The organism is Methylobacterium aquaticum (assembly GCF_016804325.1).
Lineage (GTDB): Bacteria > Pseudomonadota > Alphaproteobacteria > Rhizobiales > Beijerinckiaceae > Methylobacterium > Methylobacterium aquaticum_C.
In genome coordinates this window covers 1,625,001-1,681,310 of sequence record NZ_CP043627.1, presented here as the reverse complement: position 1 = coordinate 1,681,310, position 56,310 = coordinate 1,625,001, and the positions used below count along the sequence as shown (strand labels likewise).

Genomic DNA, 56,310 nt, shown 5'->3' with positions numbered 1-56,310 from the left:
TGCGGGCGCGGGTGCTGGCGGCGGTGGAGCAGCTCGGCTACGTGCCGGATCGCGGGGCGGGGGGATTGTCGTCGCGGCGCACCGGCTTCGTCGCCCTGCTCGTTCCGACGCTGACCAACCCGAACTTCGCCGACACAGCAGCCGGCCTCACCCAGGCGATGCGCCCGCGCGGCTACCAGCCCCTGATCGGGGTCACCGGCTACTCGGTCTCCGAGGAGGAGGTGGTGTTGCGCGCGATGCTGTCGCGCCGTCCTGACGCGATCGTGGTGTCCGGCATGGAGCGTTCCCCCGCGACCCGCGACCTCCTCGCCCGCGCCGGGGTGCCGGTGGTGGAGATCTGGGACCGGCCGGAGACGCCGATCGACCGGGCCGTGGGGTTCTCGAATCACGAGGCCGGCCGGCTCGCGGCGCGGACGCTGATCGGTCTCGGCGCCACCCGCATCGCCGGGCTCGGGCCGGAGCGCACGGGCGACATCCGCGATTTCCGCGGCGAGGAGCGCCTGAGGGGACTGCGCGACGGCCTCGCCGAGGCGGGGCTGCCGGACGACCTGATCCTGCATCACGGACGGGCGGTGGGGGCCTTCTCCCACGGTGCCGAGGCGATGGCCGAGTTGCTGCGCCGCGGCGGCGCCGAGGCCGTGTTCCTCGTCTCGGACATCTCGGCCTTCGGCGCCCTGATGGAATGCCGGCGCCGCGGCATCCGGGTCCCGGAGGACGTGCAGATCCTCGGCTTCGGCGATGTCGAGATCGGCCGCCAATGCGTGCCACGCCTCTCCACCATCGCGGTCGACGCCGCGGGGATCGGGTTGCGGACCGGTGCCCTGCTGCTCGGGCTCCTCGACGGCGGGGCGGAGGCGCCGCCGGTGATCGATCTCGGGTTCCGGCTCGCCCTGCGGGAGAGCACGCTTCCGCTATGATCCGTCAGGCTAGCCTGGGTTCCGGGGCCGGGCGCTGCCGCAGCACCGGGGCGATGGCCTCCCGCTCGGTCTCCCGGGTGTCGCGCGCGGGCTGCGACAGCTCGACCGGCGGGAACAGGTCCTGCAGCCCGCGCGAGACGCCGGTGAGCACCGGGGCGAACGGCCCGCTGAGCGGCGAGGGGGCCGCGTCGGCCTTGACGAATCGGGAGCTGGACATGTGCAGTGCAAACCTCGCGCCCAGGTTCAACGCGCTGCACCATGGTTTGGTTCACGGGTTTGATTCACGGCCTGCGTGCCGATGAGGGGCGGGCCTCGCGCGGCGCTGCGAACGGGCACCGGGGGCCGGCTTCGCGGCTCTCGCCCGCGCCCCGTCGCGGAAGCAAGGCTCAGTTCTGCGCCGTCGGGGCGATCAGCGTCTCGGTGGCGCCGGCCGGGTCCATGCCGATGCGGCCCCAGCCCGGCAGCTTCAGGGCGGGACGGCGCAGGTCGAGCCCCGCCACCGCCCCGAGGACGTTGATCTCGATCCCCTCGACCCAGCCGAGGGTGAGGCCGAGATAACCGCGGGCCGAGAGCTGCAATCCGGTCCGGCTCGGCGTCCAGGCGATCGGGCGCTCGGAGAAATCCTTGCCCAACGCCGTCGGCGGCAGCGCCACGGCGAGTTCGGGCACCGCCCGCAGCACATGGGCCACGAAGGTGTTGGAGTTCGGCCCCGGCCAGGCGTTGTAGCTGCCCGCCGCGCGGTGCGGGTAGGTCGCGACCGCGGCGCGGATCCGCGGCACGGCGCGCTCTGCCGCCGGGCCGTCGAGGGCCAGCACCACCTGCGGCGGGTTGCCGAACCAGCGCGCATCGGCCGCGTAGGCATCGGTGCGCACCGGCAGGCCCCAGCCGACCACGTCGTAGCGGGTGTAGCGCGGGGCGCCCGCCTCCTTGACGACGATCCAGGTGTGGTGGGCGAAGATGCCCCGCCAGCGCCCGACCCGGGCGGCGTAGATCCGCACCTTCGCGTCCGGCGCGGCCGCGGCCGCGGGCAGGAGCCGGGCGCTCGACCAGTCGGCGGTGGACCAGTCGGGGGCGAGGTCGTCGCGGCTCCACCACCACAGGGCGTGGGCGGCGAGCGGCAGCAGGAACAGGAGAACGAGCGCGAGCACGAGGGTGCGCGCCAGCCAGGCCAGGGCGAGAAGCATGACCGGAAAGATGGCGCCGCGAGCGTGGCGGCGCAACGGGCGCGGCGATCCGCCGTTCGTCCGCGAACCGGAGCCGCACGAGACCGTTGTCGGCAAAGAGATACGCTTGGACGGAGAGGGGAGAGTGCGATGGCCGAGGTGAAACGGGTGCTGGACGCCCTGGTGCGCAGTCGCCGCGGCGGGCTCGCGGCCTCCGCCGCCCTCGGCGGGCTGGCGCTGATCGCCGGCCTCGCCCTGCGGGCGACGCAAGAAGACGCCCCGGCCGCGCAGCCGTCGGCCCGCTCTCCGGCGAAGCCTCCCGCGACGCCGTTCGACGCCGGCGCGCTCAGCGACGACGAGGCGACGCTCTGCCTGCGCATCATGGTGGCGGCCTCGGCCGCCGACGGGGTGATCGATGCCCGCGAGCGCGAGCGGCTCGACGCGGCGGTCGCCGAATCCGGCCTCGACCTCGCCGGCCGGCAATGGCTCGCCCGCGAGCTGGAGGACCCGGCGACGATCGACGAGATCGCCGACCGGGTCCAGGATCCCGAATCCGGCGCCCGGGTCTACGCCGCGGCCCGCCTCGCCATCGACCCCGACACGATGCAGGAGCGCACCTTCCTGCGGATGCTGGCCGAGGCCCTCGATCTCGATGCGGGTGCGGTCGCCCGGGTCGAATCCGGCCTCGCGGCCTGACCGGGGACACGCCGCCATGCAATCCGACGGCCGGCAAGCCCTCGAACTGCTCGCCCGCCTCGGCTACGGCGCCCGCGGCGTCACCTATTGCCTCGTCGGCGGCCTCGCCCTGCTGGCGGCGATCGGCATCGGCGGCCAGACCGGGGGCAGCCGCAGCGCGCTCCTGATCCTGCTGGAGCGGCCCTTCGGCTGGATCCTGCTCGGGATCGTCGCCTTCGGCCTCGCCGCCTTCGCGCTCTGGCGGGTGGTCGAGGCCATCACCGATGCCGACGGCTACGGGCGCTCGGCCAAGGGGCTGGCGACCCGGGCCGGCCACCTCGTCAGCGGCGTCACCTATGGCGGCCTCGGATTCTCGATGATGCTGGCGGCGCTCGGCCGCGGCACCGCCCGCCAGGCCGAGGACCAGGGGGCGCGGGACTGGACCGCCTGGCTGCTGCAGCAGCCCTTCGGCCAGTGGCTCGTCGGCGCCGTCGGGCTGATCGTGATCGGCGCCGGCCTCGCCTTCGCGTGGAAGGCCTGGAAGGGCGACGTGTGCAAGCGCCTCTCCGTGCCGCACGACGCCCGCGACTGGGTGCGCCATGTCGGCCGCTTCGGCTATGCCGCGCGGGCGCTCACCTTCGGGCTGATCGGCGGCTTCCTGATCGCGGCGGCGATTGCCAGCCGGTCGAGCGAGGTCAAGGGCCTCGGCGGCGCGCTGCAAGCCCTGCGGGGCGAGCCCTATGGCTGGGTGCTGCTCGGCCTCACGGCGGCGGGGCTCGCCGCCTTCGGGGTGTTCGGCCTCGTCCAGGCCCGCTACCGCCACATCGACCCGCCGGACCTCGACGCGGCGCGCCGCGCCGTGGAGGATATCGCGCGATAAGAGTCACCGGAGGACATGGTCTTGGATACGCCGCTGCCGCTCCGCACCGAGTTCCTGTTCCGCATCGCGCTCACGGTCGGGGCGCCGCAGGCGATCGGCCCCTCCCGCGGCACCGAGCTGCGGGTCGTGCCGGTGACCGGCGGCACCGTCTCGGGCCCGCGCCTCGAGGCTGAGGTTCTGCCCGGCCCGGCCGGCGACTGGCTGCGGGTCGAGTCTGATGGCACCACGCATCTCGACGTGCGCCTGACGCTTCGGGCGTCGGGCAGCGGCCTCGTCTACTGCCAGTATACCGGCCTGCGCGCCGGCCCGCCGGAGGTGCTGGCCCGCCTGGGTCGTGGTGAGGCGGTGGCGCCGGAGGCGTATTACTTCCGCACGGCGTTGCGCTTCGAGACCGGGGCGGAGGATCTGGCCTGGCTCAACCGGATCGTCGCGGTGGGGGTAGGGCAGCGGCTGCCGGAGGGGCCGGTTTACGATGTGTATGGGGTGATGTGAGGCGGCTGAAGCTCGGAGAATCGATCCCGCTGTGTCCAGGGACTGTCTTGAGTTCCCGCAGCAAAATTGACACCCTCCGCGTCATCCCGGGGCCGCGCAGCGGAGCCCGGGATCCAGAGCCGCGGATCGTTCAGAAAAAAGCGGATTGCGGTCCGCTTTATCCTTGTGCAACTGTGGTTCTGGATTCCGGGCTCCGCTGCGCGGCCCCGGAATGACGCGGTGAATTCAAAATCTGTAGAGATCCACCAAGCAGATCGGCACGCCACGACGCCCGGACAAACGTCGAGCCGGTACCTCAGCGCCGGTTCCCCTCCAGGAACGCCCCGATTCGCTCCAGCGCCCGGGAAATATTCTCCGCCGAGTTCGCGTAGGACAGGCGCAGGTAGCCCTCGCCATGCACGCCGAAATCCGGCCCGCCGATCGTCGCGACGCCGGCCTCCTCCAGCAGCGCCGAGGCCAGGGCCTTGGCCTTCCAGCCGGTCTCGGAGATGTTCGGGAAGGCGTAGAAGGCGCCCTTGGGGGTGATGCAGGACACGCCCGGCAGGCGGTTCAGCCCCTCGACCACGAGGAGGCGGCGGCGGTCGAACTCGGCCATCATGGCGGCGACGCAATCCTGCGGCCCGTCGAGGGCCGCGATGCCCGCCCATTGCGTCGCGGCGTTGACGCAGGAGAACGAGTTCACCGCGAGCTTGCGGGCGGCATCGTAGAGCGGCGCCGGCCAGACCGACCAGCCGAGGCGCCAGCCGGTCATCGCGTAGGTCTTGGAGGCGCCGTCGAGGTAGATCAGCCGGTCGCGGATCTCCGGATAGGCGAGCAGCGTGTGGTGGCGCTCGCCGTCATAGGTCATCGTACCGTAGATCTCGTCCGACATGATCGTCACGTCGGGATGCGCGGCGAGGCCGGCGACGAGCTTGTCGATCTCGGCCTTCGGGGTCACGCCGCCCGTGGGATTGGCGGGGGAATTGAGGATCAGCAGGCGGGTGCGCGGGGTGATGAGCGAGAGCGTCTCCTCGGCCGAGAAGGCGAAGCCGTTCGCCTCGCGGATCGGCACCGGCACCGGCGTCGCGCCGGTGAACTCGATCATCGAGCGGTAAATCGGGAAGCCCGGATCCGGATACAGGATCTCGGCGCCCGGCTCGCCGAACATCAGGATCGCCATGAACATGGTGACCTTGCCGCCGGGCACGATCATCACGCTGTCGGGCGAGACCTGGACGCCGAGGCGCCGGTCGAGGTCGCGGGACACGGCTTCCCGCAGGGGCAGGATGCCGGTCGCCGGGGTGTAGCCGTGGTGCCCGTCCTGGAGGGCCTTCACCGCCGCCTCGACCACGTGGGGCGGGGTCGGCATGTCGGGCTGGCCGATGCCGAGATTGATCACGTCGCGGCCGGCCTGGGCGAGAGCCGTGGCGCGGGCGAGGACCGCGAAGGCGTTCTCCTCCCCGATGCGCGAGAAGGCGGGGACGATCACGGGCATGGCGGTCTCTCGTTTCCTCGATGGCGTGCGAGGGATGGCGTGCGAGGCGGGGCGCGCGAGGCCCCGCCCTGTCGTCCCGCGGCCCTGGCCGCCGCCGGGACGGATCGATCAGCGCGAGGTGTTCTTCTCGGCGAGCCGGCTGACGCCGAACGAGATCGCGCCGCCGAGCACGATCAGGATGATGCCGGTCTTGATCGCCGCCCAGAGCAGCGAGCGCTCGATGCCGTCATCGGTCAGCATGATGATCAGGCAGACGAGGACCGGGATCGACACCACGATGGCCATCGGCACCAGCGGGTTGGTCGTCTTCTCTTGGCTCATTGGGCGGCTCCCCCGAACGATCGAGCGGTATGGTTCAGCCGGCCTCATAGCACCGCTCCCCGGCCTTGCGACAGCACCCGCGCGATAAACTTATGGCTCGTCGGGGTCGCATCCGCGGGCGTTCCGGCCATGCGCGCGACGGTGTTGCCTTCCTGCACCGGCCGGGTCCATAGGTTCCCCGGAACGGTTCTCGACAAGAACGAATTCGGGAAGGACGACCCCGCCATGGCCCAGACGCCGCGCCCCCGCATCGACGCCAGCCGCCTGCGTTCGCGCCTCTGGTTCGACAACCCGGACAACCCGGGCATGACCGCGCTCTACCTCGAGCGCTACCTCAATTTCGGCCTGACCGTCGGCGAGCTGCGCGGCGGCAAGCCCCTGATCGGCATCGCCCAGACCGGCTCCGACCTGTCGCCCTGCAACCGCCACCACCTCGAACTCGCCAAGCGCGTGCGCGAGGGCATCACGGCGGCCGGCGGCGTGGCCTTCGAGTTCCCGTGCCACCCGATCCAGGAGACCGGCAAGCGGCCGACCGCCTCGCTCGACCGCAACCTCGCCTACCTGTCCCTCGTCGAGGTGCTGTACGGCTATCCCCTCGACGGCGTCGTGCTGCTCACCGGCTGCGACAAGACCATGCCGGCCTGCCTGATGGCGGCCGCCACCGTGAACATCCCGACGATCTCGCTGAACGTCGGCCCGATGCTGAACGGCTGGAGCCGCGGCGAGCGCACCGGCTCGGGCACCGTGGTGTGGAAGGCCCGCGAGCGCCATGCCGCCGGCGACATCGACTACCAGCAGTTCCTCGACATCGTGGCCTCCTCGGCGCCCTCTGACGGGCATTGCAACACGATGGGCACCGCCTCGACCATGAACGCGCTGGCGGAAGCGCTCGGCATGGCGCTGCCGGGCTCGGCGGCGATCCCCGCGCCCTACCGTGAGCGCGGCCAGGCGGCCTACGCCACCGGCCAGCGCATCGTCGACATGGTGTGGGAGGACCTGAAGCCCTCCGACATCCTGACCCGCGAGGCGTTCGAGAACGCGATTGTCGCCAACACCGCCATCGGCGGCTCGACCAACGCGCCGATCCACATCAACGCCATCGCCAAGCTGATCGGCGTGCCGCTCTCCTGCGACGACTGGGAGCGCGTCGGCTACGACATCCCGCTCCTCGTCAACATGCAGCCCGCCGGCCAGTATCTCGGTGAGGAATATTATCGCGCCGGCGGCCTGCCGGCGGTGATGTCGGAGCTGCTCGAGGCCGGCAAGCTCCACGCCGACGTGCTGACCTGCAACGGCAAGACCGTTGCTGAGAACTGCGCCGGTGCCCACACCTGGGACCGCGACGTCATCAAGCCCTATGGCGAGCCGATGCGCGAGCGCGCCGGCTTCCTCAACCTCAAGGGCTCGCTGTTCGATTCCGCGATCATGAAGACCAGCGTGATCAGCCGGGAGTTCTACGACCGCTACCTCGCCAACCCCGAGGATCCCTACGCCTTCGAGGGGCGTGTCGTGGTGTTCGACGGGCCGGAGGATTACCACCACCGCATCGACGATCCGGCGCTCGAGATCGACGAGCACACGGTGCTGATCATGCGCGGCGCCGGGCCGATCGGCTATCCGGGCGCGGCCGAGGTGGTGAACATGCAGCCCCCGGGCGAGCTGATCCGCCGCGGCGTGCTGTCGTTGCCCTGCATCGGCGACGGGCGCCAGTCCGGCACCTCGGGCACGCCCTCGATCCTGAACGCCTCGCCGGAGGCGGCGGCCGGCGGCGGCCTCGCCCTGCTCCAGAACGGCGACCGGGTCCGGATCGACCTCAACAAGCGCACCGCCGACATCCTGCTCCCCGAGGAGGAGATCCGGCGCCGCCGCGACGACCTCAACGCCCGGGGCGGCTACCCCTACCCGGCGAGCCAGACCCCCTGGCAGGCGATCCAGCGCGCGATGGTCGACCAGCTCTCCGAGGGCATGATCCTCAAGGGCTCCGAGGCCTTCCAGCGCATCGCCCAGACGCACGGGGTGCCGCGCGACAATCACTGACAGGCGGCCGCCCCGGACCGGTGACGGTTCGGGGCGGTAGAGGATCTTCTTTCGGGATGGTGAAGCCCGCGACCTCGGCTTTCCCACCGACGACCTCATCTGAGGTGTCAGTCGATCGCAGATCGACTGACCTCGAAGGAGGGCTCCAGCTAGCGCCGAGACCTCTGGAGCCCTCCTTCGAGGCCGCTGCGCGGCACCTCAGGATGAGGTCGTCGGTGGGAGCACCGAGCCAGCTGTCGCTTCCGTACCGGCCGTCCGCGGCCTGCGGAATGGCGATCAGCCCGCCACCAGACCCTCCGGCAACGCCATCGCGTGATCGGCGATATCCCCGGACCGGGTGATCCACACGTCGTCCCGGTGTTGCGCGATGTGCGCCAGCGCCCGGCGCAGGGGCCGCAGGCGGTGCGGCTGGCCGACGAGGTAGGGGTGGAGCGCGATGCCCATCACCAGCGGGGCGGCCTCGGAGGCGGTGCGCATCTCCTCGAAGGTGTCGACGATCATCTCGGCGAATTGCGCACCCGAATCCTTGCGCCCGACGATCGACGGAATGTCGTTCAGCTCCTGCGGATAGGGCACCGAGAGGATGCGCCCGCCGTTGCGGGTGGAAAACCAGGTCGGCTGGTCGTCGTGGCACCAGTCGAGGAGGTAGCGGTAGCCGGCCTCGGCGAGCAGGTCGGGGGTGGTGCGGCTCTGCGAGATCCAGGGGCCGAGCCAGCCGGCCGGCGGCTTGCCCTCCTCGCGCGCCAGGATCGCGGTGGCCTCGGCGATCAGCGCCCGCTCGTCGTCCTCGGGCAGGGTGCCCTGGCGCTCGGCATTGCTGCGGCCGTGCCCCACGACCTCGTCGCCGCGGGCGCGGAACACGTCCATCAGGCCCGGGCAGTCGGCATAGATGCGGCTGTTCACCAGCACCGAGGCCGGCAGGGACAGGTCGTCGAACAGGTCGGCGAGGCGAAACACCCCGACGCGGTTGCCCCAGTCGCGCCAGGCGTAGTTCAGCACGTCCGGCTGTGGCCCGCCCGGCGCCAGCTCGGCCCCGAGCCCGCCGCCGAAATCGAAGCACTCGACGTTCAGCGCGACGTAGACCGCGAGCCGCTTCCCCCCGGGCCAGTCATAGGCGGGGCGGCGCGGCAGGGGGCTGTAGGCGTAGCGCCCATGCGGGCGGGCCTCGTCGCTCATCGGTGTCTCCGTGGGATCATGGCTGCATGCCTTGTGCTCAGGGCTGCTTGGCGGGCGGCGGCGCCTCCGCCGGGACGGGAGGCAGGAGGATGCCCGGCACGATGGTGCCCTCGGGCCCGTACTCGCCGGCCACCGCCCGGCAGGAGGCGTCGCGGTTCTGCATCATCTGGTTCGACATCAGGGTGAAGATCGTCTGCACCTTGGCGCCGAACGGGCCTCGGGGCGGGCGCACGTCGTCGATCGTCACCTGGTAGCGCGCCAGCAAGCCCTCGAACGGCGCGGTGCCGATGCGGTAGCCGCAGACATTGGCCGCCGCGAAGATGTAGGCCGCCGTCTCCAGCGCCCGCGGCGGCGGGGCGTTGCGGATGCCCTGCGCGCTGGCCTGCGCGCAGAGGAGCGCCCCGGCGAGGGCGAGGAGCGGGGTCGGACGCATGGCGGGGATCCTCCGGACGATGCCGCACGGTCTGGGGCCGGGCTTCGGCGCGGTCTCGAACGTAGCGCGGCCGCGCGCGGGCGCCAGGGTGGCGGGGGCTGGACCATCGTCCGGGCGGGTCTCGCCACCCTGGGGCCCGCACGAATCCCGGGCACGATCCTCCGGTCTCCGCGCCTCCCACGGCCGCCCTCGGGTCTGGATCTCTCCGGCGCGCCGAGAACGACCGGCCGGAGGCCCATGACCACGATCCGCTTCCCGGCGCGGCACGCCACCCACGCCCGCCGGCCCGGGCGGTACACGGGGCGGCCCCGCTTCCTATAACGGGTGAAGGGGGCACGCGGCTTGCCACGCGAGCGGGCCCTTCGAGGACCCGCACGCCCCGCGAGGACCCGCACGCCCCGCGAGGACCCACACGCCCCGTGACCCCTCCCGCCCGATGAAACCCTTCCCCCTCCGCCGCGGCACCCTGCGCGAGCCGGGTCCCGATCTCGCCCGGCTGCCGATGGCGCCGGACCTCGCCGGCATCAACGTCGCCGAGGGCCTGCGGGCGGCGGTCGCCTTCGCGAGCATCATCCTCATCGAATGGTGGCTGGCCTGGCCGCCGCTCCTCACCATGGCGCTCGCCGCCAACCTCACCTGCTTCTGCGACATCGGCGGGCCGATCCGGCCGCGGCTGCGGGCGCTCCTCGCCTTTGCGGGGATCGGCGGCGTGGTCTGGGGCGCCTTCGGGGTGATGGAGGGCTACGGGCCCGCCCTGGTGCTGCCGGTGGCGCTCGTCGTCATCTTCGCCTGCACCTTCGCGCGGGTCTGGGGCGTGCCGGCCCAGACCGTCGGCAACGTGCTGGTGGTGGTGCTCTGCCTCGCCCTCGACCGGGCCCTGACGCCGCATCAGGGCGTCGTCGTCGCCGGGATGTTCTGGGCCGGCGGGCTCTGGGCCGCGTTCCTGGCCCTGGTGCTGTGGCGGCTCCATCCCTACCGGCCGGCCCATCTGGCGATCGGCGGCGTCTGGCGCGGCCTGTCGCGTCTCGCCCGCGACCTGCGCCGGCTCTCGGCCGACCCCGAGGGCACCGATCCCGCTGTGTGGGAGGCCCATGCGCGCGGCCATCGCCGGGCGGTGCGCGACGCCATCGAGGCCGCCCGCACCCTGGTGCTGGATCTGGCCCGCAGCCGCGCCCGGCTCTCCGAGCGCAACGCCCGGGCGCTGATCCGGCTGGAGGCGGCCGAGCAGCTGTTCGGGGTGATGATCGCCCTGTCGGATTACCTCGAGCGCGCCACCCCGGCGCAGCGGGCGGAGGCGGCCAGGCTCCTGCGCCTGCTGCCGCCGATGCTGAAGATCCTCAGTCGCGCGATCCGCCGCGACCGGCCGGTGGATCTCGGGCGCATCGAGCGGGCGCTCGCCCGGGCCAGGCCCGCCTCGGATGCCGATCCGGCCTATCGCCGGATGGCCGAGCGCATCCTCGACCGGGTCCGGATCGGCGCCAAGCTGTCGGGGCCGGAGGACCTGGCCGGCGGCGGCGGGCTCGCCGGGGCGCCGGCCCCGCCCTGGCGCGAGACCGTGCTGCAGCCGTTGCGCGCCAACCTCACCTGGTCGTCGGCCAACCTGCGCCACGCCGTGCGGGCGACCGCGGTGGCGCTGCCGGCGCTGGCCGTCACCTTCTGGTGGCCGGGCCCCTTCACCCACTGGCTCACCATCACGGTGGTGCTGACGATGCAGCCCTTCTACGCCGCCACCTGGCAGCGGGCGCTGGAGCGCATCGGCGGCACGGTGCTCGGTGGGCTGATCGGGGCGGTGCTCGCCTTCTACGCCACCTCGCCGCCGATCCTCGCCGCCATGATGGTGCCGCTCAGCGTCATCGGCTTCGCGGCCCGGGGCGTGAGCTACGGCACCTTCATCGCCTGCCTGACGCCGCTGGTCGTGGTGCTGGTGGAACTCGTCGAGCCCGGCCACTCGTCCTGGGAGATCGTCGGGATGCGGGCGCTGTTCACGGTTCTCGGCGGCGCGGTGGCGGTGCTGGCCGGCCTGCTGCTCTGGCCGCTCTGGGAGCCGGGCCGGGTGCGCGATGCGCTGCGCACCGCCCTCCAGACCCATGCCCGCTACGCCGAGGCCGTGGTGGCGGAGCGCCTGGGCGAAGGCCAGCCCGCCGCCACGGAGGCCGCCGCCCGGGCGGCGGGGCTCGCCAGCAACAACCTTGAAGCGGCGCTCTCCCGCGCCCTCCAGGAGCCGATGCGCCGCGGCCGTTCCCGCATCGAGGCCGCGATGGTCGCCGACGCCACGCTCCGCCGCATGGCCGGGCGACTGTCGATCCTGTGCCACGAGCCCGAGCCGGCGGGAGCGGAGGCCGAGGCATGGCGCGCCTGGCGGGATTGGCTCTCCCGGGCGCTCGCCGCGACGGCGGCCGGCGACAGGCTGCCGCCGAAGCCGGAGGGAGCGGATTCGGCGGCGTTCGGGCGTATCGCCGCGCAGGTCGAACTCCTGGCCGGGACGTTGCGGCGGGCGGGGATCGGTGCGCGGGAGGCCGGCGTGCCGCCCGGTCAGGAGGCGCCCTTCAAGCCCGGCGCGCCGTGAGCGGGGACGCTGGTACGCCTGCGGCCTGCATATCCTGGCGGCCCGGTTCAGTGCCCTTGGAGCCGAGGGGAGAGCCTTTCATGCGTCGAGCTTTCATGCATAAATAAATACACATGGAGCGCAGCGATGCCCAAGGTCGAGATGGATGCTCGGGCGATCGTCGCGCGCCTGCTGGCGGAAGGCTGGCTCAGCGAAGGTGGTGCGAAACACGAGAAATTCGCTCATCCGCAACGACCCGGCATAAAGATCATGGTGCCCCGGCATCGGACGCTGACGCCTGGCGTCGCCCGGGTCATCGCCCAGGCTGCCGGCTGGATCTGAGTGAGGACGAGATGCCCCGCTACATCGCCCTTATCGACGGCGAGCCCGGTGGTTACGGGGCCGCCTTTCCGGATTGCCCCGGCTGCACCGCCATGGGAGCGACGATCGACGAAGCCATCGCCCAGGCCGGGGAGGCGTTGCGCGAATGGATCGGCGACCGCCTCGTCGCCGGCCTCGCCGCGCCGGAGCCGCGCAGTGCCGACGCTCTCCTCGCCGACCCACAGGAGGCGGAAGCCGTGGCGGAGGCGGTCCTGGTCGCGACCGTGCCGCTCGTCCTCGATGAGGGCCGGTCCGTCCGGGTGAACCTCTCGCTCGATGCCGGCGCCCTCGCGATGATCGACCAGGCCGCCCGCGAGCGCGGGGTGACGCGCTCGGCATTCCTCGTCTCGGCGGCGCGGGACAAGATCATGGCCGACGGATAGCCTCCGCCGGCGCAAGGCTTGCCCTCACCCCCGCCGCAGCAGGAACACCCCCTGCGTGCCGACGAGGTTCCACACCCACCACGGCAGGGCGAAGCGCATCGGGTGGCCCGAGGCGTCGAGCGCCGAGGCGCGCTCGATCCGGGCGCCGACGAGGCGGCACAGGCCCACGAAGTCCCGGATGGTGCAGTGGTGGATGTTCGGGGTGGCGTACCAGGGATCGGGCAGGGTGTCGGTCATCGGCATCCGGCCGCGCAGCAGCAACTCGCTGCGCACCCGCCAATGGCCGAAATTCGGGAACGACACGATCGCGTGGCGGCCGATCCGCAGCAGGTGCTCCAAGACCTCCTTGGGCTGGCGCGTCGCCTGGATCGTCTGCGACAGGATCACGTAGTCGAAGGCGTCGTCCGGATAGGCCGCGAGGTCGGTGTCGGCATCGCCCTGGATCACCGGCAGGCCGTGGGCGAGGCAGGCATTGACGCCCTCGCGCGACAATTCGATCCCGCGGCCGTCGACGCCGCGCCGGTCGCGCAGGAGCGCGAGCAGCGAGCCGTCGCCGCAGCCGACGTCGAGCACCCGGGAGCCGGGCTCGACGAGGTTGAGCATCACCAGGTGGTCGATGCGCGAGGAGCCGGTGGCGTCCTGGGGCAGGATCGCCGGGGCGAGGGAGGCGGTGACGGTGCTCACAGGCCGCGCTCCCGGGCTGCCGCCGCGATGAAGCCCTTGGCCGCCGAGATCATCGCCGGCTCGTCGAGCAGGAAGGCGTCGTGGCCCTTGTCGCTCTCGACCTCGACGAAGGCGACCGGCGCCGCCGCGGCGTTCAGCGCGTGGACGATCGCTCGCGAATCGGCGGTCGGAAACAGCCAGTCGGAGGTGAAGGACATGATGCAGAACCGCGTCCTGGTGCCCCGGAAGGCGTTGGCCAGCACGCCGCCATGGTCGGCGGCGAGGTCGAAATAGTCCATCGCCCGGGTGAGGTAGAGGTAGGCGTTGGCGTCGAAGCGCTCGACGAAGGTGATGCCCTGGTGGCGCAGGTAGCTCTCGATCTGGAAGTCGGCGTCGAACGAGAAGGTCGGGGCGTCCCGGTCCTGGAGCCGGCGGCCGAACTTGCGGTGGAGGGCCGGCTCCGACAGGTAGGTGATGTGGGCGCCCATCCGGGCGACGCCGAGCCCCTTGGCGGGGCGCGTGCCGACATCGAGGTAGCGCCCGCCATGCCAGTTCGGATCGGCCAGGATCGCCTGCCGGCCGACCTCGTGGAAGGCGATGTTCTGGGCCGAGTGGCGGGCTCCCGTGGCGATCGGCATCGCGGCGAAGACCCGCTCGGGGTAGCTCGCCGCCCATTGCAGCACCTGCATCCCGCCCATCGAGCCGCCGATGCACAGGAACAGGTCCTTGATGCCGAGCCGGTCGAGCAGCATCGCCTGGCCGCGGACCATGTCGCGGATCGTCACCAGCGGGAAGTCGAGCCCGTAGGCCCGGCCGGTCGCCGGATCGAGCGAGGCCGGGCCGGTCGTGCCCATGCACGACCCGACCACGTTGGCGCAGATCACGAAGTAGCGGTCGGTGTCGACCGGCTTGCCGGGCCCGACCAGGCGATCCCACCAGCCGCCCTTGCCGGTGACCGGATGGGTGTTGGCGACGTGCTGGTCGCCCGTCAGCGCGTGGCAGACCAGCACCGCGTTGCTGCGGGCCTCGTTGAGGGTGCCGGCGGTCTGGTAGGCGATCTGCCACGGCGCCAGGTCCACGCCCGCATCCATCGCCAGCGGCGCGTCGGCTCCGAACCGGGCGACGGGGCTCGTCGGCTCGTCCGCCTGGGAGGCGGATTCGGCGCCGGGCTTCAGGAGTGGTGTGGCCATGCTTCTCACGGGGCTGTCGCCGGATGGCGGGCTTGAGACGAGGCTGAAGCTTGCGAAAAACCGGAGGCGGTTCGTTCTCCAAACCGGACCGGCCGTTAAAGCGTCCGAAAATTCCGCTTCGACGGACGAAAGAGGTAGGGCTTCGCTGTCCCGCCGTCAATCGACGGAAGGGTTTTCTCCGGGGCGGCGCCCTCAGGCGGCCCTGGCCCGCGGCCGCGGGCGGTCGTAAGACGGATCTTCCCGCCGCCTCGCCCCTTGAACGCCATGACGTCGACCCCGCCCGCCGACCTCGCCGCCCTTCGGGCCGACATCGACCGCATCGATTCGGCGATGCACGACCTCCTGATGGAGCGCGGCCGGATCATCGACCGGCTGATCGCCGTCAAGAAGACCTCGGCCTCCGGTTCCGCCTTCCGGCCCGGCCGCGAGGCCTCGATGATGCGGATGATCGCCGAGCGCCATCGGGGCCTGCTCCCCCTCGACACCGTGGAGGGGATCTGGCGCGTCATCATCGCGACCTTCACCTACGTGCAGGCGCCGTTCGCGGTCCATGCCGACGTCTCGGGCGGCGACGCGCCGATGCGCGATTCGGCCCGGTTCCATTTCGGCTTCACGGTGCCGTACCGGCCGCATCCGAGCGCCGCCGCGGTCATCGCGGCGGTCGCCGCCTCGCGCGGCGATCTCGGGGTGTTCCGCCTCGACCAGGGCGTGACGGCGGGCGCCTGGTGGCGCCAGCTCGCGGGGCCCGGCCGCCCGAAGGTGATTGCGCGCCTGCCCTTCATCGAGCGGCCCGGCCACCCGGCCGGCACCCCGGTCTTCTGCATCGCCAAGCCCCTCGACGACCCGAGTGCGGCCCAGCGCGACTGGGTGCTCTACGCCGCCCGGTTCGAGCGCTGGCGCGACGACGCGGCGGAAGCGGTGGCGGAACTGGGCGGCGAGGTGGTGGCGAGCGCCGGAATCGGCGGGGGCCTGAGCCAGCTCCTGGCTTTGCCCGGGAGCGTGACCCCGGAGGATGCGCGGGCGGCACTCGGGGAAGCGGGCGCGACGCCGGGGGAATTCGAGGAGATCGGCAGCCACGCGGCGCGGTTCCGCGTGGGGGAGGGGTAGAAAGAAGTGGCTCTTCCCCTCCCCCTTGTGGGGAGGGGCTAGGGGTGGGGGTGGTGCAGGAGGCACCACCTCGCTCTATACGGCACCACCCCCACCCCCGACCCCTCCCCACAACTTGCAGCGATACCGGGCAAGCCCGGGATCGCCTGGGGGAGGGGAGAGGTGCTACGCCGACACCCCGAGCCGCCGGTTGAGTCCCAGCGCCCCCAGCGTGCAGACCGCACCCGACAGCAGGTACACCCCGACCCACGGCAGCCCGAGATGGCTCGACGCGTAGAGCGCGACCAGCGGGGCGAAGCCGGCGCCGACGAGCCAGGCGAGGTCCGAGGTGAGCGCCGAGCCGGTATAGCGGTACCGGGTGCCGAAATTCTCCGCGATGGCGCCGGAGCTCTGGCCGTAGGCGAGGCCGAGCAGCGCGAAGCCGACCACCACGAAGATCGTCTGGCCGGGCATGCTGTCGCCGAACAGCAGCGGCGCGACGATGCTGCCGACGGCGAACAGGCCGATCAGCGCGGCGGCGAGCGCGATGGTCGAGCGCCGCCCGATCTGGTCGGCGATGAGGCCGGACATGACGATCGTCATCGTGCAGATGACGGCGCCGGCGAACTGCACCATCAGGAACTCGCCGACCGAGCGGCCGGTGAACAGGTTGATCCAGCTGACCGGGAACACGGTCACGAGGTGGAACAGGGCGTAGCAGGCCAGCGGCACGAAGGCGCCGACCAGGATGTTGCGGCCGGTGGCCCGCACCGTCTCGACGACCGGCTCGGGCTCGAGCTCGTCGGCCTCGAGCAGGCGGCGGAACTCTTCCGTCGCGACCAGGCGAAGCCGCGCGAACAGGGCCACGACGTTGATCGTGAAGGCGACGAAGAACGGGTAGCGCCAGCCGAAGCCCATGAAGTCGGCATCCGACAGCTGGAGCTGGAAGAACGCGAACAGCCCGCTCGCCAGCATGAAGCCGACCGGCGCGCCGAGCTGCGGCAGCATCGCGTACCAGCCGCGGCGGTTCTTCGGCGCGTTGAGGGCGAGCAGCGAGGCCAGCCCGTCCCAGGCGCCGCCGAGCGCCAGGCCCTGGCCGATCCGGCACAGGCCGAGCAGCACGGCCGACCAGTGCCCGAAGGACTCGTAGCCCGGCAGGAAGGCGATGAGGCAGGTCGAGAGGCCGAGCAGGAACAGCGCGATGGTGAGCTTGGTGGCCCGGCCGTAGCGCCGGTCGACCGCCATGAACAGCACCGAGCCGACCGGACGGGCCACGAAGGCGAGGGCGAACAGCCCGAACGCGTACAGCGTGCCGGTCACCGGATCGGCCCAGGGGAAGACCAGGCGCGGGAAGACCAGCACGCAGGCGAGGCCGAACACGAAGAAGTCGAAGAACTCCGAGGTGCGGCCGATGATGACGCCGAGCGCGATCTCGCCGGGGGCGACGTGGCCCGGCTCCGACGAGACCAGGCGGGCATCCCGTTCCGGCTTGGAGGAGTTGGCGGCGGCGTCGTCCGCCGTGATCGTGGCCATATCGGAATCCTGCTTCGTCACTCTACGAAGGTCCCTTCCTTAGAGGAGAACCGGCCATGTGGGGGCCTGGACAAAACGTCCAATCCCGCGGGAGCCCCGGTCGGCGTACACGACGAAAGCCGTATGCTGACCGTCCGGGCTGCCCGTGAAACACTTGCGCCTCCTCCTCGTACTTCCCTTCATCCTCCTGACCGGAGGATGCAATATGGTGCTGCTTTCGCCCGCGGGCGACGTGGCGCTGCAACAGCGTAACCTGCTGATCGCCTCCACGGTGCTGATGCTCCTCATCATCGTGCCGGTGATGGCGCTCACCATCGCCTTCGCCTGGCACTATCGCGAGGGCAACAAGAAGGCCGTCTACGATCCCGATTTCCATCACTCGACCGGGCTCGAGGTGGTGATCTGGTCGGCGCCCTTGCTGATCATCGTGGCGCTCGGCGCGCTGACCTGGCTCGGCACCCACCTGCTCGATCCCTATCGGCCCGTGACGCGCATCAGCGCCGCAAAGCCGATCGTGTCGAGTGTGGGCGACCCGATGGTCTCGGGCAAGCCCCTGGTGATCCAGGTCGTCGCCCTCGACTGGAAGTGGCTGTTCCTCTACCCCGAGCAGGGCGTCGCCTCGCTCAACGAGGTCGCCGCCCCCGTCGACCGGCCGATCGAGTTCCGCATCACCTCCTCCTCGGTGATGAACTCGCTGTTCATCCCGGCGCTCGCCGGCCAGATCTACGCCATGCCGGGCATGCAGACGCGGTTGAACGCCGTCATCAACAAGGCCGGCGACTACGAGGGCTTCTCCGCCAACTACAGCGGCGCCGGGTTCTCGCACATGCGCTTCACCTTCAAGGGCGTCGACGAGGGCGCGTTCAGCGCCTGGGTCGACAAGGTCAAGCAGGAGGGCGGCGGCCTCACCCGGGCCGACTACCTGAAGCTCGAGCGCCCGAGCGAGAAGGAGCCGGTGCGCTACTACAAGGCCGTCGACGCCGACCTCTACGACGCGATCCTCAACATGTGCGTCGACCGCGCCAAGATGTGCATGCACGACATGGCCTCCATCGACGCCCGCGGCGGCGGCGGCCGCGAGGGCCTGCACAGCGTCATGAGCCTGACCTACGACAAGGCCGTCCGCCGCGGCACCGGGGCGACCCAGCAGGCGACCTTCGTCACCGCGCTCTGCACCCCCGCCGATGCCTACGGCCTCGGCAACGCCTCCAAGACGGCCGCCGCGAACGCGACGCCGCGCGTGAACTGAGCCGCTTTCCGCCGGGCCGGTCACCGGCCCGGCGGCGACACCGACGCGGGAACGACGAGCCGTCCGGAACCGCCCCCGTGCGGGTCCGCCGGCCCGGACCCCGACGACGCTACCTGCACTCCAGGCTGAGCCATGAATTCCGAACCCAACCCGATCGACACCTACCCGCATTGGTGGCGGCTGCTGTTCGGCCGCTTCACCCTCGAATCCCTGCCGCTCCACGAGCCGATCGTGGTGGTGACCTTCCTGGCGGTCGCGGTCGGCGGCCTCGCCGTCGTCGGTCTCCTCACCCGCTACAAGCTGTGGGGCGTCTTGTGGCGCGACTGGTTCACCAGCGTCGACCACAAGAAGATCGGGATCATGTACATGGTCCTGGGCCTCGTCATGCTGCTGCGGGGCTTCGCCGACGCGGTGCTGATGCGCTCGCAGCAGGCCATCGCCCATGGCGGCTCCGAAGGCTTCCTGCCGCCGCACCACTACGACCAGATCTTCACCGCCCACGGCGTGATCATGATCTTCTTCGTGGCGATGCCGCTGGTCACCGGGCTGATGAACTACGTCGTGCCGCTGCAGATCGGTGCGCGCGACGTCGCCTTCCCGTTCCTGAACAACTTCAGCTTCTGGATGACCACCGGCGGCGTCGTACTGACGATGATGTCGCTGTTCATCGGCGAGTTCGCGGCCACCGGCTGGCTCGCCTATCCGCCGCTGTCGAACATCGCCTACTCGCCGAGCGTGGGCGTCGACTACTACATCTGGGCGCTCCAGATCGCCGGCATCGGCACGACGCTCTCGGGCGTCAACCTGATCGCCACCATCGTCAAGATGCGGGCGCCCGGCATGTCGATGATGAAGATGCCGGTCTTCACCTGGACCTCGCTCTGCACCAACATCCTGATCGTGGCGTCGTTTCCGGTGCTCGGCGCCGTGCTGGCGCTGCTCACCCTCGACCGCTACGTCGGCACCAACTTCTTCACGAACGATCTCGGCGGCAACCCGATGATGTACGTGAACCTGATCTGGATCTGGGGTCACCCCGAGGTCTACATCCTGGTGCTGCCGGCCTTCGGCATCTTCTCCGAGGTGACCTCGACCTTCTCCGGCAAGCGCCTGTTCGGCTACGCCTCGATGGTCTACGCCACGGTCGTCATCACCATCCTGTCCTACCTGGTCTGGCTGCACCACTTCTTCACCATGGGGTCGGGGGCGAGCGTCAACTCGTTCTTCGGCATCACCACGATGATCATCTCGATCCCCACGGGCGCGAAGATCTTCAACTGGCTGTTCACGATGTATCGCGGCCGGATCCGCTTCGATCTGCCGATGATGTGGACGGTGGCCTTCATGCTGACCTTCGTCATCGGCGGCATGACCGGCGTGCTGCTGGCCGTGCCCCCGGCCGACTTCATCCTGCACAACTCGCTGTTCCTGGTCGCGCACTTCCACAACGTGATCATCGGCGGCGTGCTGTTCGGCCTGTTCGCCGGCATCTACTACTGGTGGCCGAAGGCCTTCGGCTTCCGCCTCGACCCGTTCTGGGGCAAGGTCTCGTTCTGGTGCTGGGTGGTCGGCTTCTGGGTCGCCTTCACGCCGCTCTACATCCTGGGCCTGATGGGCGTGACCCGGCGGATGAGCTCGTTCGGCGGGACCGAGTACCAGCCGCTCTTCGTCATCGCGGCCTTCGGCGCGGCGCTGGTCGCCTGCGGCATCGCCGCGATGCTGATCCAGTTCGCCGTCAGCATCCTGCGGCGCGAGCAGCTGCGCGACCTCACCGGCGACCCGTGGGGCGGCCGCACCCTCGAATGGGCGACCTCCTCGCCGCCGCCCGACTACAACTTCGCCTTCACGCCCCTGGTGCATGACGGCGACGCCTGGTCGGACATGAAGGCCCGCGGCTACAAGCGTCCGCTGGACGGCTACAAGGCCATCCACATGCCCAAGAGCACCGGCGCCGGCGTGATCATCTCCGCCATCGCCACGGTCTTCGGCATCGCCATGGTCTGGCACGTCTGGTGGCTCGCGGTGATCTCGTTCTTCGGCGCGATCGCGGCGGTCATCATCCACACCTTCAACTACGACCGCGACTTCTACATCCCCGCCGACGAGGTCGCGCGGACCGAGGCCGAGCGCACCCGCACGCTCGCTCTCGTGAAGGCCTGAGGAACCCGCCATGGCCCACGCACACAACGCCGCAGCGGATGACGGCGAGCTGCACTTCTACGTCACGGACGACGAGCACGGCCACGCCGAGGGCGGGACCATGCTCGGGTTCTGGCTCTACCTGATGAGCGACTGCCTCATCTTCGCGATCCTGTTCGCGACGTACGGCGTCCTCGGCCGGAACTACGCGGCGGGTCCGTCCGGGGCGGACCTGTTCGACCTCAAGCTCGTGGCGGTGAACACCTCCATGCTGCTGTTCTCCTCCATCACCTATGGCTTCGCCATGCTGGAGATGGAGAAGGGCGACCAGCGGATGACGCAACGGTGGCTCGCGATCACCGGGGCCTTCGGCCTCTGCTTCATCGGCCTCGAGCTCTACGAGTTCGCCCACCTGATCCACGAGGGCGCCACGCCCCAGCGCAGCGCCTTCCTGTCCTCGTTCTTCACCCTGGTGGGGACGCACGGCCTGCACGTCACCTTCGGGTTGATCTGGCTCGTGACCCTGATGGTGCAGGTGCACCAGCGCGGCCTGATCCCGGCCAACAAGCGTCGGCTGATGTGCCTGAGCATGTTCTGGCACTTCCTCGACGTGATCTGGATCGGCGTCTTCACCTTCGTCTACCTGATGGGGTCCCTGAAATGAGCGCCCGCGCTCCCGTCTCCGACGATGTCCACGTCGAGGTCGTCCACGACCACCACGAGGCCGGCCACGGCAGCCGGAGGGAATACATCACCGGCTTCGTCCTGTCGGTGATCCTGACGGCGATCCCGTTCTGGCTGGTGATGGCCGGGGTCTTCACCGACCCGCGGGTGACCTCGTTCGTCATCATGGCCTTCGCGGTGGCGCAGATCGTGGTCCACATGGTCTACTTCCTGCACATGAACGCGCGCTCGGAAGGCGGCTGGACCATGATGGCGCTGATCTTCACCGTCGTGCTGGTGGTGATCGCGCTCTCGGGCTCGCTCTGGGTGATGTACCACCTCAACGCCAACATGATGCCGATGTCGCCGGGCGACATGCGCACCATGCCGTGACGGTGCCCGACGATCGTCCGATGCCGGCCGGGGCGGTTGCGCCCCGGTCCTCCTCAAGGCCCAAGCGCCTCCTCCTGCTCGGGCTCTCGCTCCTGGCGACGGTCCTGTTCCTCGCCCTCGGCATCTGGCAGGTCGAGCGCCGGGCCTGGAAGCTCGACCTCATCGCCCGGGTCGAGGCGCGGCTCGCCGCGGCCCCCGTCCCGGCGCCCGACCGGGCCGACTGGCCCAGGATTTCTCGCGAGGCCGACAAGTATCGCCGCGTCACGGCGACCGGCCGCTTCCTGCCCGACCGGGCAATCCGCACGATGGCGGTGACCGAGAAGGGCGCCGGCTCCTGGCTCCTCGTGCCCCTCGTCACCGCATCCGGCGACACGATCCTGATCAATCGCGGCTTCGTGCCTCCCGACTGGCAGGGCTCGGCCGGGGAGGGGAGCGTGACGGTGACGGGCCTCCTGCGCCTGCCTGAGCCCGGCGGCGGCTTCCTGCGCAGCAACGATCCGGCCCATGACCGCTGGTATTCGCGCGATGTCGCGGCGATCGCGGCGGCGCGGAACTTGGGCCCGGTGGCGCCCTACTTCATCGACGCGGATGCCTCCGGCAACGGGCCGGGCCGGCCGGTGGGCGGGCTCACCGTGGTGGCGTTCCACAACAGCCACTTGGTCTATGCGCTGACCTGGTTCGGGCTCGCCCTGTTGTCGGGCTATGCCGTGTACCGGCTGCTGCGGGAGCCGGGGATGGGGTGAGAGATTGCTTTCATCTCACGACCCACGAGACAGGCCGGCGCTGTCTTCAACTCCAGTTCTTTCCGACCCGCGACCTCATCCTGAGGTGTTAGTCGATCAAAGATCGACTGACCTCGAAGGAGGGCTCCAGATGCCTCGCTGCGACCTGGAGCCCTCCTTCGAGGCTCACTTCGTTCGCACCTCAGGATGAGGTCGCGTGTGGGGAAGAGCCGGGAGCCGCACGTGAACGGTCCTGCCGTGTACCTGCTCGAGGGGTGTCGGGGGAGTGCGATGCGGGCAGGGCTTCGGCTCGGGAGCGTGAATTGGAGGCCCCCCTTCACCCCCTCAATACGCCACCCGCTTCTCGACATACCGGAACTGGATCGCCGTCAGCCCGATCACGATCGCCATCAGCACCACCGACTGCGCCGCCGAGCCGCCGAGATCGGCGCCGATGCGGCCGTCCTGGTAGACCTTGTAGACGAGGGTCTGGGTCGCCCGGCCCGGGCCGCCATGGGTGAGCACGTCGATGACGCCGAACGTCTCGCAGAAGGCGTAGACGACGTTGACGACCATCAGGAAGAACGTGGTCGGCGAGAGCAGCGGGAAGACGATGGTCCAGAACCGCCGCGCAGGACCCGCGCCGTCGATCGCCGCCGCCTCAATCACGCTGCCGGGGATCGCCTGGAGGCCGGCGAGGAAGAACAGGAAATTATACGAGACCTGCTTCCAGGCCGCCGCCATCACCACCAGGATCATGGCGTGGTTCCCGTCGAGCAGCGGGTTCCACGGGATGCCGATCCCGTTGAGGCCGCGGGCGATCAGCCCGAGGCCGGGCTGGAACAGGAAGCCGAACAGCACGCCCGCCACGGCGGGCGCCACGGCATAGGGCCAGATCAAGAGGGTGCGGTAGATCCCGGAGCCCCGGATCTCCCGGTCGGCCATCACGGCGAGCAGCAGCGCGAAGCTCAAGGACAGCCCCGCCACCGCCGCGGCGAAGACCAGCGTGGTGACGAGGGCCTGGTAATAGGCCGGGTCCGCGAACAGGGCCCGGTAATTGTCGAACCAGACGAACTCCGTCGAGAGCCCGAACGCGTCCTGCATCTGGAACGACTGCCAGACCGCCTGCACGGCCGGCCAGTAGAAGAACAGGCCGACGATGAGGAGCTGCGGCGCGATCAGCGCCGCCGGCAGCAGCCGGCCTCCGAAGGTGATGCGTTCGGGTCCCATGGTATTACCGTCCGGCCTGCTTCTCGAACTGGCGCAGCATCGCGTTGCCGCGGGTCGCCGCCTCGTCGAGGGCCTGCTTGGCGGTCTTCTTGCCGGCCAGTGTCGCCTCGATCTCCTCGGCCCACAGGTCGCGCATCTGCGGCAGGTTGCCGAGACGCAGGCCGCGGGAATTCTCGGTCGGCGGCTTGTTGGTCAGCTCCTTGATCGGCGTCTCGAGCGCCGGGTTCTTGGCGTAGAAGCCGTCCGCCTTCGACTTCTCGTAGGCCGCCTTGGTGATCGGCATGTAGCCGGTGGTCTGGTGGAGCTTGGCCTGCCGGTCGGTGTCGGACAGGAAGGCGAAGAACTTCGCCACGCCCTTGTACTCGTCGGGCTTCTTGCCGCCCATCACCCACAAGGAGGCGCCGCCGATGATGCTGTTCTGCGGCGCGCCCGGCATGTCGGGATAGTAGGGCATCGGCGCCGAGGCCCAGGCGAACTTGGCCGCGCCCTTGACGTTGCCGTAGGAGCCGGACGAGCCGAACATGATCGGGCATTCGCCGGCGGTGAAGCGGCCGAAGCCGCTGTCGTAGCGGCCGGAGTAATCGAAGGTCTTGTCCTTCTGCGCCTCGGCCAGGTTGCCGAGGTGCTTGACCTGGAGCGGCCCGTTGATCTCGAGCGTGGTGTCGAGGCCGTCCATGCCGTTGGCCTTGGTGGCGACGGGGACGTTGTGCCAGGCCGAGAGCTGCTCGATGTTGAGCCAGGTGACCCAGGTGGTCGAGAAGCCGCAATTCGGGAAGCCGTTCTGCGTCAGCTTCTTGGCCGCGGCGAACAGGTCCGGCCAGGTCTTCGGCGGCTCCGAGAGGCCGATCGACTTCAGCGCGTCGGTGTTGACCCACATCACCATCGACGACGAGTTGAACGGGAACGAGAGCATCTCGCCCTTGGTCGTCGAGTAGTAGCCGGTGATCGCCGGCAGGTAGGCGTTCGGGTCGAACGGCTCGCCGGCATCCTTCATCAGCTGGTAGACCGGCTTGATCGCGCCCTTGGCCGACATCATCGTGGCGGTGCCGACCTCGAACACCTGCATGATGTGCGGTGCGGTGCCGGCGCGGAAGGCGGCGATGCCGGCATTCAGCGTCTCGCCGTAATTGCCCTTGTAGGTCGGCACGACCTTGTAGTCGCCCTGGCTCGCGTTGAACTCGTCGGCGAGGCGGTTGACGGCGTCGTTGTTGGCGCCCGTCATCGCGTGCCACCATTGCAGCTCGGTGACGGCGAGCGCCGGGGTGGCGGCGAGCGCCAGGCCTAAGCCCGCGAGCGCGATGCGGATGGTCGTGGTGGGGGCCATCGGGGTGTCGTCTCCTCGTGTGCGGCCCCTCATGCGGGGCCCGCGTGACACTCCGACGACAGGGCCCGCCGGGGGTGACCGCGGCCCGCACCGTCCTACGGCGGCGGGGCGCTTGTTAGTAGCTGGCTAAGCACAGCCGCGACCGGGGGACAAGGGGCGTTCGCGAGGACCGCGACGTCGCCGGAGCCGTCCTCCCGACCACCTCATGACGAGGTCGTGAGCGCGACGGGCCGGGGCGCTGCGTGGCCGATCCTGTCATGCATCGTCGCACGGGGCGGAACGTGGTTCCCGGCTGCCATCGGCCGCAGACATGACAAAGGCGGGTCCGCGCTCGCGCGCGGCCCGCCTCGTACGGTGACGGCGGTCTTGAGACGACCGGCTAACCCTTAATGGGCTTCGCGCACGGCCACGGCGTTCGGCGTCAGGCCGAAGCGCTCGGCGAGGTGCCAGCGCAGCTCGCGGGAGGAGTGGTAGCCGTAGCTCTTGTCGATCAGGTGACTCACGTCGATCGGGTTCTTGCCCTCGCCGAAACGGCTGATCTGGTCGACGTGGAAGGTAGAGCCATTGAAGGCGGAAGGCGCGCCGTCGCGCCGGGTAAATTCAAACAACATGATGTCTTTTCTTCTATCTTTGCGGCGCTCCGCGGGGGAGCGACTGTGCGTGGCAGGCGGCCATGTGGCCGCCAGCGGAGCATGCGACGAGTCCGCGGACTCATAACGCTCCAGTACGGCCGAGGTTCCGTAACCTTAACGGGATTATCGTTAAGATCACGTAAACCCGGGCCGAGAGGCGCCCTTAGGCGACCTGCAGGTTCACGGCCGACATCTTCGAGCTGTCGCGCCGGTCGGCCTGCAGCTCGTAGGAGACCTTCTGGCCCTCGACGAGGCCGCGCAGGCCAGCCCGCTCCACCGCGGAGATGTGGACGAAAACGTCCTTGCCGCCATCATCCGGCTGGATGAAGCCGAAGCCCTTCTGGTCGTTGAACCACTTGACAGTACCAGTATTCACGCGGTCGTCCTCGTCTCGTTAGAAGTCGCAGCGGGCCACCCTCGACAGCGAGGGCAACGCGGCGCGACGGCGCCAAGTATTTCGGGAGGTGGCTCGTCTTCGCGGGGCCCATGGAGCCCATGCGGGGCTCGATCGCCCGGAGCCACCCGCCCGTTGCCGCTGATCCCTATTTAGGATCTCACTCTGTCCGGAACAAGGCAGGGTGTCCCGATCGTTGCGCGGCATGCGGTCAGGGGGTGCGATCAGGGATGGCTGCGCCCGCGCTGGTTGGGGTCGATCCCGCCCTCGGGCGTGGTGTCGTTGGCCACGTCGCCCTCGTCGGTGTTGGCGCCGGCGAGGTCCTGGGGATCGCCGCCGGTCATGCCCTTCGAGGTACCGATTCCGGGATTTCCCTTCAGGTCGGCATCGGTCGGCGTCGTGGTCTTCGGCTGCTTCGAGCTCATGGGGCTTCCTTCCGGGATTCTCTGTCGATGGGCCCGCTCAACGGTTGAGGGCCCGCTCCAGTTCGTCCCGGCTCATGCGCGAGCGGCCCTTGATGTCGCGGCGCTTCGCCTCGTCGTAGAGGGCGGCGCGGGTCGCATGGGACCGCGTGTCGCGCTCCTTGGCGCGGGTGCGGCGGAAATTCGTCCGGTTCTCGGACGGGCTCTCCTGGTTGGAGGCGCCGGCCTCGCGCAACGCGATAGCGATGGCCTGGCGCCGGTCGGTCACCGGCTCGCCGTCGCTGCGCTCCAGTTCGCCCTCCTTGAACTCGTGCATCACCCGGGCGATCGTGCCCTTCTGGGCGTCCGTGGTCTTGTGAGTGGTCCTGTGGGTGGACTTGGGGGAGGCCATGGCGTCGTCCCTCTCGCTCGCGGGCGCCCGGGCGCCCCGTTCACGGGGGATCAACGTCGACGGGCTTGAGGCGTTTCGGGTCGCGCAGCCCGGGCCTGCGTGGAATTCCCCTGTCGCGTCCGGCGGATTGCTCCCATATACCGACGACATCGTACAGTGTCGGACGCTCCATGGCGGGTATCTCGGTTTCCCTCGAAGGTTCCAACATCCAACTCTCGTTCCAGAAGGACGACCAGGCCACCGCGGTCATCATGGATGCGAGCGCGGCCCGCGCCCTCGTGCGCGCGGTGGGCCAGCTCCTCACGGTGATGCACGAACCGGACGAGGCCGAGGCGGACGATCTCGGCGACGAGGACGCGGCGCTGCTGGACGTGACCTCGCCGGCGATCGAGGTCGGCACCGACGAGCAGGGCCAGGCTGTGGTCGCGCTCCAGGCCGGCGGCCTGCCGCCGTTCCAGCTCCGCCTCACCGACGAGGAGGCCCGGCACGTCGCCACCTCCCTCAACGAGATCCTGAACGCCCCGCGCGACGTGCGCAGCTCGCATGGCGGGCATTGAGCGATCCAGAGGTCTCGATCGACAGGAGTCGCGATCGACACGAAAAGGGCGCCCCTCGGGGCGCCCTTCGTCGTTAGAAACGCGTGCCCGGATTGGTCGGGCCGCCCGGCAGGTAATCCGGCTCGGAGCCGGGCCCGGTCGGATCGGTGATCCCCGGGTCGTTGACCGGGTAGGGCGAGCGCGGCCCGGTCGGGCCGGTATCGGGCAGTTCGTCGGGGGCGACCGGCGGTGGGATGTCGCCCGGGATGCCGCCGCCTGGGGTCGGCTCGGGAAGACCGGGATTGGCCATGGTCGTGCCTCCTCTTCGGGGTGGGGTATGGGGGTTTAAACCGCCGGGCCGGCGGCAGTTCCGTCGCGGCAGGGCGTCGGAACCGGCCCGACCCCGGGTCGTTGCCAGGGCACAAAACCCCCTTGGAGTAAGATCCGATGCCGAGCATCACCCAGGCCAAAATCCTCATCATGGCGACCGACGGCTTCGAGCAATCCGAGCTCGAGGTGCCGAAGGCCAAGCTCGCGGAAGCCGGCGCGCAGGTGACGGTGGCCGCCCCGCAATCGCGCCAGAAGCCGGACAGCATCCGCGGCTGGGACGAGACCGACTGGGGCCGCCCGGTGGCGGTGGATGCCGACATCGAGAGCATCGACGCCTCGGCCTACGACGCCCTGGTGCTGCCCGGCGGCCAGATCAACCCGGACAAGCTGCGCCTGGAGCCGAAGGCCCTGGAGATCCTGCGCAGCTTCCTGGCGAGCGGCAAGGTCGTCGCCGCGATCTGCCACGCGCCCTGGCTGCTGGTCGAGGTCGGCGCCGCCAAGGGCCGCAAGATGACGTCCTACGCCTCGATCAAGACCGACGTGATCAATGCCGGCGCCGAGTGGCACGACCTGCCCGTGGTCACCGACAAGGGCATCGTGACCAGCCGCAACCCGGGCGACCTCGACGCCTTCTCGGCCAAGATCATCGAGGAGGTCCAGGAGGGCCGCCACGACCGGGCGGCGTGACCCGGAGCCTCCCGCTTCTCACCCCGCCTTGCGCACCGGCTGGCACGCCAGCACCGCGTCGGCGGGGCGGCCCGTCAGCTCGGCCCGGTGATCGAAGCGGGTGGTGAAGGTGCCGACCCCGGCGGTGGCCGAGCGCAGCTCGACGATCAGGTCGGTCATCTCGGCCTCCGGGATCAGGGCCTCGACGACGTCCCAGCCCGACCAGCCGGGCCGGGCGTCGAAGCCGAGGATCTGGCCGCGGCGGGCGGTGACGAGGCCGGTGGCCTTGGCGGTGGCGCCGCTCGGCACCGCCATCGACACCGCCAGGACCGGCTCCAGCAGCACCGGCCCGGCCTTGGCGAGGGCCTCCTCCAGCGCCAGGCGGGTCGCGGCCTGGAAGGCGGCGTCCGACGAATCGACCGCGTGGGCGGCGCCGTCCCTGAGCGTCACCGCGAGGTCGACCACCGGGAAGCCGAGCGGCCCCCTCGCGGTGAAGGCCCGGGCCCCGGCCTCGACCGAGGCGACGTACTGGCGCGGCACCGCGCCGCCCACCACCTCGTCCTCGAAGACGAACCCCTCGCCCCGGGGCAGCGGCCGCACCGCGAGCGCCACGTCGGCGAACTGGCCGTGGCCGCCGGTCTGCTTCTTGTGCCGCGCCCGCGCCTCGGCGGGCCCGCGGATCGTCTCGCGATAGGCCACCCGTGCCGGTTCGGTCTCGACCCCGATGCCGAAGCGCGACCCCAGGCGCTCCACCGCGACCCGCAGGTGCATCTCGCCCTGGCCCGACAGGCGCAGGTCGCCGAGTTCGGCACGGTGCTCGACGATGAGCGCCGGGTCCTCCTCGGCGAGCTTGGTCAGCGCCGCCGAGAGCCGCACGTCGTCCTTGCGGTCGCGCACCCTGAGCGCCAGGGCGTGGACCGGGTCCGGCGCCGTCAACTCGGCCAGGGCCTCCGGCGCCGCGGCCCCGGTCGCCAGGGTCTCGGCGGTGGCGACGCAATCGAGCTTGGCGAATCCCGCGACCTCGCCCGCCTGCGCCTCCGGCACCCGGTGGCCCGTGGCGCCCGCTAGCTGGGTCAGCGCCGCCACCCGGGCGGTGCCGCCGCCCGACCCCGTCACCGCCTCGCCCTCGCGGATCGCCCCGCGCAGCACCCGGCCGACCGAGAGCTTGCCGCCAAAGCCGGTATGCAGGGTCTTCATCACCTGGACGAGCGGCGCGCCCTCGTCCGCCACGCCGAGGCGCGCCCGGGTCTCGGCGAGGCCCGGCGCCTCGTGCCGCAGTGCCTTCAACAGGCGGGTGATGCCATGCCCGTGCTCGGCCGAGCCGAACAGCACCGAGACCACCTGGCCCCGGCGCAGCTCGCTCGCGAGATCGGAAAAGACCCGGTCGGCCTGCGGCTCCACCTCGGCGATCAGGTCTTCCATGAGCGCGTCGTCGTGGTCGGCCAGGCGCTCCAGCATGGTGTAGCGCTCGGCCTTCTCCCGCGGCAGCTCGCCGTCGGGCAGGGCCACCACCTCGCTCGGGGCCTGCTCGCGCCAGATGAAGGCGCGCTCCAGCGCGAGATCGATGAAGCCGACCGCCGCCTCGCCCTCCATCAGGGGGATCTGGCGCAGGAGGAGCGGCACCCGCGAGGCGGGCTGGAGCAGGGCGAGCGCATCGCGCAGGCTGCCCGGCGCGGTCTCGGCCTTGTTGATGAACAGGAGGCGCGGGATGCCGGCGGTCTCGAGCTCGCGCAGGCACAGTTCCAGGGCCGGCAGCTTGCGCTCGTCGGCCTCGCAGACCACGACCGCGGCGTCGCAGGCCGGCAGCACCGCCCGCAGGTCGTGCGCGAACTCGATCGAGCCCGGACAATCGACGAAGGTGAAGGCCTCGCCCAGGAAGCGCGCGGTGGCGAAGGCGGGCTCGACGCTCATGCCGTGCGCCCGCGCCTCGGGCGAGGTGTCGCCGATCCGGGCGCCGACGCGCCCGGGCCGGTCGATCGTGCCGGCGCGATGGAGGAGGGCCTCGAGCAGGGCGGTCTTGCCGCTCTGGAACGGACCGACGATCGCGATGCACCTGTGCTGCGCAGCCACGGGGCGTCTCCCACGTTCATCTTTGTTGACAGGAAGTTAAGCACCGGCTTGCAGCTCGGTCCAGGTGGCAGGTGTGCAGGCGCGAAGAGAAGCCGATATAGGCGCGGACGGCCCGGCTGGATGCGGGCGACGACGAGGGGACGGCCGGATGCCCGAGATCGACATCGACCATCTTCGCGGCTGGATCGGCCGCACCCGGGAGGTCGAGGACATCGTGACGCCGCGCCTCGTGGCCGAGTACCGGGCGACGCTGGCGCCCCACCTCGCCCCGGCAGGGGAGGGCGAGGCGCCGCTGGCGCTCCACTGGTGCCTCGGCCCCGAGACCCCGGCCGCCGGTTCGCTCGGGCCCGACGGCCACGCGGCGAAGGGCGGGTTCCTGCCGCCGGTGCCGCTGCCGCGGCGGATGTGGGCCGGCGGCGAGGTCGAGACCCTGGCCCCGTTGCGCATCGGCGACCGGGTGGTGCGGCGCGAGACCGTTTCGGACGTGGCGGTGAAGGTCGGGCGCACCGGCACGCTCTGCTTCGTCACCGTGCGGCACGATTACGAGACCGAGCGGGGTCTGGCGATCCGCGACCGGCAGGACATCGTCTATCGCGAGGCGAGCCGGCCGGGCGATGCCGCCCCGCCGCCCAAACCCGCCCCGGCGGAGGATGACGCCGCGTGGTCGGTCGAGGCCGATCCGGTGCTGCTGTTCCGCTACTCGGCCATGACCTTCAACGGCCACCGCTTCCACTACGACCACCCCTACGCGACGCGGGTCGAGGGCTATGCCGGCCTCGTCGTGCATGGGCCGATGCAGGCGAGCCTGCTCCTCAACCTCGCGGCCGCGCGCCTCGGCCGGGTGCCGGCCCGGTTCCGCTACCGCGGCGTCGCGCCGATGATCGCCGGATCGCGCTTCGCCGTGGCGGGCCGGCGCGAGGGCGAGGCGTTCCACGCCTGGACGGCCGTCGGCGGCACCGTCCACATGGAGGCGGAGGCCGAGGGCTAGGATGGAGGCGGAGGCCGAGGGCTAGGATGGAGGCGGAGGCCGAGGGCTAGGATGGAGGCGGAGGCCGAGGGCTAGGATGGAGGCGCAAGGCCGGGGGTTAGGCGATCGGCGCATTGCGCCGCCGGGTCCGAACTGTCAGCTTCGCAACAAACCAGACAACGACGAGGAAACGCCATGCTGAGTCTGACCCGCCGCGCGCTTGCCAGCGGCACCGCCCTGCTGCTCCTGTCGGGGGCGGCCCTGGCGCAGGCGCCGATCGTGATCAAGTTCAGCCACGTCGTTGCGCCGGACACACCGAAGGGCCGCGGTGCCGACAAGTTCAAGGAACTGGCGGAGAAGTACACCAACGGCAAGGTCAAGGTCGAGGTCTACCCGAACTCCCAATTGTTCAAGGACAAGGAGGAGGTCGAGGCGCTGCAGCTCGGCGCGGTGCAGATGCTGGCGCCGTCGCTGGCGAAGTTCGGGCCGCTCGGCGCCAAGGAATTCGAGGTCTTCGACCTGCCCTACATCCTGCCCGACAAGGCGGCCCTGCGCCGGGTCACCGACGGAGCGCTCGGCAAGCGGCTGTTCGACAAGCTGCAATCGAAGGGCATCACCGGGCTCGCCTACTGGGACAACGGCTTCAAGGTGATGAGCGCCAACAAGCCGCTGCGGATGCCGGCGGATTTCCGCGGCCTGAAGATGCGGATCCAGTCCTCGAAGGTGCTGGAGGCGCAGTTCCGCGCGCTCGGCGCGATCCCGCAAGTGATGGCCTTCTCGGAGGTCTACCAGGGCATGCAGACCGGCGTGGTCGACGGCTCGGAGAACACGCCCTCGAACATGTTCACCCAGAAGCACCACGAGGTGCAGAAATACATCACCCTGTCCGATCACGGCTATATCGGCTACGCGGTGATCACCAACAAGAAGTTCTGGGACGGGCTGCCGGCCGAGATCCGCACCGAGCTCGACAAGGCGATGACGGAGGCGACCACCTACGCCAACCAGGTCGCCGACAAGGACAATGCCGACGCCCTCGACGAGATGAAGAAGTCGGGCAAGACCACCTTCATCACGTTGACCGCGGACGAGAAGGCGGCCTGGAAGGCGGCGCTCGAGCCGGTCACCGCCGACATGGCCAAGCGCGTCGGCAAGGACGTGATCGAGGAATTCCAGAAGGAGGCCAAGGGCGGGACGCAGTAGAACCGTTCCACCGGCTTTTCCGGGTGATCGCGCCCCGCCGTCGAGGAATCGACGGCGGGGCTTTTTCATGCGCCGCCGCCATCGCGACGGGCGACTGATCGCGACGATGCTTTGCCGGGAAACGGTACAACCATCGCTCGATGTCGTGGACGGGCGACGGGCCGGTCCTCCACCTTGCCGCAACCTTCACAGCACTGTCGCAAAACGCTCATACAGAGCGAACACAGTCCGAAACATGCTGTAACAAGGCAGCCTCGCCGACCGGTCCGATACGTCGAACGATCGCCGCGAGCCCGCGGTGCCGCTTGCGCGCTTTCCCTTCCCGATAAGCCCTAACAGCCTCGCGCTGACGGGCGGTGCCGCCTCGTGCGCCGCCGCTCCTCGTGCGCGCCCGGAGACATTGGTATCCATGGCCACGACGCTTGCCGCCGGCGACATCGCCATCGTCGGCTACGACGCCACCAACCCGGACGATTTCGCCTTCGTGGTGTTGCGCGACGTCGAGGCCGGAACGGCCATCAGCTTCACCGATAACGGCTGGAATTCCGGCACCAACGCCTTCCGCACCGGCGAGGGCACCTACACCTACACGGCGCCGACGGCGCTCGCCGCCGGCACGGTAATCCGGCCGACGACCGATAGCGCGGCCGGCGGCACCAACTCGCCGGTCTTCACGGCGCAGAACTTCGCGCTCAACGCCTCCGGCGACCAGATCCTGGCCTATCAGGGCGCGGCCGCGAGCCCGACCTTCCTGTACGCGATCAACTTCGCCGACGGCGGCACCACCTTCGCGGGCAGCGCCACCAGCGCCGGCACCTCGGCCCTGCCGCCGGGCCTGACGCTGGGCCGGAGCGCGGTCGCGCTCCCCTCCGCCAACGGCCGCTATGCCGGCCCGACCGCGGGCACCCGCGACCAGATCCTGGCGGCCATCGGCACGACCTCGTCCTGGACCCAGAGCGCCACCGTCCGGGTCGGCGACGCCGCCTACGCGCCGTTCACGGTGACGACCGCGCAACCCCTGCCGACCCTGTCGATCGACGACGTCCAGGCGGCCGAGGGCGATTCCGGCACCAGGCCGCTCACCTTCACGGTCTCGCTGAGCGCGGCGGCGCCCGCCGGCGGCGTGACCTTCGACATCGCCACCGCGGACGGCACGGCCACGGCCGGCAGCGACTACACCGCCCGCAGCCTCACCCGCCAGACCATCGCGGCGGGCGAGACCCGCGCGACCTTCGCGGTCGACATCACCGGCGACACGGTCGTGGAGCCGACGGAGACCTTCACGGTCGGCGTCGCGAACGTCTCGGGCGCCACGGTGGCGAAGGGCCAGGGCACCGGCACGATCCTCAACGACGATACCGGCACCCGGATCGGCGGCACCGCGATCTTCGACGCCGCGCCCTCGCTCCAGGGCCTGTCGGGCGCGACCGCCACGACCCCGCCGAGCGCCACCAACGCGCTCCGGCTCGTGCGGCTGGGCGCCTACGCCACCACCAACGACCCGGCGACGGCGGTCGCGGCGAATGCCGAGGTGGTGGCCTACGATTCCTCGACCAGCCTGCTCTACGTCCAGAACACCAACGAGAACCGCATCGAGATCGTGGCGCTCGACGCCGCCGGCTCGCTGGCCAAATCCGGCGAGATCCTGCTCTCCGGCCTCGAGCAATACGGCGCGGTGAACTCCGTCGCGGTCTTCAACGGCCTCGTGGCGGTGGCCTACGCCAACGCGACCGGCGATGCGCCGGGCCGCGTCGCGCTGTTCACGGCCGACGGCACGCTGCTGCGCTCGCTCGCCGTCGGGGTCGGGCCCGACCAGCTGGTGTTCACCCGCGACGGCACCCGCCTCCTCGTCGCCAACGAGGGCGAGCAGGCGAGCCAGGCCAGCAACCCGGTCGGGGGCGTCTCGATCATCGACGTCTCGGGCGGGGCCGCCTCCGCGTCGGTCGCCACGACCGTCGGCTTTTCCGGACTCGACGGAGCCGAGGCGACGTTGCGCGCCCGCGGCCTCGCGATCACCCCGGCAAGGCGGCATCCGCCGACATCGAGCCGGAATACATCGCGATCTCGCCCGACAACCGCTTCGCCTACGTCACCCTGCAGGAGGTGAACGGCGTCGCGGTGATCGACCTGACCAATCCCGGCACGGCGCCGATCGCGATCCAGCCGCTCGGCGCGGTCGACCATTCGCTGGCCGGCAACGAGTTCGACGCCTCCGACCGCGACGGGCCGAACGGCAACGCCGCGATCCGGATCGCCGCGACCCCCGCCGGCACCCCGATCGTCGGCCTGCTCCAGCCCGACAGCATCGCGTCGTTCGCCACCGGCGGCGCGACCTACTTCGTCACCGCCAACGAGGGCGACCAGCGGGTCATCGGCGGCGCCGACGACGCCAACGACGTCGCGCGCCTGAGCGCGGTGCCGAACGGCCGGCTCACCCCGGCGCTCCAGGCGCTGAAATCCGATCCGGCCTATGCCCGGCTCAACGTGCTCCTGCGCACGGGCGACACCGACGGCGACGGGGTGATCGACCGGCTCACCACGCTGGGCGGCCGCGGCATCTCGATCTTCCGCCAGAATGCCGACGGCACGATCACCAAGGTGCGCGAGACCGGCGGCGAATTCGAAAAGATCTTCGCCCAGACCGCGCCGGAGCGGTTCAACAACGACCAGACCGTCGCTAACACCCCCGACGACCGCTCCGACAACAAGGGGCCGGAGCCGGAGGGCATCACCGTCGGCACGGTGAACGGACGCATCTACGCCTTCGTCGGCCTGGAGCGCCAGAGCGGCATCCTGGTCTACGACGTGACCGACCCGGCGAACGCGAGTTACGTCTCCTACGTCCCGCCGCTCGCCGGCTCGGCCGCCGATCTCGGCCCGGAGGTGCTCACCTTCATCCCCGCCGACCGCAACCCGACCGGCACCAACCTCGTGGTCTCGGCCAGCGAGGTGGCGAATGGCGGCGCCACGCTCTACGCCGCCCTGCCCCAGGGCACGGTGCAGGAGATCGCCTTCGCGCCCGATTCGCTGAGCGTCAGCCGCCAGGAGGGGGATGGCGGCACCACCACCTTCAGCTTCACGGTCCAGCGCTCGAACGGCACCCTCGGGGCGGTGAGCTTCACCGCCGAACTGACCGGCAGCGGCGCGAACGCGGCGACCGGCGCCGACTTCGCCGGCAGCCCGGCCCTGCCGCTGACCCTCGCCGGCACCATCCCGGCAGGCGCCTCCTCGGCCGTCGTCACCGTCACGGTGCAGGGCGACGCGGTGCCGGAGCAGAACGAGACCTTCTCGCTCAAGCTCCTCGGCGCCACCTCCAATCAGGCCGGCATCACGGCTGCCGTGAGTGCCGGCAACGCCGCCGCCACCGGCACCATCGTCAACGACGACGTGACCCCGATCTCGGCGGTGCAGGGCGCCGGCAGCGCCAGCGCCCTCGTCGGCCAGACCGTCACGGTCGAGGCGATCGTCGTCGGCGATTTCCAGAACGGCGACGCGGACGGGCGACGCAACCTCGGCGGCTTCTACCTCCAGGAGGAGAAGGCCGACCAGGATTCGAACCCGCTGACCTCGGAAGGCGTGTTCGTCTACGAGGGCACCGGCAGCCGCCTCGCCGACGTGAACGAGGGCGACCGGGTCCGGGTCACCGGCACGGTCACCGAGTTCAACGGCGAGACCCAGCTCACGGTGAACGCCGCCTCGGGCATCCGGGTCGTCCAGGCCGGGGCGCTCTCGGCCGCCGAGGTCAAGGCTCAGGCGGTCGACGTCAGCCTGCCGGCCGCCGGCACGATCGGCACCGGCACCACCGCGCAGCCCGACCTCGAACGCTACGAGGGCATGCTGGTCCGCTTCCCCCAGACCCTGTCGATCTCCGAGCAGTTCAACCTCGACCGCTTCGACGAGATCCGCCTCGCGGCGGGCGGGCGCCCCGAGACCTTCACCAACGAATTCGAGCCGAATTCCCAGGCCTACGCCGCCTACCTCGCCCAGACCGCCGCGCGCTCGATCACCTACGACGACGGGTCGAACAGCCAGAACCTGCCGGTCGAGAACCTCGACGGCTTCGGTCCGACCTACTCGACCGCCACGGCACCGCGGATGGGCGACACCGTGACCGGGCTCACCGGCACGCTCGGCTTCGGCCCGACCAACGCCTTCCGGGTGCGCGCCATCAACGACGGCGACAACACCTTCGCCAAGACCAATCCGCGCCCGAGCGCGCCGGACGCGGTCGGCGGCACGCTGAAGGTCGGCAGCCTCAACGTCCTCAACTACTTCACGACGCTCGCCGCCTCGTCCGGTACGACCACGGCGATCGGCCAGCAGCCCCGCGGCGCCAATTCGAGCGAGGAACTGGCGCGCCAGACCGAGAAGCTCGTCACCACGCTGATCGGCACCGGGGCCGACGTGCTCGGCCTCACCGAGCTGGAGAACCAGTTCCAGCCCGGCAACCCGGGCAACGCCCTCGAATACCTGGTGGGCCAGCTCAACGCCCGGGCCGGGGCCGGCACCTATGCCTACGTGAACCCGGGCAGCCAGCTCGACCAGGGCCAGTTCCTCGGCGGCGACGCGATCGCGGTCGGCTTCATCTACAAGCCGGCCAAGGTCGGCGTCGCGCTCAACACCACGATCGAGAAGCTCGACGATGCCGACGTGGCGCGGATCGATCCCGCCCTGCTCCAGCGGAGCACGACCGGCCACCTGTTCAACGGCGTGAACACCAGCCGCGCGTCCCTCGCGGTGACGTTCCACGAGATCGCCAGCGGCGAGGATTTCACGGCGGTCATCAACCACCTGAAGTCGAAGAGCGGCACCGGCACCGGCGCGGATGCCGACCAGGGCGACGGCCAGGGCAACTGGCAGCAGCAGCGCGAACTCGCCGCCAGGGCGCTGACCGAATGGGTGGCGACGAAGCCGACCGGCACGCAGGATTCCGACGTGATCCTGCTCGGCGACTTCAACGCCTACCTCAAGGAGGACGCCCTCGACACGATCAAGGCCGGGGGCTTCACCAACCTCGCCGAGGACCGCCTCGCCGACCCGTATTCCTACGTCTTCGACGGGGCCTACGGCGCCCTCGACCACGCCTTCGCCACCCCGAGCCTCGACGGCCAGGTCACCGGCGTGACCGAGTGGCACGTCAATGCCGACGAGGCGGACGCGATCGACTACAACCTCGATTTCAACCGCCCCGCCTCGTATTTCGACGGCCGTGTCGCGGCGCGCGAATCCGACCACGACCCGGTGCTCGTCGGCCTCAAGCTCGACCAGACCGCCCCGACGCTCCTCGCCGCCACGCCCGCCGACAACGCCACCGGCGTGGCGACGGGCGCCGCCATCTCTCTCCGCTTCAGCGAGGCGGTGAAGGCCGGGACCGGGTCGATCACGATCACCGACGGGGCGGGCGACACCCGCACCATCGCGGTCGCCGACGCCGCCCAGGTCGCGATCTCGGGCGATACCGTGACGATCGACCCGAGCGCCGACCTCAAGGCCGGCACCGCCTACGACGTGATCGTGCCGAAGGGCGCCTTCACGGACGCCGCCGGCAACGCCTTCGCGGGCCTGGCGCAGGATCAGCTCGACTTCACCACCCAGCAGGCCGCCCCGATGACCTACACGCTCCAGATCCTGCACGCCTCGGACTGGGAGGCCGGCCTGCTGGCGACCCAGCGCGCGCCGAACTTCGCGGCGATCGTCGACAAGCTCGAGGACGCGACCCCCAACTCGATCACGCTCTCGACCGGCGACGGCTGGATCCCGAGCCCGTTCTTCATCGCCGGCGCCGACCCGCAGCTGAACGCGACCTATAACGGGGTCTACAACCAGCTCTACGGGCTGTCGGGCGCCAAGGCCTACGGCAAGCTCACCGCCTCGCCGGGCCGGGCCGACATCACGATCCAGAACATCATCGGCGTCCAGGCCGCGGTGTTCGGCAACCACGAATTCGATTCGGGGCCGAACGAGGTCGCCAACATCATCGGTGCCAATCTCGGCTCCGCGGCGGGCGCTGCCGACGACACCTGGGTCGGGTCGCAGTTCCCCTACCTGTCGGCGAACCTGAACTTCTCGAAGGATTCGGCGCTCTCGGGCCTCGTCCACAAGGACGGCGACGCCGCCACCTTCGCCCAGACCGGCCCGACCTCGACCCAGACCGGCACCGGCGCCGACAAGATCGCCAAGTCGACCATCATCACCGAGAACGGCGAGACCATCGCCTTCATCGGCGCCACCACCCAGATCGAGCCGCTGCTGACCACCCTCGGCAACGTCACCCTCGACGGCTTCACCGGCCGCGACGAGATCGCGCTGCTGGCCCAGCAGATCAACGCCGAGGTCGACCGGGTGCTCGCGGCCAATCCGGGCCTCAACAAGGTCATCGTCGGTACCCACCTGCAGCAATTGTCGAACGAGCAGGCGCTCGCCCCGCTCCTGCGCAACGTCGACGTGCTGATCGGCGGCGGCTCGCACACGCTGCTCTCCGACTCGAACGACCGGCTGCTGCCGGGCGACGTGTCGGGCGGCGCCTACCCGCAATTCTTCACCAATGCCTCGGGCCAGACCCTGGCGCTGGTCAACACCGCCTCCGAGTACTCCTATGTCGGGCGCCTGACCGTCACCTTCGACGACCAGGGCAATGTCATCCGCGACTCGATCACGCCGCAGAATTCCGGCGCGGTCGCGGTCGACGACGCATCCGTGGCGCAGCTCTGGGGCTCGAAGGACGCGGCCTTCGCGCCGGGCACCAAGGGCTTCCTCGTCAGGGAAATGATCGAGGGCCTCGACGTCAACAACGACGGCATCCAGGAGACCGCCGGCGTCGCCGACATCATCCGCCAGCAGGACGGCAACATCCTCGGCCGCACCAGCGTCTACCTCGAGGGGCGCCGCGGCGAGGTCCGCACCGAGGAGACCAATCTCGGCGACCTCTCCGCCGACGCCAACCTCTGGTACGCCAAGCAGTACGATTCCTCGGTCGCGGTCTCGATCAAGAACGGCGGCGGCATCCGCGACTCGATCGGCTCGTTCTCGACCGCGGGCGGCGGCACCGCCGAGCTTCCCCCGGCGGCGAACCCCTCCGCCGGCAAGCAATCGGGCGACATCTCGCAGCTCGACGTCACCAACTCGCTGCGCTTCAACAACGCGCTCGCCGTCACCACGGTCTCGGCGCTGGAGATGAAGCGGATCCTGGAGCACGCCGTCTCGGCGAGCAACGCCGGCGCGACCCCCGGCCAGTTCCCGCAGATCGGGGGCCTGAGCTTCTCCTTCGACGCCACCAGGACCGCCCAGACCCTCGACGCCAACGGCACCGTCACCCGCGAGGGCCAGCGGATCCTCAACGCGGCGATCGTCGACGAGAACGGCCGGATCACCGACACCCTGGTGCAGAACGGCCAGATCGTCGGCGACCCGAACCGCGGCATCCGCACCGTCACCCTCGACTTCCTGGCGACCGGCACCGCGACCGCGCCGGGCCTGGGCGGCGACAACTATCCCTTCCCGGCCTACGGCGAGAACAAGGTGGCGCTCGCCTCCGCCACGCCCGGGCCTCGCTGCCGAACACCGCGACCTTCGCCGCGCAGGGCACCGAGCAGGACGCGATGGCCGAGTACCTGCGCGCCTTCCACGCCACCACGCCCTACGGCACCGCCGACACCAATCCGGCCGGCGACACCCGGATCCAGAACCTCGCCGCCCGCAGCGACACGGTGCTGGCCCGCGGCGTGGTCCGCACCGGCACCGACGGCAACGACACGCTGACCGGCACGGCCTTCGACGACATCATCAGCGGCGGCGCCGGCGACGACACCATCGTCAACTCCGCCGGCAACGACATCCTGCTCGGCGGCCGCACCCTCACCGGTCCGACCGGCACCGACACCCTGGTGTTCAATTCGCGGCTGGCCGACACCACCGTCACCCGCGACGGCGCCTACACGCTGATCGTCGGGCCGGAGGGCCAGGACCGGGTCACCGGCTTCGAGCGTTACCAGTTCACCGATGCCACGGTGGTGGTCGCCGACGGTGCGCCGCTGGTCGACGACCTGTTCTACCTCGCCGCCAACAAGGACGTGCTCGCCGCCGGCCAGGACGCCGACACCCACTACGCGGCCTATGGCTGGAAGGAAGGCCGCGACCCGAACGCGCTCTTCTCCACCACCGGCTACCTCGCCGCCAATCCGGGCGTGCGCGCCTCCGGCCAGAACCCCCTGGAGCAGTACGATCAGGCCGGCTGGAAGGAGGGCCGCGACCCCTCGGCCGCCTTCGACAACGAACTGTACCTCGCCCGCAACCCGGACGTGAAGGCCGCCGGCATCGACCCGCTCAAGCACTACATCGAGTACGGCCAGGGCGAGGGCCGCGAGATCTTCGCTGCCATCGGCAAGACCGCCGATCTCGCGGTGCATCCCGGCTTCGACGCCGAGTACTACCTTCTGTCGAACCCCGACGTGGCCCGCGCGGCGATCGCGGCGGGCGACTCCGTGGCTTATGCCTACCGGCACTACCAGACCTATGGCTGGAAGGAGGGGCGCAACCCGAACGCGGTGTTCGACACGAAGGGCTACCTGAACGCCTATGGCGACGTGAAGGAGGCCGGCATCGACCCGCTGATGCACTACGACCAGTACGGCTGGAAGGAAGGCCGCGACCCGTCGAAGGGCTTCGACTCGACCGCCTATCTCGCGGTTTATGGCGACGTGGCGCAGGCCAAGATCGATCCGATGCAGCACTACCTGCAATACGGCGCGCTCGAAGGCCGCTCGACCTTCGGCGACACCACCTTCGGCGCCGGCACTCTCGGGTAATACCAATGGCCCAAGATGCTGACGCATCGGGCCATTGAGCCATGTCGAATTTTCTGTGCCAAGCCAGAGGCTTGACGAAAATTCGAGAACGGAACCAAAGGTCGTTTCCAACGACCGTTGGTATAAGCCGTCGGCGTGGCGGCCGGCGGCCCGGATCGTCCCGGACCGCCGGAGCGCGGCGTCCTCTCTCCGCCCCGTGCCGCGGTCAGACCACGTGATCCGGCGCCAGGGCGCAGGCCGGTCCCCCCGCCAGTTCCACCTGGAGCGTGACGTGGGCGATGCCGAAGCGGCGGCGCAGCAGCCCCGCGCAGTCGGCGAGGAAGGCGTTGCCGGGATGGCCGTCGGGCATCACCAGGTGGGCGGTGAGCGCCGTCTCGGTGGTGCTCATCGGCCAGACGTGGAGGTCGTGGACTTCCCAAACGCCCGGGCGGTCGACGAGACAGCGGCGCACCTCGGCCGGGTCGATTCCCGGCGGCACCGCGTCGAGCGACAGCACGACGCTGTCGCGCAACAGCCCCCAGGTGCCGGCGACGATCACCGCCACGATGACGAGGCTCGTCACCGGATCGACCCAGGTCCAGCCGGTCGCCACGATGACGAGGCCCGCCACCACGACGCCCGCCGACACCGCGGCGTCCGCCAGCATGTGCAGGTAGGCGCCGCGCACGTTGAGGTCGCCCTTTCTTCCCGACGCGAACAGCCAGGCGGTGATGCCGTTCACCGCGATGCCGATCAGCGCCACGATCGTGACGGTCAGGCCCGGGACGGGGGCCGGCTCGCTGAAACGCCGGATCGCCTCCCAGGCGATGGCCCCGACCGCGACGAGCAGGAACACCGCGTTGAACAGGGCGGCGAGGATCGAGGACGCGCGCAGGCCGTAGGTGAACCGCGCCGTCGGTTGGCGCTGGCCGAGGGTCGCCGCCGCCCAGGCGACGACGAGGCCGAGCACGTCCGAGAGGTTGTGGCCGGCATCGGCCAGCAGCGCCACCGAATCGGTGAGGACGCCGTAGGCGCCTTCGATCAGCACGAATCCGGTATTGAGCGCGATGCCGATGGCGAAGGCCCGGCCGAAACTCGCCGGGGCGTGGACGTGGCCGGGGCCGTGATGGGCGTGGTCGTGGTGATCGTGCCCATGGTGATCGTGCCCATGGTGATCGTGCCCATGGTGATCTTGCCTATGGTGATCTCGCCCATGGTCGTCATGGTCGTGCGCGTGGTCGTGGTGCTGGCCCATGCCTGCTCCTTCGTCCCTCGCGCGGGCTCCCGGCCCGCGCGATCGTTCCGGCGCGTTAGCTTTAGGGCTCGACTCGCGGGACGGCGAGCCCCGCGGGACGCAGGGCCGTCGCGAGGGCGAGGGGACCTCGGCGCGTGGCGGCGAGGGTTCTACGAAAAACCCTGCCGCGGGCGTCTCGGAGATCCTGCCGGGCCCGGCACCCGGATCACGCGCTCCGGCTCAGCGGCGGGGCGGCGTGGAAGCGCTGGATCTCCAGGTGGATGCGGTCGAGGGGCATCACCTTGGCCGCGGCACCCCGCTCGATCGCCTCTTTGGGCATCCCGAACACGACGCAGCTCTCCTCGTCCTGGGCGATCGTCTGGGCGCCGGCGCGGCGCATCTCCAGGAGGCCGTTGGCGCCGTCGTCGCCCATGCCGGTCATCAGGATGCCGAGCGCGTTGGCGCCGGCGGCCTGCGCCGCCGAGCGGAACATCACGTCGACGGAGGGGCGGTGGCGCGAGACGAGGGGGCCGTCCTTGACCGCGACCGAGTAGGTCGCGCCGGTCCGCTGGATCAGCAGGTGCCGCCCGCCGGGCGCGATCAGGGCACGGCCGGGCAGCACCGCGTCCCCGGTCTCCGCCTCCTTGACGGCGATGGCGCAGAGCCCGTCGAGCCGGCGGGCGAAGGCGGCGGTGAAGTGCTCGGGCATGTGCTGCACGATCACGATGCCGGGCGATTCGGCCGGCAGGAGCTCCAGCACGTCGCGCAGGGCCTCGGTGCCGCCGGTCGAGGCGCCGATGCAGACGATCGGCTCGGTGCCGGTGACCCGGCGGGTCGGGACCGGCGGCGGCAGGACGGCGTCCGCCGTCAGCTTGGCCTCGATGGTCCGGCGCACCTCGCGCCGCGGGCGCAGGCGCGAGCGGGCGGCGGCCCGCACGGCGTCGCAGACCCGCACGGAGGACTCGACCAGGAACTGGCGCGTATCGACCCGGGGCTTGGGCAGCACGTCGACGGCGCCCGCCTCCAGCACCTCGAACAGCATGCGCGAGCCGGCTTCCGTCAGCGTCGAGCAGACGATCACCGGGATCGGCCGCTGGGCCATGATCTTGCGCAGGAAGGTGAGGCCGTCCATGCGCGGCATCTCGAGGTCGAGGATGATGACGTCGGGCACCTCCTCCTGGATGCGGCGTGCCGCCACGAACGGATCGGCGGCGGTGCCCACGACGGCGATGTCGGTGGCCGTGGCGAGGATCTGGCAGAGCGTCTGCCGGACGGAGGCCGAATCGTCGACGACGAGGACGCGGATCGGAGCGGTCGCGGGCATGGGCGTTCCCTCAGCGGCGGAAGACCGTGGACGTCACCTGGGTCAGGCCCGGGACGCCGGAGACGGACATCGATTCGGAATGGCCCACGACGAGGTAGCCGCCCGGGCGGAGGTGGCCGGACAGCCGCTCGAGCACCGCCCGCTGCGTCGGCCGGTCGAAGTAGATCAGCACGTTGCGGCAGAAGACGACGTCGACGTCGCGGTCGACGCCATAGCGCTCGTCCATCAGGTTGAGGCGGCGGAAGCGCACCCGGCGGCGCAATTCGGGCACGATCCGGCCGACCTGGCGGGCGGGATCGCGGGCCGCCATGACGTAGCGGCGCCGGAAGGCCGGCGGCACGGCCGCCAGCATCTCCTCGGAATAGATCCCGTCGGCGGCCGAGCGCAGGACCTCCGTCGAGATGTCGGTGCCGAGGATCGCGTAGTCGAAGCGCTGGCCCGCGCCGATCATGTCCTGGAGGACCATCGCGAGCGTGTAGGCCTCGGCCCCCGTCGAGGCGGCCGAGCTCCAGATCTTCAGGAGCGGCCGGTCGCCGCGATGGGCCGCCAGCGCGCAGAGCCGCGGCACCAGCGTGTCGCGCAAGATGTCGAAATGCGCCGGCTCCCGGAAGAAGTCGGTCTTGTTGGTGGTCACGCAGTCGACGAGATGCACGAACTCGTCGGCGAGCCGCCCCTCGTCGAAGAGGTGGCGGGCATAGGCGTCGAGGCTGTCGAGCTGGAGCGCCCGCACGCGCTTGCGCAGGCGCCCCTCGACCATCGTGCGCTTCGAGGACGGCAGCTGGATGCCGACGCGTGCCTCGATGACCTCGGCGATCGACCGGAAATGCCGCTCGCTCAGCTGCTGCGACGTGAGGGGGAGGGACGCGGGCTGGAGGGACATGCGGGCGCCGGTCCTCAGGCGGCCAGGGGCCGGCCGGCGAGGGCCGGCTCGTCGCCCGCCATCAGCCGGGCGAGGTCGAACACGACCACGAAGGCGTCGCCGCGCCGGCCGATCCCGGCGATGTAGCTGGAGCGCCAGCGCCCGCCGACCTCGGGGGCGGCCTCCATCTCGGCCCGGTCGAGTTCCGTCACCTCGAAGACCCGGTCGGCGACGAAGCCGACCCGCAGGATCCGGTCCGCCATCGGCACGTTGAGCAGGATGATCCGGGTGGCGGGCGTCGGCGCCTCGGGCGGCAAGCCGAGCTTGGTGCGCAGGTCGACCACCGGATAGCTCTGGCCGCGCACGTCGATCATCCCGACCAGGAAGGCCGGTGCCTGCGGCAGGGAGGCGGGCACGCGGTAATCCAGGATCTCCTGGACGTGCTCGATGTCGATCCCGAAGGTCTCGCGCCCGAGACCGAGGGTCAGATACTGCCACACACTCGACATCCTGGCACTCCGGCTTGCCTGCGGGCCCGCCCCGGAAGGCGGAGCCCGATCGCGAAAAAATCGTCCGAGGGGTGATCGATGAGGCGCCCGGCCGGGCCGGGGCTCTCGATGCATCTCACGAAGCTCCCGAAGGCCGCGCCGCCGACCTCGCGAGGGGGAGGGCGGTCGCTCGGGAGCTTGGTGAGAGGCACGGGACATACGGGATCCGGATGCTTGCCATCCGGATCCCGGTGGGCCTGCGGCAATGCCCGCCCGCAGGCCCGTTCCGGTCAGGTGAGGCGGGTAAAATCGGCGTCGCGGTCGTCGGCTTCGTTCATCTCGAAGGTGAAGCCGCCCCCGCTCGCCGCTCTCCGGATCGGGCGGGCGACCGTGCCGCGCTGGGCAGGGGCCTTGGCCGGCACCTTGGCTGTCGCTTTCGGCGACTTCACCCCCGTCGCGGACGCCGCCATCCGCGCCGCCGCGGCGCGCAGCTGCGACACCGCCCCATCGACCGGCCGCGAATGGCCCCCGGGGCCGCAGCCTCGTCGATCCGGAAATAGGCGATCGTCTCCTGCAACGCCTCGGCCTGCGCGGCCAGCTCCTCGGAGGTCGCCGAGACCTCCTCGGACGCGCTCGCATTCTGCTGCGTCACCTTGTCGAGCTGCTGGATCGCGAGGTTGATCTGCCCGGACCCGACATCCTGCTCGCGGCACGCCGCCGAGATCTCCTCCACCAGAGCCGCCGTCCGCTTGATGTCCGGCACCAGCCGGCCGAGCATGTCGCCGGCCGCCTGCGCCGCCTTCACCGTATCGATCGACAGCGTCCCGATCTCGGCGGCGGCCGCCTGGCTGCGCTCGGCGAGCTTCCGCACCTCGCTCGCCACCACGGCAAAGCCCCGGCCGTGCTCGCCGGCGCGTGCCGCCTCGACGGCGGCGTTGAGCGCCAGGAGGTCGGTCTGGCGGGCGATCTCCTGGACGATGGTGATCTTCTGGGCGATCGTCTGCATCGCCTCGACGGCACGGCCGACCGCGACGCCGCTGGCTTCCGCATCCTTGGCCGACTGGCGGGCGATGGCCTCGGTCTGGCCGGCATTCTCGGCGTTCTGCTTCACGTTGGCGGCCATCTCCTCCATCGAGGCGGAGGCTTCCTCGGTCGAGGCGGCCTGCTCGGTCGAGCCCTGCGACAGCTGCTCGGCCGAGGCCGACAGCTCCTGCGAGCCCGCCGAGACGTTGGCCGCCGCCGCCGAGGCTTCCGCCACCACGGAGCGCAGGCGCGTCAGCATCTGCTCGAGGGCGATGCCGAGGCCGTCCTTGTCCGAGAGGCGCTTGGCCTCGACGGTCAGGTCGCCGCCGGCGATCGCGGTCGCGACCTCGGCGATCGCCCGCAGGTTCGCGGTCATCGCCCGGAGATTGGCCTGCACCTCGCTGCTCAGGCCGCCGTAATCCTTCGACAGCGACCGGGAGAAGTCGCCGATCGAGGCCGCCGCCAGCACCTCGGAGATGTCCCGGAACGCCTGCTCGACCGCGAGCGCGGTGCCCTGGATCTGCCCGACCTCGTCGCGCCGGCCGGTCTCGATCGGGGTCGCCAGCTCGGCGAGCTTGCCGCTGACCCGGGTCACGGGCCGGGCCACGGTGCGGATCAGCAGGACGGCGATGCCGGCCGCGATCAGGAGGTTCGCCAGGATGCCGAGCAGGATCATCTGCGTCGTCGTGTCGAAGGCGGCGCTCTGCGCGGCCCGCCGGGTCTGCATCAGCGCGTTCTCGGCGCCGATCACGTCGGCGACCTTGGCACGCAGACCGTCCATGGCCTCCTTGCCGGCGCCGGCGATCTCGGTCTGCCGCGCGGTCTCGCGCGTCTCGGCGCTGGCCATCAGGGCGATGCCCTTCTCGGCGACGCCGTGATGCCACGCTTCCGCCAGCCGGTGCATCGCGTCGAGCCGGTCCTGCTGGGCCGGGTTGTCGGCCGTCAGGGTCTTGGCATGGCGCCAATTGGCCTCGAAGGCGTCCCAGCCCTTCCGGTAGGGATCGAGGAACTTCGCATCCCCCGACAGCAGGAAGCCGCGATAGCCGGTTTCCTGGTCGACCATGCCGGACAGCGCGTGGTTGGCCGCGTCGATCACCTGGATCGTGTGGTCGGACCAGCCGACCGCCTGCCGGATTTCGGACGACTTCCAGTACACGACGCCGTTCACGCCCAGACCGACGGTGAGCATCACGGCGAAGCTGAGACCGAGCTTCTGGGGTATCGAGATGTTGTCGACCATGCCCATGATGAAACTTTCCCCTGATCGGACCGGAGGAGCCAGGAAGTGACGGATCCCCGCGTCGGCGCCCGGTAGAGCTGAGGCCGCAGGAGTTCGGGACGCGCGTGGGGAGCCGCCGAGGGCGATCCCGCGTGGTCAATCGGGGTGCCCGGGCGGGCGCGAGGGATCGCGTCCGCCCGGGCCCGGTGCCTGTGCCTTTCGGCGTCAGGCGACCCGGGTGAAGTCGGCGTCGCGCTCGTCGCCCTCGCTCATGTCGAAGGCGAAGCCGCCTCCGCTCGCCGGTTTCCGCGCCGGCCGCGCGGGCACGCCGCGCTTCGGCATCGCCTTGGCGGGCGACCGGACCACCGCCGAGGGCGCCGCCATCCGCGAGGCCGTGGCGCGCAGCTGCGACACCGCCCCGTCGATCATCGGCGACCCGTCTGCCGCGCCGGCCCGCCCGTCGATCCGGAAATAGGCGATCGTGGCCTGCAGCGTCTCGGCCTGCGCCGCCAGCTCCTCGGAGGTCGCCGAGACCTGCTCGGAGGCCGACGCGTTCTGCTGCGTCACCTTGTCGAGCTGCTGGATCGCCTGGTTGATCTGGCCCGACCCGACATCCTGCTCGCGGCACGCCGCCGAGATCTCCTCGACCAAAGCCGCCGTCTTCTTGATGTCCGGCACCAGCCGGCCGAGCATGTCGCCGGCCTGTTGCGCCGCCTTGACCGTATCGATCGACAGCGTCCCGATCTCGGCGGCTGCCGCCTGCGAGCGCTCGGCGAGCTTCCGCACCTCGCTCGCCACCACGGCAAAGCCGCGTCCGTGCTCGCCGGCCCGGGCCGCCTCGACGGCGGCGTTGAGCGCCAGGAGGTCGGTCTGGCGGGCGATCTCCTGCACGATGGTGATCTTCTGGGCGATGGTCTGCATCGCCTCGACGGCGCGGCCGACCGCGACGCCGCTGGCTTCCGCATCCTTGGCGGACTGGCGGGCGATGGCCTCGGTCTGGCCGGCATTCTCGGCGTTCTGCTTCACGTTGGCGGCCATCTCCTCCATCGAGGCGGAGGCTTCCTCGGTCGAGGCGGCCTGCTCGGTCGAGCCCTGCGACAGCTGCTCGGCCGAGGCCGACAGTTCCTGCGAGCCCGCCGAGACGTTGCTCGCCGCCGACACCACCTGCCCGACGACCTCGCGCAGCTTGACGTTCATCGCCTGGATCGCCTGCAGGAGCTCCGTCACCTCGTCGCGCCCGGTCGGGACCACGTCCTTCGTCAGGTCGCCGGCGGCGACGCTCCGGGCGGCGGAGACCGCCTTCGAGAGGCCGCGCGAGATCGAGAGCGCCAGCCACAGCGCCATGGCGAGGCCGAGGATCACGGCGCCGACCACGACGGCGACCAGGACCGTGCGGGTCGTCTCGTAGGCCGACTGCGTCTCGCGCACGAAGCCGTTGGCCACGCTCTCCTCGTAGCCGCGCAGCTTGCCCACCTCCTCGACCACCGCCCGGCGGGCCTCCGTGAACGGGCCGACATAGTAGCGCAGGGCCTTGGCATCGGTGTTGGCCAGCCCGAGGGCGAAGACCTTCTCGGCCGAGGGCTCCCAGGCCTTCACGGCGGCGGAGAGGGCGCCGGCGGCCTCGGCATAGCCCGCGGCCCGACCGGCCTCGCCGAGCTTCGCGAGATCGCGCCACAGGGCCTTCTGGGTATCGCCGAACTCCCCGGCGATCTTGGCCAGCAGGGCGTCGTCGGTGACGACGATCTCGCGGTAGATCTCGCCGCGCAGGCGGAACATCTTGGCTTCGATGGCGCCGATCAGGACACGGTCCTCCGCCGGGAGGTCGGGCCGGGCCTTGATCTCGTCGATGCGCCCCATCACCGCCGTGTAAGCCGCGAGCTGCTCGCCCGTCGCGATGGTGTTGGCGGTGTTGTTGCCGTTCTGGACCGCGAATTCCAGGCCCTTGGTCACGGCGTCGGTCAGCTTGGCCCAGTTCTCGCGCAGGGGCTGGACGCGGGCGCGCTCCTCCGCCGGGACGAGGTCGGTGTAGTCCCGCAGGATGCCCTGGAGCTTGGCGTCGTTCGCCTTGAACTCGGTGAACAGCTTCTCGCGGGCGGCGTTCGTCGGCTCCAGCATCGAGCGCGCGAACATCCGGGCGGCATCGTAGGACATCGCCTCGATGCGCAGGATCCGCTGGACCTGGGAGAACGGCCGGGCGGCGAAAGACTGCATCCGGTCGTTGGACTGGCTCAGGCTCGACACGGCCAGGGTGCCGGCCCCGCCGAGGAGGACGAGGATTGCCCCGAAGGCGATCCCGAGCTTCGCTTTGATCGTGAACCGCATCGATGTGTGCTCTCTGCTGCGCGTCTAGAGGGGTTCAGACGAAATCATCGGGATGGGTCGGAGCCGATGGCGATCCGGGACGGTGGGCGTGTCCCATCGTCCGGTGTGCCCGCGCGAGCGTCGACCTCGCGCGGGGATCGGGGATGCCCGCGTCAGGCGACGCGGGTGAAATCGGCGTCGCGCTCGTCGCCCTCGCTCATGTCGAGGGAGAAGCCGCCTCCGCCGAGGCCGCCGGCCATGGACCGGGCCGACGGTGACTTGGCCGACGGCAACTTGGCCGAAGACAGCTTGGACTTGGCCGCCGGTTGAGCTGCGACGGCGCGCTTCACCGGCCCCTTGGCGGGCGACCGGACCATCGCCGAGGGCGCCGCCATCCGCGACGCCGTGGCGCGCAGCTGCGACACCGCCCCGTCGATCGGCCGCGACGAGGCTGCCTCCTCGTCGATCCGGAAGAAGGCGATCGTGGCCTGCAGCGTCTCGGCCTGCGCCGCCAGCTCCTCGGAGGTCGCCGAGACCTGCTCGGAGGCCGACGCGTTCTGCTGCGTCACCTTGTCGAGCTGCTGGATCGCCTGGTTGATCTGCCCGGACCCGACATCCTGCTCGCGGCACGCCGCCGAGATCTCCTCGACCAAAGCCGCCGTCTTCTTGATGTCCGGCACCAGCCGGCCGAGCATGTCGCCGGCCGCCTGCGCCGCCTTGACCGTGTCGATCGACAGCGTCCCGATCTCGGCGGCCGCCGCCTGGCTGCGCTCGGCGAGCTTCCGCACCTCGCTCGCCACCACGGCAAAGCCGCGTCCGTGCTCGCCGGCCCGGGCCGCCTCGACGGCGGCGTTGAGCGCCAGGAGGTCGGTCTGGCGGGCGATCTCCTGCACGATGGTGATCTTCTGGGCGATGGTCTGCATCGCCTCGACGGCACGGCCGACCGCGACGCCACTGGCTTCCGCATCCTTGGCGGACTGGCGGGCGATGGCCTCGGTCTGGCCGGCATTCTCGGCGTTCTGTTTCACGTTGGCGGCCATCTCCTCCATCGAGGCGGAGGCCTCCTCGGTGGACGCGGCCTGCTCGGTCGAGCCCTGCGACAGCTGCTCGGCCGAGGCCGACAGCTCCTGCGAGCCCGCCGAGACGTTGGCGGCCGCCGCGGAGGCATCCGCCACCACGGAGCGCAGCCGCGCGAGCATCGTCTGCAGGGCCAGGCCCATCCGGTCCTGGTCGGAGAGGGGCTTGGCCTCCACCGTGAGGTCGCCCTGCGCGATCGCGTCGGCGAGGCCGGCGGTGGCGTTCAGGTTGGCGGTCATCCGGTTCATGGCGGTGACGAGGTCGCCGATCTCGTCGCGGGAGGTCACCGTGACCGTCTGGCCGAGATCGCCGATCGCCACCGCGTCGGCGAGCGACACCGCGCGGCTCAGGCCCCGCGAGATGGTGACGGCGAGCCAGGTGGCGATGCCGAAGCCGACGAGCAGCGCGCCCGCCAGCACCGCGAGCAGGATCGTCTGCCCCTCGCTCGATTCCGCCTTGGCCCGCATCACCGCATCGGTCATGCGCTTGGCCTGGAATTCCGCCAGGGCGTCGAAGGCGCGGATCGTCGTGGTGCTCGTGACCGCATACTCGCCCGAGGCGAGGGCGGCGGCCTGGATGGTGGAGCCGGTCTCGACGATGGCGAGCGCCTTCTGGAACGAGGCGGACCAGGCGGTGTATTTCTGCCGGACCGCCTCGACGGGAAGCCCGCGCCCGGTGGCCACCCGCATGAGCTCGTCCATCGCCCGCGCGATCTCCTCGCGCACCTGCTTGGCGGTGCTCACCCGCTGCTCCAGGGCGGCGACGCTGAGGGCGCCGGTCGCCGACTGCATCTGGCCCCAGGCCCGCTCCATCCGGATCTGGACCGCCGCCGTGGCGCGGACGAATTCGTCGCCGCCCGGCTCGCCCGTCCGGCTCTTGACGAGCTCGTCCAGTTCGGCGCGCAGCGCGACCGTGGCGGGACGCCCGGCCGTGTCGATCTCCGACCAGGTCCGGGCGTTCGAGTTGAGCCGGGTCAGGTCCGCCACCCGGGTGGCGATCGCGCGCTGCTTCTCGTACTTGTCGGACAGGTCGTCGAAGAGCCGCCGGCCCTCCTCGGAATTGATGTAGGTCTTGGCCTTCGCCATCGCGGCGAGCGCATCGGCGCGGTTATCCGCGGCGCGCTTGGCGAAATCGGCCATCTGCGCGTCATCCGCGCTGATGACGGCCGCGCGCGTGTTCGAGATGCCCCGGATGGCGTTGGCCTTCGCGTCGAGGACGAGCGCCTGGACCTCGGAGCGGCCGACGACGAACTTCATCGCCTCGTCGGCGGCGGTGAGTTTCTGGTACCCGACCCCGCCGGCCACGCCGGCCAGGACGAGGACCGCGGCGAAGCCGCCGGCGAGTTTCGCCTTGATGGTCAGACGCATGGGATTTCTTCGCCCTCGAGGGATTTTCCGACGACGCGGGGTCCGGTTCGTCGAGGAAATGCTGTGGAATCGAAAATCTCGGCCCGGCGGCCTCGCAGGGCGCCCGGGCCGGACGCTCGTTCAGTTCAGGATGCGCTCGACATCGGGCAGGATGACGAACTCGGTTCCGCACTTGACGATCGACTTGATGTATTCGGGCCGCCACGAGGTGCCGACCTTCGGAACCGCCTGCGCCGTGCCGGTCTCGACCTCGGTCACCTCGAAGACCTTGTCGGCGACGAGGGCGACGATGACCGGATCGCCCGCGATGTCGACCTCGATCACCACGAAGCGGGTATCCGGGGTCGCCGCTTCCGGCTTCATGCCGAAGCGCTCGCGGATGTCGGCGAGCGGCACGACGTTGCCGCGCACGTTCACGACCCGGTCGAGATGCGGGCGGGCGCCCGCCACCCGGGTCGTCGGGATCGGGTCGATGATCTCCCGCACCATGCCGGCATCGAGCGCGAAGGTCTCGGAGCCGATCCGCACCTTCACCACCTGCAAACCGGCCGTCGGCCGGAGCTCGTCCACTGTGCCGGTCATCAGGCCACGTCCTGGTATTCGCGCGGCATATCCACGTGCCCGCCGGACACGAGACGCGCGACGTCGATGATGAGGGCGGCGGTGCCGTCGCCGAGGATCGTCGCGCCCGAGAAGGTCGCCACGTCGGCGTGGAGCTTCGACAGCGACTTGATCACCGTCTGGTGGTTGCCGATGATCTGATCGACCAGAAGCCCGACCCGGGTCTCGCCGACCGAGACGATGATCACCTTCTGGTACGGGTCGGGCTCTCCCTCCGCCCCGAACAGCGAGCGCAGCCGCAGGAACGGCACCAGCACGCCGCGGATGTCCAGGAAGTCGCGGCCCCGGCTCGCCCGGTCGCCCATCGGCAGCTCGACGCATTCCTCGACCGCGGCGAGCGGCACGACGTAGCGTCCCTCGCCGACCCGGATCAGCAGGCCCTCGATGATCGCGAGCGTCAGCGGCAGCCGGAGCGAGACCGTGGTGCCGGCGCCGGGCTCGGTCGTGATGTCGATCGTGCCGCGCAACGACTCGATGGTCTTCTTGACCACGTCCATGCCGACGCCGCGCCCCGACAGGGCCGAGATCGTCGCGGCGGTCGAGAAGCCGGGGGCGAACAGGAACTGGTAGACCTGCTGGTCGTTCAACGCCACGCCGGGGGCGACGAGCCCCTTCTCCTCGGCCTTGGCGCGGATGCGGGCCGCGTCGAGCCCGGCGCCGTCGTCGCGCACGCTGATCCGCACCTGGGCCCCGGCATGCTCGGCCGACAGGGTGATGCGGCCGGTGGCGCCCTTGGGGCTGCCCGCGCGCCGGGCCGGGTCCTCGATGCCGTGGTCGATGGCGTTGCGGATCAGGTGGACCAGCGGATCGGCCAGGCGCTCGATCACCGTCTTGTCGAGCTCGGTCTCCTCGCCCTCGGTGACGAAATCGACCGGCTTGCCGAGATCCCGCGACAGGTCGTGGACGAGGCGCCGGAAGCGGCCGAACAGAGCCCCGATCGGCACCATGCGGATGCTCATCGTGGTGTCGCGCAGGCGTGCCGAGAGGCGCTCGATCTCCTCGGCGACGGTCTTGATCCCGCCATCGGCGTGCAGGCCGGCGAGCTGGCTCAGCCGCGCCTGGGCGATGACGAGCTCGCCGACCCGGTCCATCAGCTCGTCGAGGCGGCCGGCCTCGACCCGCACCGTGCTGGTGGTCCGCTCCTCGCGCCCCCGCGCGGCCGCCCGCGGCTCGGGCGCCGGCGGGGAGGCGGGACGCGCGGCCGGCTGCATCGGCACCGGCTCCGCGGCGGCCGCCGGCGGGGCGACAGGCGCCAGGGTGAGGGTCATCTCGTCCTGGACGAACAGGAAGACGTCCTCGATCGCCTCCCGGGTCACGCCGGCCGGCAGCGTGACGTCCCAGCCCATCGACAGGGCCTCGGGATCGAGGGCGGCGAGGTCGGGCACGGCGTCGAGCCGCGGCACGATCGCGGAGGCGCCGAGGTCGCGCAGGTCGTCGAGGAGCGCGAGCGGGTTGGTACCGTTGCGCAGCACGTCCGGCGCGAAGGCGATCCCGACCTGCCAGCCGGTCGCTGCCGGCGCGGCCTCGGCGACCGGAGCCGGCTCGGCCCCCGTCCGGCCGGTCGCCCGGCCGACGAGGCCGCCGAGCTCGTCGAGGATGGCCTGGCCGAAGACCGGCTCGGCCCCGTCGGGATCCTCGATCAGGAGACGGATGTAGTCCTTGGCCGACAGGGCGACGTTCACGAGGTCGACGCTCGCCGGAACCTTGCCCTGGCGCACGAGGTCGAAGGCCGTCTCGAAATCGTGGGTGAACGCCGCCACGCGCTCGAAGCCGAACATCGCCCCCGAGCCCTTGATGGTGTGGAGCGCGCGGAACGCCGTATCGATCAGCGCCCTGTCCTGCGGCTTCTCGCCGAGATCGAGCAAGGTCGTCTCGAGGCAGGCCAGAAGCTCGTCGGCCTCCATGCGGAACACGTCGACCGGGTTGAGGGAAGTCATGTCTGCATCGACCCTTGGATCGCGCGGAATGGGATCGCGCAGAAATCGCGAAGACGGATGCGCCACGCCGCCTCGCCCGCCCCGTCTCGCCCGCCTCCTTCGCCGTCCGCGGGGCGCGCGGATGGCAGGGTTCGTGCCGTCGGATCGGTTTCCGGCAAATGCGACCTGTCGCAGTAATCAAAAGTTGCCCTAAGGGCGCTAATTTTGGGTTAGCGATGGTGGATGCGTTTCCGACCCTTCGCGCCGGGTTCCCGCAGACGTGGTGAATGAAGACAAGCATGGTAAACGAAAAAAGACCGCAGGGCGGTCTTGGCTAGGCTGTCTTGGCCAGGCGGTCTTTGAAGCTGCAAGGTCTCTGCGAAGACGCGAAACGGCCGCGCGCGATGATCGGACGACGGCGCACGAAACGCTCCGTCATCCGGCAAACGGCGGAGCGTCGGTCAGAACAGGTCGATGCCGTCGAACTCGTCGACGGTCGGCGCCTCGACCGAGGCCGCGGCGGCCGGGACGATGAGTGCGGGGCTCGATTCCCGGCCGGTCTCCTGTTGCAGGATCCGGCTCCGCAGGCGTTCCCGGACCTGGCCGAGGGTGCAGGAGGCGATCATCGCCTCGGCCCAGGCCTGTTCGGGGGCATGCCCGGAGGCGTCGATTCCTCCTGCCGCCGTCGCCTCGTCCATCCGGCCGAGCTCGGCGGCGAGCCCCCGCAGCACCGTCTGGCTGTTCTCGATGCGCTGCTTCGTCAGGTCCTGGAACTGCAACGCCACGATGGCGCCCGACACGTCGGCGGTGATCGACTGGGTCGTCTCGGCGGTCTGCTGCAGGATGCCGGCGAAGCGCGAGTTCTGGGCGACCAGGGTCTGCATCACGGTGTGGACCCGCGCCTCGGCGCTGCGGCTCTCGTCCGAGACGTCGACGGTCGCGATGTCCTGCAACAGGCCGTGGCTGTCGCGCAGGCCCGTGGCGATCGAGCCGATCTGGTCCTTGATCGTGCCCGAGAGCGTGTTGATCGACTGCGCCAGCTGGCGGACCTCGTCGGCCACCACCGCGAAGGCCCGGCCGGCCTCTCCCGCCCGCGCCGCCTCGATCTTGGCGTTGAGGGCGAGCAGGTTGGTCTGCCGGTTGATCGCCTCGATCCGTGCGACACTGCCCTCGACCGCGTCGATCTCGGTGAGGACCGTGTCGAGGGCGCGGGCCGTCGCGCCGCCCTGGCGGGAGAGCCCGCCCACCTTGTCCATCAGCGCGGTCAGGGTCTCCCCGAGACCGGACGCGACGTCCGAGAGGAGGACCGAGCGCCCGTCGATCTCGACCGACTGGATCGAGGCGCCGAGGCCCTGCACGATCTCGGCCTGTTCGCGGGTCGAGGCCGCGATGTTCTCGAAACGCTGGGTCAGGCCCTG

General features: G+C 70.6%; 48 protein-coding genes and 1 pseudogene (2 of these 49 running past the window's edge). 21 read left to right on the top strand and 28 right to left on the bottom strand.

The window, feature by feature from the left end; all coding sequences use genetic code 11:
* Positions 1-917, top strand: the 3' portion of a protein-coding gene (locus F1D61_RS07455) for a LacI family DNA-binding transcriptional regulator (RefSeq protein WP_203158964.1). Its footprint begins 85 nt before the window's first position; the window shows 917 of its 1,002 coding nt (coding positions 86-1,002); its start codon lies off the left edge, out of view; its stop codon occupies positions 915-917.
* A 4-nt stretch (positions 918-921) separates the two neighbouring features.
* On the opposite strand, the gene F1D61_RS07450 is transcribed toward F1D61_RS07455, so the two are convergent.
* Together F1D61_RS07450 and F1D61_RS07445 are read right to left on the bottom strand one after the other, a co-directional pair.
* On the bottom strand, positions 922-1,134 hold the full coding sequence (locus tag F1D61_RS07450) for a hypothetical protein (protein ID WP_203157266.1): 213 nt from the start codon (positions 1,132-1,134) through the stop codon (positions 922-924).
* 169 nt (positions 1,135-1,303) lie between these two features.
* Positions 1,304-2,101: a DUF3750 domain-containing protein gene (locus tag F1D61_RS07445; protein WP_203158963.1), complete on the bottom strand. Its 798-nt coding sequence runs from the start codon at positions 2,099-2,101 to the stop codon at positions 1,304-1,306.
* Positions 2,102-2,230: 129 nt separating this feature from the next.
* Between F1D61_RS07445 and F1D61_RS07440 the strand changes: the two genes are divergently transcribed.
* From F1D61_RS07440 to F1D61_RS07430, 3 genes are read left to right on the top strand one after another with little or no spacing between them, the layout of a single operon-like run.
* Entirely contained in the window at positions 2,231-2,776 is a 546-nt protein-coding gene (locus F1D61_RS07440; RefSeq protein WP_203157264.1) for a tellurite resistance TerB family protein, read from the top strand.
* 16 nt (positions 2,777-2,792) lie between these two features.
* A complete protein-coding gene (locus tag F1D61_RS07435; protein WP_203157262.1) occupies positions 2,793-3,635 on the top strand; it encodes a DUF1206 domain-containing protein in 843 nt (280 codons plus the stop codon).
* Positions 3,636-3,656: 21 nt separating this feature from the next.
* Positions 3,657-4,127 (top strand): DUF3237 domain-containing protein, encoded by a 471-nt coding sequence (locus F1D61_RS07430; RefSeq protein WP_203157260.1) that lies wholly within the window; start codon positions 3,657-3,659, stop codon positions 4,125-4,127.
* 295 nt (positions 4,128-4,422) lie between these two features.
* Here F1D61_RS07430 and F1D61_RS07425 read toward each other — a convergent pair whose 3' ends face one another.
* Positions 4,423-5,601 (bottom strand): pyridoxal phosphate-dependent aminotransferase, encoded by a 1,179-nt coding sequence (locus F1D61_RS07425; protein ID WP_203157258.1) that lies wholly within the window; start codon positions 5,599-5,601, stop codon positions 4,423-4,425.
* A gap of 108 nt (positions 5,602-5,709) precedes the next feature.
* A complete protein-coding gene (locus F1D61_RS07420) occupies positions 5,710-5,922 on the bottom strand; it encodes a hypothetical protein (RefSeq protein WP_203157256.1) in 213 nt (70 codons plus the stop codon).
* Between the two features lie 225 nt (positions 5,923-6,147).
* Here F1D61_RS07420 and F1D61_RS07415 point away from each other — a divergent pair, with 225 nt between their 5' ends.
* Positions 6,148-7,959, top strand: a complete 1,812-nt coding sequence (locus tag F1D61_RS07415; protein WP_203157254.1) for an IlvD/Edd family dehydratase — start codon at positions 6,148-6,150, stop codon at positions 7,957-7,959.
* Positions 7,960-8,235: 276 nt separating this feature from the next.
* On the opposite strand, the gene F1D61_RS07410 is transcribed toward F1D61_RS07415, so the two are convergent.
* Complete coding sequence (locus F1D61_RS07410) at positions 8,236-9,135, bottom strand: polysaccharide deacetylase family protein (protein ID WP_203157252.1); 900 nt, start codon at positions 9,133-9,135, stop codon at positions 8,236-8,238.
* Between the two features lie 37 nt (positions 9,136-9,172).
* Positions 9,173-9,568 (bottom strand): hypothetical protein, encoded by a 396-nt coding sequence (locus F1D61_RS07405; protein WP_203157250.1) that lies wholly within the window; start codon positions 9,566-9,568, stop codon positions 9,173-9,175.
* A gap of 436 nt (positions 9,569-10,004) precedes the next feature.
* Here F1D61_RS07405 and F1D61_RS07400 point away from each other — a divergent pair, with 436 nt between their 5' ends.
* From F1D61_RS07400 to F1D61_RS07390, 3 genes are all read left to right on the top strand, one after another.
* Positions 10,005-12,134, top strand: coding sequence for an FUSC family protein (locus tag F1D61_RS07400; RefSeq protein ID WP_203157248.1), 2,130 nt, complete (start codon positions 10,005-10,007; stop codon positions 12,132-12,134).
* A 126-nt stretch (positions 12,135-12,260) separates the two neighbouring features.
* Complete coding sequence (locus F1D61_RS07395; protein WP_203157246.1) at positions 12,261-12,455, top strand: hypothetical protein; 195 nt, start codon at positions 12,261-12,263, stop codon at positions 12,453-12,455.
* An 11-nt stretch (positions 12,456-12,466) separates the two neighbouring features.
* Positions 12,467-12,877, top strand: a complete 411-nt coding sequence (locus F1D61_RS07390; RefSeq protein WP_203157244.1) for a type II toxin-antitoxin system HicB family antitoxin — start codon at positions 12,467-12,469, stop codon at positions 12,875-12,877.
* Positions 12,878-12,901: 24 nt separating this feature from the next.
* Here F1D61_RS07390 and metW read toward each other — a convergent pair whose 3' ends face one another.
* Complete coding sequence (gene metW, locus F1D61_RS07385) at positions 12,902-13,561, bottom strand: methionine biosynthesis protein MetW (protein WP_203157242.1); 660 nt, start codon at positions 13,559-13,561, stop codon at positions 12,902-12,904.
* Positions 13,558-14,730 (bottom strand): homoserine O-acetyltransferase MetX, encoded by a 1,173-nt coding sequence (metX, locus tag F1D61_RS07380; protein ID WP_203157240.1) that lies wholly within the window; start codon positions 14,728-14,730, stop codon positions 13,558-13,560. Before metX ends, metW begins: the two co-directional genes overlap by 4 nt.
* Positions 14,731-14,994: 264 nt before the next feature.
* Between metX and F1D61_RS07375 the strand changes: the two genes are divergently transcribed.
* Complete coding sequence (locus F1D61_RS07375) at positions 14,995-15,837, top strand: chorismate mutase (RefSeq protein ID WP_203157238.1); 843 nt, start codon at positions 14,995-14,997, stop codon at positions 15,835-15,837.
* Between the two features lie 165 nt (positions 15,838-16,002).
* Here the strand turns inward: F1D61_RS07375 and F1D61_RS07370 are convergent, their stop codons facing one another.
* A complete protein-coding gene (locus F1D61_RS07370; RefSeq protein ID WP_203157236.1) occupies positions 16,003-17,349 on the bottom strand; it encodes an MFS transporter in 1,347 nt (448 codons plus the stop codon).
* Between the two features lie 205 nt (positions 17,350-17,554).
* Here F1D61_RS07370 and cyoA point away from each other — a divergent pair, with 205 nt between their 5' ends.
* From cyoA to F1D61_RS07345, 5 genes are all read left to right on the top strand, one after another.
* The gene (cyoA, locus tag F1D61_RS07365; RefSeq protein ID WP_432443222.1) at positions 17,555-18,598 is read left to right on the top strand and encodes a ubiquinol oxidase subunit II; all 1,044 of its coding nucleotides are present in this window, start codon (positions 17,555-17,557) and stop codon (positions 18,596-18,598) included.
* A gap of 132 nt (positions 18,599-18,730) precedes the next feature.
* Positions 18,731-20,758: a cytochrome o ubiquinol oxidase subunit I gene (cyoB, locus tag F1D61_RS07360; protein WP_203157232.1), complete on the top strand. Its 2,028-nt coding sequence runs from the start codon at positions 18,731-18,733 to the stop codon at positions 20,756-20,758.
* Positions 20,759-20,768: 10 nt separating this feature from the next.
* The gene (gene cyoC / locus F1D61_RS07355) at positions 20,769-21,401 is read left to right on the top strand and encodes a cytochrome o ubiquinol oxidase subunit III (protein WP_203157230.1); all 633 of its coding nucleotides are present in this window, start codon (positions 20,769-20,771) and stop codon (positions 21,399-21,401) included.
* Positions 21,398-21,793, top strand: a complete 396-nt coding sequence (gene cyoD, locus F1D61_RS07350; protein WP_203157228.1) for a cytochrome o ubiquinol oxidase subunit IV — start codon at positions 21,398-21,400, stop codon at positions 21,791-21,793. The genes cyoC and cyoD overlap by 4 nt, the downstream gene beginning before the upstream one ends.
* 20 nt (positions 21,794-21,813) lie before the next feature.
* Positions 21,814-22,536, top strand: a complete 723-nt coding sequence (locus tag F1D61_RS07345) for an SURF1 family protein (RefSeq protein WP_203158962.1) — start codon at positions 21,814-21,816, stop codon at positions 22,534-22,536.
* Between the two features lie 324 nt (positions 22,537-22,860).
* Here F1D61_RS07345 and ugpA read toward each other — a convergent pair whose 3' ends face one another.
* The 6 genes from ugpA to F1D61_RS07315 form a co-directional block, all read right to left on the bottom strand.
* Positions 22,861-23,745 carry a sn-glycerol-3-phosphate ABC transporter permease UgpA gene (gene ugpA / locus F1D61_RS07340; protein WP_203157226.1) on the bottom strand — a complete coding sequence of 295 codons (885 nt, stop codon included), beginning with the start codon at positions 23,743-23,745 and terminating at the stop codon, positions 22,861-22,863.
* Between the two features lie 4 nt (positions 23,746-23,749).
* A complete protein-coding gene (gene ugpB, locus F1D61_RS07335) occupies positions 23,750-25,069 on the bottom strand; it encodes a sn-glycerol-3-phosphate ABC transporter substrate-binding protein UgpB (RefSeq protein ID WP_203157224.1) in 1,320 nt (439 codons plus the stop codon).
* A 386-nt stretch (positions 25,070-25,455) separates the two neighbouring features.
* On the bottom strand, positions 25,456-25,680 hold the full coding sequence (locus F1D61_RS07330; RefSeq protein ID WP_203157221.1) for an AsnC family transcriptional regulator: 225 nt from the start codon (positions 25,678-25,680) through the stop codon (positions 25,456-25,458).
* Between the two features lie 184 nt (positions 25,681-25,864).
* Positions 25,865-26,077 carry a cold-shock protein gene (locus F1D61_RS07325; RefSeq protein ID WP_060846239.1) on the bottom strand — a complete coding sequence of 71 codons (213 nt, stop codon included), beginning with the start codon at positions 26,075-26,077 and terminating at the stop codon, positions 25,865-25,867.
* Positions 26,078-26,319: 242 nt separating this feature from the next.
* Positions 26,320-26,520 (bottom strand): hypothetical protein, encoded by a 201-nt coding sequence (locus F1D61_RS07320; RefSeq protein ID WP_203157219.1) that lies wholly within the window; start codon positions 26,518-26,520, stop codon positions 26,320-26,322.
* A 37-nt stretch (positions 26,521-26,557) separates the two neighbouring features.
* Positions 26,558-26,908, bottom strand: a complete 351-nt coding sequence (locus F1D61_RS07315; protein WP_203157217.1) for a DUF6496 domain-containing protein — start codon at positions 26,906-26,908, stop codon at positions 26,558-26,560.
* Positions 26,909-27,078: 170 nt separating this feature from the next.
* Between F1D61_RS07315 and F1D61_RS07310 the strand changes: the two genes are divergently transcribed.
* A complete protein-coding gene (locus F1D61_RS07310) occupies positions 27,079-27,465 on the top strand; it encodes a hypothetical protein (RefSeq protein WP_203157215.1) in 387 nt (128 codons plus the stop codon).
* Between the two features lie 73 nt (positions 27,466-27,538).
* Here the strand turns inward: F1D61_RS07310 and F1D61_RS07305 are convergent, their stop codons facing one another.
* A complete protein-coding gene (locus F1D61_RS07305; protein ID WP_203157213.1) occupies positions 27,539-27,754 on the bottom strand; it encodes a hypothetical protein in 216 nt (71 codons plus the stop codon).
* Positions 27,755-27,891: 137 nt separating this feature from the next.
* Between F1D61_RS07305 and F1D61_RS07300 the strand changes: the two genes are divergently transcribed.
* Positions 27,892-28,461 (top strand): type 1 glutamine amidotransferase domain-containing protein, encoded by a 570-nt coding sequence (locus tag F1D61_RS07300; RefSeq protein WP_203157211.1) that lies wholly within the window; start codon positions 27,892-27,894, stop codon positions 28,459-28,461.
* 18 nt (positions 28,462-28,479) lie between these two features.
* Here the strand turns inward: F1D61_RS07300 and F1D61_RS07295 are convergent, their stop codons facing one another.
* Positions 28,480-30,510, bottom strand: a complete 2,031-nt coding sequence (locus F1D61_RS07295) for an elongation factor G (RefSeq protein ID WP_203157209.1) — start codon at positions 30,508-30,510, stop codon at positions 28,480-28,482.
* 148 nt (positions 30,511-30,658) lie between these two features.
* Between F1D61_RS07295 and F1D61_RS07290 the strand changes: the two genes are divergently transcribed.
* The 5 genes and pseudogenes from F1D61_RS07290 to F1D61_RS35305 all read left to right on the top strand — a co-directional run bounded on the left by F1D61_RS07290 (position 30,659) and on the right by F1D61_RS35305 (position 41,484).
* A complete protein-coding gene (locus tag F1D61_RS07290; protein WP_203157207.1) occupies positions 30,659-31,498 on the top strand; it encodes an FAS1-like dehydratase domain-containing protein in 840 nt (279 codons plus the stop codon).
* 174 nt (positions 31,499-31,672) lie between these two features.
* The gene (locus tag F1D61_RS07285; RefSeq protein ID WP_203157205.1) at positions 31,673-32,680 is read left to right on the top strand and encodes a TRAP transporter substrate-binding protein; all 1,008 of its coding nucleotides are present in this window, start codon (positions 31,673-31,675) and stop codon (positions 32,678-32,680) included.
* Between the two features lie 409 nt (positions 32,681-33,089).
* The gene (locus F1D61_RS35315; protein WP_432443221.1) at positions 33,090-34,787 is read left to right on the top strand and encodes a choice-of-anchor I domain-containing protein; all 1,698 of its coding nucleotides are present in this window, start codon (positions 33,090-33,092) and stop codon (positions 34,785-34,787) included.
* Positions 34,721-40,078, top strand: a pseudogene (locus tag F1D61_RS35310) (ExeM/NucH family extracellular endonuclease); the annotation flags it as partial. The gene F1D61_RS35315 and the pseudogene F1D61_RS35310, both read left to right, overlap by 67 nt.
* A 200-nt stretch (positions 40,079-40,278) precedes the next feature.
* Positions 40,279-41,484: a hypothetical protein gene (locus tag F1D61_RS35305; protein ID WP_432443220.1), complete on the top strand. Its 1,206-nt coding sequence runs from the start codon at positions 40,279-40,281 to the stop codon at positions 41,482-41,484.
* A 205-nt stretch (positions 41,485-41,689) separates the two neighbouring features.
* Here F1D61_RS35305 and F1D61_RS07275 read toward each other — a convergent pair whose 3' ends face one another.
* The 11 genes from F1D61_RS07275 to F1D61_RS07225 form a co-directional block, all read right to left on the bottom strand.
* The gene (locus F1D61_RS07275; RefSeq protein WP_203157203.1) at positions 41,690-42,718 is read right to left on the bottom strand and encodes a cation diffusion facilitator family transporter; all 1,029 of its coding nucleotides are present in this window, start codon (positions 42,716-42,718) and stop codon (positions 41,690-41,692) included.
* 205 nt (positions 42,719-42,923) lie between these two features.
* Positions 42,924-44,021, bottom strand: coding sequence for a protein-glutamate methylesterase/protein-glutamine glutaminase (locus tag F1D61_RS07270; RefSeq protein WP_203157201.1), 1,098 nt, complete (start codon positions 44,019-44,021; stop codon positions 42,924-42,926).
* A gap of 10 nt (positions 44,022-44,031) precedes the next feature.
* Positions 44,032-44,901: a CheR family methyltransferase gene (locus F1D61_RS07265; RefSeq protein ID WP_203157199.1), complete on the bottom strand. Its 870-nt coding sequence runs from the start codon at positions 44,899-44,901 to the stop codon at positions 44,032-44,034.
* A 14-nt stretch (positions 44,902-44,915) separates the two neighbouring features.
* Positions 44,916-45,389, bottom strand: a complete 474-nt coding sequence (locus tag F1D61_RS07260; protein WP_203157197.1) for a chemotaxis protein CheW — start codon at positions 45,387-45,389, stop codon at positions 44,916-44,918.
* 269 nt (positions 45,390-45,658) lie between these two features.
* A complete protein-coding gene (locus F1D61_RS35005) occupies positions 45,659-45,817 on the bottom strand; it encodes a hypothetical protein (RefSeq protein ID WP_203157195.1) in 159 nt (52 codons plus the stop codon).
* Complete coding sequence (locus tag F1D61_RS07250; protein WP_348649433.1) at positions 45,814-47,637, bottom strand: methyl-accepting chemotaxis protein; 1,824 nt, start codon at positions 47,635-47,637, stop codon at positions 45,814-45,816. Before F1D61_RS07250 ends, F1D61_RS35005 begins: the two co-directional genes overlap by 4 nt.
* Positions 47,638-47,835: 198 nt before the next feature.
* Entirely contained in the window at positions 47,836-49,932 is a 2,097-nt protein-coding gene (locus F1D61_RS07245; protein WP_203157193.1) for a HAMP domain-containing methyl-accepting chemotaxis protein, read from the bottom strand.
* 152 nt (positions 49,933-50,084) lie between these two features.
* Positions 50,085-52,355, bottom strand: coding sequence for a HAMP domain-containing methyl-accepting chemotaxis protein (locus F1D61_RS07240; RefSeq protein WP_203157191.1), 2,271 nt, complete (start codon positions 52,353-52,355; stop codon positions 50,085-50,087).
* Between the two features lie 120 nt (positions 52,356-52,475).
* Positions 52,476-52,937, bottom strand: a complete 462-nt coding sequence (locus F1D61_RS07235; RefSeq protein WP_203157190.1) for a chemotaxis protein CheW — start codon at positions 52,935-52,937, stop codon at positions 52,476-52,478.
* Positions 52,937-54,913 carry a chemotaxis protein CheA gene (locus F1D61_RS07230; RefSeq protein ID WP_203157188.1) on the bottom strand — a complete coding sequence of 659 codons (1,977 nt, stop codon included), beginning with the start codon at positions 54,911-54,913 and terminating at the stop codon, positions 52,937-52,939. The genes F1D61_RS07235 and F1D61_RS07230 overlap by 1 nt, the downstream gene beginning before the upstream one ends.
* Before the next feature lie 440 nt (positions 54,914-55,353).
* Positions 55,354-56,310: the 3' portion of a methyl-accepting chemotaxis protein gene (locus tag F1D61_RS07225; protein WP_246775763.1), read on the bottom strand. The gene runs 261 nt beyond the window's last position; 957 of the gene's 1,218 nt are visible here — the last part of the coding sequence; the start codon falls outside the window, past its right edge; it ends in the stop codon at positions 55,354-55,356.

What these genes read in the sequence shown, in the direction of transcription:
- cyoD (WP_203157228.1), top strand. Translation starts at nt 21,398, where the DNA reads ATGAGCGCCCGCGCTCCCGTCTCCGACGATGTCCACGTCGAGGTCGTC.
- metX (WP_203157240.1), bottom strand. Translation starts at nt 14,730, where the DNA reads ATGGCCACACCACTCCTGAAGCCCGGCGCCGAATCCGCCTCCCAGGCG.
- F1D61_RS07395 (WP_203157246.1), top strand. Translation starts at nt 12,261, where the DNA reads ATGCCCAAGGTCGAGATGGATGCTCGGGCGATCGTCGCGCGCCTGCTG.
- F1D61_RS07265 (WP_203157199.1), bottom strand. Translation starts at nt 44,901, where the DNA reads ATGTCCCTCCAGCCCGCGTCCCTCCCCCTCACGTCGCAGCAGCTGAGC.
- F1D61_RS07410 (WP_203157252.1), bottom strand. Translation starts at nt 9,135, where the DNA reads ATGAGCGACGAGGCCCGCCCGCATGGGCGCTACGCCTACAGCCCCCTG.
- F1D61_RS07245 (WP_203157193.1), bottom strand. Translation starts at nt 49,932, where the DNA reads ATGCGGTTCACGATCAAAGCGAAGCTCGGGATCGCCTTCGGGGCAATC.
- F1D61_RS07435 (WP_203157262.1), top strand. Translation starts at nt 2,793, where the DNA reads ATGCAATCCGACGGCCGGCAAGCCCTCGAACTGCTCGCCCGCCTCGGC.
- F1D61_RS07290 (WP_203157207.1), top strand. Translation starts at nt 30,659, where the DNA reads ATGCCCGAGATCGACATCGACCATCTTCGCGGCTGGATCGGCCGCACC.
- F1D61_RS07240 (WP_203157191.1), bottom strand. Translation starts at nt 52,355, where the DNA reads ATGCGTCTGACCATCAAGGCGAAACTCGCCGGCGGCTTCGCCGCGGTC.
- F1D61_RS07390 (WP_203157244.1), top strand. Translation starts at nt 12,467, where the DNA reads ATGCCCCGCTACATCGCCCTTATCGACGGCGAGCCCGGTGGTTACGGG.
- F1D61_RS07450 (WP_203157266.1), bottom strand. Translation starts at nt 1,134, where the DNA reads ATGTCCAGCTCCCGATTCGTCAAGGCCGACGCGGCCCCCTCGCCGCTC.
- F1D61_RS07345 (WP_203158962.1), top strand. Translation starts at nt 21,814, where the DNA reads ATGCCGGCCGGGGCGGTTGCGCCCCGGTCCTCCTCAAGGCCCAAGCGC.
- F1D61_RS07260 (WP_203157197.1), bottom strand. Translation starts at nt 45,389, where the DNA reads ATGTCGAGTGTGTGGCAGTATCTGACCCTCGGTCTCGGGCGCGAGACC.
- F1D61_RS07400 (WP_203157248.1), top strand. Translation starts at nt 10,005, where the DNA reads ATGAAACCCTTCCCCCTCCGCCGCGGCACCCTGCGCGAGCCGGGTCCC.
- F1D61_RS07425 (WP_203157258.1), bottom strand. Translation starts at nt 5,601, where the DNA reads ATGCCCGTGATCGTCCCCGCCTTCTCGCGCATCGGGGAGGAGAACGCC.
- F1D61_RS07420 (WP_203157256.1), bottom strand. Translation starts at nt 5,922, where the DNA reads ATGAGCCAAGAGAAGACGACCAACCCGCTGGTGCCGATGGCCATCGTG.
- F1D61_RS35315 (WP_432443221.1), top strand. Translation starts at nt 33,090, where the DNA reads ATGGCCACGACGCTTGCCGCCGGCGACATCGCCATCGTCGGCTACGAC.
- F1D61_RS07320 (WP_203157219.1), bottom strand. Translation starts at nt 26,520, where the DNA reads ATGAGCTCGAAGCAGCCGAAGACCACGACGCCGACCGATGCCGACCTG.
- F1D61_RS07235 (WP_203157190.1), bottom strand. Translation starts at nt 52,937, where the DNA reads ATGACCGGCACAGTGGACGAGCTCCGGCCGACGGCCGGTTTGCAGGTG.
- F1D61_RS07330 (WP_203157221.1), bottom strand. Translation starts at nt 25,680, where the DNA reads ATGTTGTTTGAATTTACCCGGCGCGACGGCGCGCCTTCCGCCTTCAAT.
- F1D61_RS07285 (WP_203157205.1), top strand. Translation starts at nt 31,673, where the DNA reads ATGCTGAGTCTGACCCGCCGCGCGCTTGCCAGCGGCACCGCCCTGCTG.
- F1D61_RS07250 (WP_348649433.1), bottom strand. Translation starts at nt 47,637, where the DNA reads ATGGGCATGGTCGACAACATCTCGATACCCCAGAAGCTCGGTCTCAGC.
- F1D61_RS07375 (WP_203157238.1), top strand. Translation starts at nt 14,995, where the DNA reads ATGACGTCGACCCCGCCCGCCGACCTCGCCGCCCTTCGGGCCGACATC.
- F1D61_RS07315 (WP_203157217.1), bottom strand. Translation starts at nt 26,908, where the DNA reads ATGGCCTCCCCCAAGTCCACCCACAGGACCACTCACAAGACCACGGAC.
- cyoB (WP_203157232.1), top strand. Translation starts at nt 18,731, where the DNA reads ATGAATTCCGAACCCAACCCGATCGACACCTACCCGCATTGGTGGCGG.
- F1D61_RS07275 (WP_203157203.1), bottom strand. Translation starts at nt 42,718, where the DNA reads ATGGGCCAGCACCACGACCACGCGCACGACCATGACGACCATGGGCGA.
- ugpB (WP_203157224.1), bottom strand. Translation starts at nt 25,069, where the DNA reads ATGGCCCCCACCACGACCATCCGCATCGCGCTCGCGGGCTTAGGCCTG.
- F1D61_RS07370 (WP_203157236.1), bottom strand. Translation starts at nt 17,349, where the DNA reads ATGGCCACGATCACGGCGGACGACGCCGCCGCCAACTCCTCCAAGCCG.
- F1D61_RS07230 (WP_203157188.1), bottom strand. Translation starts at nt 54,913, where the DNA reads ATGACTTCCCTCAACCCGGTCGACGTGTTCCGCATGGAGGCCGACGAG.
- cyoA (WP_432443222.1), top strand. Translation starts at nt 17,555, where the DNA reads ATGGTGCTGCTTTCGCCCGCGGGCGACGTGGCGCTGCAACAGCGTAAC.
- F1D61_RS07405 (WP_203157250.1), bottom strand. Translation starts at nt 9,568, where the DNA reads ATGCGTCCGACCCCGCTCCTCGCCCTCGCCGGGGCGCTCCTCTGCGCG.
- F1D61_RS07445 (WP_203158963.1), bottom strand. Translation starts at nt 2,101, where the DNA reads ATGCTTCTCGCCCTGGCCTGGCTGGCGCGCACCCTCGTGCTCGCGCTC.
- F1D61_RS07300 (WP_203157211.1), top strand. Translation starts at nt 27,892, where the DNA reads ATGCCGAGCATCACCCAGGCCAAAATCCTCATCATGGCGACCGACGGC.
- cyoC (WP_203157230.1), top strand. Translation starts at nt 20,769, where the DNA reads ATGGCCCACGCACACAACGCCGCAGCGGATGACGGCGAGCTGCACTTC.
- F1D61_RS07270 (WP_203157201.1), bottom strand. Translation starts at nt 44,021, where the DNA reads ATGCCCGCGACCGCTCCGATCCGCGTCCTCGTCGTCGACGATTCGGCC.
- F1D61_RS07415 (WP_203157254.1), top strand. Translation starts at nt 6,148, where the DNA reads ATGGCCCAGACGCCGCGCCCCCGCATCGACGCCAGCCGCCTGCGTTCG.
- F1D61_RS07305 (WP_203157213.1), bottom strand. Translation starts at nt 27,754, where the DNA reads ATGGCCAATCCCGGTCTTCCCGAGCCGACCCCAGGCGGCGGCATCCCG.
- F1D61_RS35305 (WP_432443220.1), top strand. Translation starts at nt 40,279, where the DNA reads ATGGCCGAGTACCTGCGCGCCTTCCACGCCACCACGCCCTACGGCACC.
- F1D61_RS07440 (WP_203157264.1), top strand. Translation starts at nt 2,231, where the DNA reads ATGGCCGAGGTGAAACGGGTGCTGGACGCCCTGGTGCGCAGTCGCCGC.
- ugpA (WP_203157226.1), bottom strand. Translation starts at nt 23,745, where the DNA reads ATGGGACCCGAACGCATCACCTTCGGAGGCCGGCTGCTGCCGGCGGCG.
- F1D61_RS07310 (WP_203157215.1), top strand. Translation starts at nt 27,079, where the DNA reads ATGGCGGGTATCTCGGTTTCCCTCGAAGGTTCCAACATCCAACTCTCG.